At 41.3% G+C, this 56,989-nt stretch carries 61 protein-coding genes, 2 tRNA genes and 1 pseudogene (1 of these 64 cut by a window edge); 25 read left to right on the top strand and 39 right to left on the bottom strand.

Annotation, left to right across the window (positions count from 1 at the left end; genetic code table 11):
* The 3 genes from QAI40_RS02180 to QAI40_RS02170 all read right to left on the bottom strand — a co-directional run.
* Positions 1-1,760, bottom strand: the beginning of a protein-coding gene (locus QAI40_RS02180; protein ID WP_299977224.1) for an FAD-dependent oxidoreductase. 2,686 nt of this gene lie to the left of the window's left edge; 1,760 of the gene's 4,446 nt are visible here — the first part of the coding sequence; the start codon lies at positions 1,758-1,760; its stop codon lies beyond the left edge, outside the window.
* 474 nt (positions 1,761-2,234) lie between these two features.
* The gene (locus tag QAI40_RS02175; protein WP_299977222.1) at positions 2,235-3,524 is read right to left on the bottom strand and encodes an AmpG family muropeptide MFS transporter; all 1,290 of its coding nucleotides are present in this window, start codon (positions 3,522-3,524) and stop codon (positions 2,235-2,237) included.
* A 32-nt stretch (positions 3,525-3,556) separates the two neighbouring features.
* On the bottom strand, positions 3,557-4,396 hold the full coding sequence (locus tag QAI40_RS02170) for an MBL fold metallo-hydrolase (RefSeq protein WP_299977219.1): 840 nt from the start codon (positions 4,394-4,396) through the stop codon (positions 3,557-3,559).
* Between the two features lie 272 nt (positions 4,397-4,668).
* Here QAI40_RS02170 and QAI40_RS02165 point away from each other — a divergent pair, with 272 nt between their 5' ends.
* The 4 genes from QAI40_RS02165 to QAI40_RS02150 are packed head-to-tail and all read left to right on the top strand — an operon-like array spanning position 4,669 to position 8,996.
* Positions 4,669-6,516, top strand: a complete 1,848-nt coding sequence (locus QAI40_RS02165) for an acyl-CoA dehydrogenase (protein WP_299977216.1) — start codon at positions 4,669-4,671, stop codon at positions 6,514-6,516.
* Between the two features lie 27 nt (positions 6,517-6,543).
* On the top strand, positions 6,544-6,846 hold the full coding sequence (locus QAI40_RS02160) for a phasin family protein (protein ID WP_299977213.1): 303 nt from the start codon (positions 6,544-6,546) through the stop codon (positions 6,844-6,846).
* Positions 6,847-6,863: 17 nt separating this feature from the next.
* On the top strand, positions 6,864-8,564 hold the full coding sequence (locus QAI40_RS02155; protein ID WP_299977209.1) for an ABC1 kinase family protein: 1,701 nt from the start codon (positions 6,864-6,866) through the stop codon (positions 8,562-8,564).
* 48 nt (positions 8,565-8,612) lie between these two features.
* Positions 8,613-8,996, top strand: coding sequence for a hypothetical protein (locus QAI40_RS02150; protein ID WP_299977206.1), 384 nt, complete (start codon positions 8,613-8,615; stop codon positions 8,994-8,996).
* Between the two features lie 15 nt (positions 8,997-9,011).
* Here QAI40_RS02150 and nth read toward each other — a convergent pair whose 3' ends face one another.
* The gene (gene nth, locus QAI40_RS02145) at positions 9,012-9,647 is read right to left on the bottom strand and encodes an endonuclease III (RefSeq protein WP_299977203.1); all 636 of its coding nucleotides are present in this window, start codon (positions 9,645-9,647) and stop codon (positions 9,012-9,014) included.
* A 13-nt stretch (positions 9,648-9,660) separates the two neighbouring features.
* Here nth and QAI40_RS02140 point away from each other — a divergent pair, with 13 nt between their 5' ends.
* Positions 9,661-10,662 carry a tRNA 4-thiouridine(8) synthase ThiI gene (locus QAI40_RS02140; RefSeq protein ID WP_299977201.1) on the top strand — a complete coding sequence of 334 codons (1,002 nt, stop codon included), beginning with the start codon at positions 9,661-9,663 and terminating at the stop codon, positions 10,660-10,662.
* A gap of 61 nt (positions 10,663-10,723) precedes the next feature.
* On the opposite strand, the gene QAI40_RS02135 is transcribed toward QAI40_RS02140, so the two are convergent.
* Positions 10,724-11,209 (bottom strand): response regulator, encoded by a 486-nt coding sequence (locus tag QAI40_RS02135; protein ID WP_299977198.1) that lies wholly within the window; start codon positions 11,207-11,209, stop codon positions 10,724-10,726.
* A gap of 91 nt (positions 11,210-11,300) precedes the next feature.
* Positions 11,301-12,338, bottom strand: a complete 1,038-nt coding sequence (rlmN, locus tag QAI40_RS02130) for a 23S rRNA (adenine(2503)-C(2))-methyltransferase RlmN (RefSeq protein WP_299977195.1) — start codon at positions 12,336-12,338, stop codon at positions 11,301-11,303.
* Positions 12,339-12,435: 97 nt separating this feature from the next.
* Between rlmN and ffh the strand changes: the two genes are divergently transcribed.
* The 10 genes from ffh (at position 12,436) to rsmI (ending at position 18,397) form a co-directional block, all read left to right on the top strand.
* Positions 12,436-13,761 (top strand): signal recognition particle protein, encoded by a 1,326-nt coding sequence (gene ffh / locus QAI40_RS02125; RefSeq protein WP_299977192.1) that lies wholly within the window; start codon positions 12,436-12,438, stop codon positions 13,759-13,761.
* Between the two features lie 16 nt (positions 13,762-13,777).
* A complete protein-coding gene (gene rpsP, locus QAI40_RS02120) occupies positions 13,778-14,020 on the top strand; it encodes a 30S ribosomal protein S16 (protein WP_299977189.1) in 243 nt (80 codons plus the stop codon).
* 62 nt (positions 14,021-14,082) lie between these two features.
* Entirely contained in the window at positions 14,083-14,313 is a 231-nt protein-coding gene (locus tag QAI40_RS02115; protein ID WP_299977187.1) for a KH domain-containing protein, read from the top strand.
* Between the two features lie 3 nt (positions 14,314-14,316).
* Positions 14,317-14,826 carry a ribosome maturation factor RimM gene (gene rimM / locus QAI40_RS02110; protein ID WP_299977184.1) on the top strand — a complete coding sequence of 170 codons (510 nt, stop codon included), beginning with the start codon at positions 14,317-14,319 and terminating at the stop codon, positions 14,824-14,826.
* Entirely contained in the window at positions 14,826-15,578 is a 753-nt protein-coding gene (trmD, locus tag QAI40_RS02105) for a tRNA (guanosine(37)-N1)-methyltransferase TrmD (protein ID WP_299977181.1), read from the top strand. The genes rimM and trmD overlap by 1 nt, the downstream gene beginning before the upstream one ends.
* A complete protein-coding gene (locus tag QAI40_RS02100) occupies positions 15,565-16,128 on the top strand; it encodes an RNA methyltransferase (RefSeq protein WP_299977178.1) in 564 nt (187 codons plus the stop codon). The genes trmD and QAI40_RS02100 overlap by 14 nt, the downstream gene beginning before the upstream one ends.
* A 48-nt stretch (positions 16,129-16,176) precedes the next feature.
* Positions 16,177-16,527: a 50S ribosomal protein L19 gene (gene rplS / locus QAI40_RS02095; RefSeq protein ID WP_299977176.1), complete on the top strand. Its 351-nt coding sequence runs from the start codon at positions 16,177-16,179 to the stop codon at positions 16,525-16,527.
* Positions 16,528-16,548: 21 nt separating this feature from the next.
* Positions 16,549-17,154 carry a ribonuclease HII gene (locus QAI40_RS02090; RefSeq protein ID WP_299977174.1) on the top strand — a complete coding sequence of 202 codons (606 nt, stop codon included), beginning with the start codon at positions 16,549-16,551 and terminating at the stop codon, positions 17,152-17,154.
* On the top strand, positions 17,144-17,509 hold the full coding sequence (locus QAI40_RS02085; protein ID WP_299977171.1) for a YraN family protein: 366 nt from the start codon (positions 17,144-17,146) through the stop codon (positions 17,507-17,509). Before QAI40_RS02090 ends, QAI40_RS02085 begins: the two co-directional genes overlap by 11 nt.
* A gap of 27 nt (positions 17,510-17,536) precedes the next feature.
* Positions 17,537-18,397 (top strand): 16S rRNA (cytidine(1402)-2'-O)-methyltransferase, encoded by an 861-nt coding sequence (rsmI, locus tag QAI40_RS02080; RefSeq protein ID WP_299977168.1) that lies wholly within the window; start codon positions 17,537-17,539, stop codon positions 18,395-18,397.
* Between the two features lie 138 nt (positions 18,398-18,535).
* On the opposite strand, the gene sat is transcribed toward rsmI, so the two are convergent.
* The 17 genes from sat to QAI40_RS01995 form a co-directional block, all read right to left on the bottom strand.
* Positions 18,536-19,813 carry a sulfate adenylyltransferase gene (sat, locus tag QAI40_RS02075; protein WP_299977165.1) on the bottom strand — a complete coding sequence of 426 codons (1,278 nt, stop codon included), beginning with the start codon at positions 19,811-19,813 and terminating at the stop codon, positions 18,536-18,538.
* 120 nt (positions 19,814-19,933) lie between these two features.
* The gene (locus QAI40_RS02070) at positions 19,934-20,566 is read right to left on the bottom strand and encodes an HAD family hydrolase (protein ID WP_299977162.1); all 633 of its coding nucleotides are present in this window, start codon (positions 20,564-20,566) and stop codon (positions 19,934-19,936) included.
* 30 nt (positions 20,567-20,596) lie between these two features.
* A complete protein-coding gene (locus QAI40_RS02065) occupies positions 20,597-21,298 on the bottom strand; it encodes a DUF1573 domain-containing protein (protein WP_299977159.1) in 702 nt (233 codons plus the stop codon).
* Between the two features lie 71 nt (positions 21,299-21,369).
* The gene (gene pabB, locus QAI40_RS02060) at positions 21,370-23,622 is read right to left on the bottom strand and encodes an aminodeoxychorismate synthase component I (protein ID WP_299977156.1); all 2,253 of its coding nucleotides are present in this window, start codon (positions 23,620-23,622) and stop codon (positions 21,370-21,372) included.
* 10 nt (positions 23,623-23,632) lie between these two features.
* Positions 23,633-24,253 (bottom strand): MBL fold metallo-hydrolase, encoded by a 621-nt coding sequence (locus tag QAI40_RS02055; RefSeq protein WP_299977153.1) that lies wholly within the window; start codon positions 24,251-24,253, stop codon positions 23,633-23,635.
* Positions 24,254-24,279: 26 nt separating this feature from the next.
* On the bottom strand, positions 24,280-24,693 hold the full coding sequence (gene nusB / locus QAI40_RS02050) for a transcription antitermination factor NusB (RefSeq protein WP_299977150.1): 414 nt from the start codon (positions 24,691-24,693) through the stop codon (positions 24,280-24,282).
* Positions 24,694-24,701: 8 nt separating this feature from the next.
* On the bottom strand, positions 24,702-25,175 hold the full coding sequence (ribH, locus tag QAI40_RS02045) for a 6,7-dimethyl-8-ribityllumazine synthase (RefSeq protein ID WP_299977147.1): 474 nt from the start codon (positions 25,173-25,175) through the stop codon (positions 24,702-24,704).
* 98 nt (positions 25,176-25,273) lie between these two features.
* A complete protein-coding gene (locus QAI40_RS02040) occupies positions 25,274-26,476 on the bottom strand; it encodes a bifunctional 3,4-dihydroxy-2-butanone-4-phosphate synthase/GTP cyclohydrolase II (protein ID WP_299977145.1) in 1,203 nt (400 codons plus the stop codon).
* A gap of 29 nt (positions 26,477-26,505) precedes the next feature.
* Positions 26,506-27,171 carry a riboflavin synthase gene (locus tag QAI40_RS02035; protein ID WP_299977143.1) on the bottom strand — a complete coding sequence of 222 codons (666 nt, stop codon included), beginning with the start codon at positions 27,169-27,171 and terminating at the stop codon, positions 26,506-26,508.
* 15 nt (positions 27,172-27,186) lie between these two features.
* Positions 27,187-28,284 carry a bifunctional diaminohydroxyphosphoribosylaminopyrimidine deaminase/5-amino-6-(5-phosphoribosylamino)uracil reductase RibD gene (ribD, locus tag QAI40_RS02030; protein ID WP_299977140.1) on the bottom strand — a complete coding sequence of 366 codons (1,098 nt, stop codon included), beginning with the start codon at positions 28,282-28,284 and terminating at the stop codon, positions 27,187-27,189.
* Positions 28,277-28,777 (bottom strand): transcriptional regulator NrdR, encoded by a 501-nt coding sequence (gene nrdR / locus QAI40_RS02025; protein ID WP_299977137.1) that lies wholly within the window; start codon positions 28,775-28,777, stop codon positions 28,277-28,279. Before nrdR ends, ribD begins: the two co-directional genes overlap by 8 nt.
* Positions 28,778-28,794: 17 nt before the next feature.
* Positions 28,795-29,256, bottom strand: coding sequence for a deoxycytidylate deaminase (locus QAI40_RS02020; protein ID WP_299977134.1), 462 nt, complete (start codon positions 29,254-29,256; stop codon positions 28,795-28,797).
* A gap of 4 nt (positions 29,257-29,260) precedes the next feature.
* Positions 29,261-30,493: a serine hydroxymethyltransferase gene (glyA, locus tag QAI40_RS02015; protein WP_299977131.1), complete on the bottom strand. Its 1,233-nt coding sequence runs from the start codon at positions 30,491-30,493 to the stop codon at positions 29,261-29,263.
* 23 nt (positions 30,494-30,516) lie between these two features.
* Positions 30,517-30,957 (bottom strand): ribose 5-phosphate isomerase B, encoded by a 441-nt coding sequence (rpiB, locus tag QAI40_RS02010; RefSeq protein ID WP_299977129.1) that lies wholly within the window; start codon positions 30,955-30,957, stop codon positions 30,517-30,519.
* Positions 30,958-30,972: 15 nt separating this feature from the next.
* Complete coding sequence (gene acpP / locus QAI40_RS02005; protein WP_299977126.1) at positions 30,973-31,206, bottom strand: acyl carrier protein; 234 nt, start codon at positions 31,204-31,206, stop codon at positions 30,973-30,975.
* A gap of 22 nt (positions 31,207-31,228) precedes the next feature.
* The gene (gene rpmF, locus QAI40_RS02000) at positions 31,229-31,417 is read right to left on the bottom strand and encodes a 50S ribosomal protein L32 (RefSeq protein WP_299977123.1); all 189 of its coding nucleotides are present in this window, start codon (positions 31,415-31,417) and stop codon (positions 31,229-31,231) included.
* A gap of 162 nt (positions 31,418-31,579) precedes the next feature.
* Positions 31,580-32,851: an OmpP1/FadL family transporter gene (locus QAI40_RS01995; RefSeq protein WP_299977118.1), complete on the bottom strand. Its 1,272-nt coding sequence runs from the start codon at positions 32,849-32,851 to the stop codon at positions 31,580-31,582.
* 228 nt (positions 32,852-33,079) lie between these two features.
* Between QAI40_RS01995 and gltX the strand changes: the two genes are divergently transcribed.
* The gene (gene gltX, locus QAI40_RS01990; protein ID WP_299977115.1) at positions 33,080-34,501 is read left to right on the top strand and encodes a glutamate--tRNA ligase; all 1,422 of its coding nucleotides are present in this window, start codon (positions 33,080-33,082) and stop codon (positions 34,499-34,501) included.
* Here the strand turns inward: gltX and amrB are convergent.
* The 6 genes from amrB to QAI40_RS01960 are packed head-to-tail and all read right to left on the bottom strand — an operon-like array spanning position 34,486 to position 38,854.
* A complete protein-coding gene (gene amrB, locus QAI40_RS01985; protein WP_299977112.1) occupies positions 34,486-35,358 on the bottom strand; it encodes an AmmeMemoRadiSam system protein B in 873 nt (290 codons plus the stop codon). The two genes, gltX and amrB, sit on opposite strands and share 16 nt — an antisense overlap.
* A gap of 34 nt (positions 35,359-35,392) precedes the next feature.
* A complete protein-coding gene (hypB, locus tag QAI40_RS01980; protein ID WP_299977109.1) occupies positions 35,393-36,061 on the bottom strand; it encodes a hydrogenase nickel incorporation protein HypB in 669 nt (222 codons plus the stop codon).
* A gap of 37 nt (positions 36,062-36,098) precedes the next feature.
* The gene (gene hypA, locus QAI40_RS01975) at positions 36,099-36,446 is read right to left on the bottom strand and encodes a hydrogenase maturation nickel metallochaperone HypA (RefSeq protein ID WP_299977107.1); all 348 of its coding nucleotides are present in this window, start codon (positions 36,444-36,446) and stop codon (positions 36,099-36,101) included.
* 14 nt (positions 36,447-36,460) lie between these two features.
* Positions 36,461-37,591 carry a tRNA guanosine(34) transglycosylase Tgt gene (tgt, locus tag QAI40_RS01970; protein ID WP_299977104.1) on the bottom strand — a complete coding sequence of 377 codons (1,131 nt, stop codon included), beginning with the start codon at positions 37,589-37,591 and terminating at the stop codon, positions 36,461-36,463.
* Between the two features lie 7 nt (positions 37,592-37,598).
* Positions 37,599-38,660 (bottom strand): tRNA preQ1(34) S-adenosylmethionine ribosyltransferase-isomerase QueA, encoded by a 1,062-nt coding sequence (gene queA, locus QAI40_RS01965; RefSeq protein WP_299977101.1) that lies wholly within the window; start codon positions 38,658-38,660, stop codon positions 37,599-37,601.
* 2 nt (positions 38,661-38,662) lie between these two features.
* Entirely contained in the window at positions 38,663-38,854 is a 192-nt protein-coding gene (locus QAI40_RS01960) for a DUF2065 domain-containing protein (protein WP_299977098.1), read from the bottom strand.
* Between the two features lie 171 nt (positions 38,855-39,025).
* Between QAI40_RS01960 and gatB the strand changes: the two genes are divergently transcribed.
* The 3 genes from gatB to QAI40_RS01945 all read left to right on the top strand — a co-directional run bounded on the left by gatB (position 39,026) and on the right by QAI40_RS01945 (position 42,523).
* Complete coding sequence (gene gatB / locus QAI40_RS01955) at positions 39,026-40,450, top strand: Asp-tRNA(Asn)/Glu-tRNA(Gln) amidotransferase subunit GatB (RefSeq protein ID WP_299977095.1); 1,425 nt, start codon at positions 39,026-39,028, stop codon at positions 40,448-40,450.
* A gap of 12 nt (positions 40,451-40,462) precedes the next feature.
* A complete protein-coding gene (locus QAI40_RS01950; RefSeq protein ID WP_299977090.1) occupies positions 40,463-41,089 on the top strand; it encodes a hypothetical protein in 627 nt (208 codons plus the stop codon).
* Between the two features lie 237 nt (positions 41,090-41,326).
* The gene (locus tag QAI40_RS01945) at positions 41,327-42,523 is read left to right on the top strand and encodes a hypothetical protein (protein WP_299977087.1); all 1,197 of its coding nucleotides are present in this window, start codon (positions 41,327-41,329) and stop codon (positions 42,521-42,523) included.
* A gap of 320 nt (positions 42,524-42,843) precedes the next feature.
* Here the strand turns inward: QAI40_RS01945 and QAI40_RS01940 are convergent, their stop codons facing one another.
* The 8 genes from QAI40_RS01940 to QAI40_RS01905 are packed head-to-tail and all read right to left on the bottom strand — an operon-like array spanning position 42,844 to position 51,032.
* Entirely contained in the window at positions 42,844-44,448 is a 1,605-nt protein-coding gene (locus QAI40_RS01940; RefSeq protein ID WP_299977084.1) for an FG-GAP-like repeat-containing protein, read from the bottom strand.
* A 50-nt stretch (positions 44,449-44,498) separates the two neighbouring features.
* Entirely contained in the window at positions 44,499-46,292 is a 1,794-nt protein-coding gene (gene mutL, locus QAI40_RS01935) for a DNA mismatch repair endonuclease MutL (RefSeq protein ID WP_299977081.1), read from the bottom strand.
* The gene (locus tag QAI40_RS01930; protein WP_299977078.1) at positions 46,267-46,461 is read right to left on the bottom strand and encodes a hypothetical protein; all 195 of its coding nucleotides are present in this window, start codon (positions 46,459-46,461) and stop codon (positions 46,267-46,269) included. The genes mutL and QAI40_RS01930 overlap by 26 nt, the downstream gene beginning before the upstream one ends.
* Before the next feature lie 18 nt (positions 46,462-46,479).
* Positions 46,480-47,952 (bottom strand): Asp-tRNA(Asn)/Glu-tRNA(Gln) amidotransferase subunit GatA, encoded by a 1,473-nt coding sequence (gene gatA, locus QAI40_RS01925; RefSeq protein WP_299977075.1) that lies wholly within the window; start codon positions 47,950-47,952, stop codon positions 46,480-46,482.
* Positions 47,953-47,964: 12 nt separating this feature from the next.
* The gene (gatC, locus tag QAI40_RS01920) at positions 47,965-48,252 is read right to left on the bottom strand and encodes an Asp-tRNA(Asn)/Glu-tRNA(Gln) amidotransferase subunit GatC (protein ID WP_299977072.1); all 288 of its coding nucleotides are present in this window, start codon (positions 48,250-48,252) and stop codon (positions 47,965-47,967) included.
* Positions 48,233-48,901 carry an SPOR domain-containing protein gene (locus QAI40_RS01915; RefSeq protein ID WP_299977069.1) on the bottom strand — a complete coding sequence of 223 codons (669 nt, stop codon included), beginning with the start codon at positions 48,899-48,901 and terminating at the stop codon, positions 48,233-48,235. Before QAI40_RS01915 ends, gatC begins: the two co-directional genes overlap by 20 nt.
* A 2-nt stretch (positions 48,902-48,903) precedes the next feature.
* The gene (argS, locus tag QAI40_RS01910; protein WP_299977066.1) at positions 48,904-50,571 is read right to left on the bottom strand and encodes an arginine--tRNA ligase; all 1,668 of its coding nucleotides are present in this window, start codon (positions 50,569-50,571) and stop codon (positions 48,904-48,906) included.
* A gap of 8 nt (positions 50,572-50,579) precedes the next feature.
* Positions 50,580-51,032, bottom strand: a complete 453-nt coding sequence (locus tag QAI40_RS01905) for a hypothetical protein (protein WP_299977063.1) — start codon at positions 51,030-51,032, stop codon at positions 50,580-50,582.
* A 155-nt stretch (positions 51,033-51,187) separates the two neighbouring features.
* Between QAI40_RS01905 and QAI40_RS01900 the strand changes: the two genes are divergently transcribed.
* From QAI40_RS01900 to QAI40_RS01875, 6 genes and pseudogenes are all read left to right on the top strand, one after another.
* A tRNA-Ser gene (locus QAI40_RS01900) sits at positions 51,188-51,275 on the top strand.
* A gap of 13 nt (positions 51,276-51,288) precedes the next feature.
* A tRNA-Ser gene (locus QAI40_RS01895) sits at positions 51,289-51,380 on the top strand.
* A gap of 543 nt (positions 51,381-51,923) precedes the next feature.
* The gene (locus tag QAI40_RS01890; RefSeq protein ID WP_299977060.1) at positions 51,924-52,481 is read left to right on the top strand and encodes a ribbon-helix-helix protein, CopG family; all 558 of its coding nucleotides are present in this window, start codon (positions 51,924-51,926) and stop codon (positions 52,479-52,481) included.
* Between the two features lie 140 nt (positions 52,482-52,621).
* Complete coding sequence (locus QAI40_RS01885; RefSeq protein ID WP_299977057.1) at positions 52,622-53,926, top strand: hypothetical protein; 1,305 nt, start codon at positions 52,622-52,624, stop codon at positions 53,924-53,926.
* Positions 53,927-54,124: 198 nt separating this feature from the next.
* Positions 54,125-54,220, top strand: a pseudogene (locus QAI40_RS17135) (hypothetical protein); the annotation flags it as partial.
* 165 nt (positions 54,221-54,385) lie between these two features.
* Positions 54,386-55,177, top strand: a complete 792-nt coding sequence (locus QAI40_RS01875) for a tyrosine-type recombinase/integrase (RefSeq protein WP_299977051.1) — start codon at positions 54,386-54,388, stop codon at positions 55,175-55,177.
* Positions 55,178-55,346: 169 nt separating this feature from the next.
* Here QAI40_RS01875 and QAI40_RS01870 read toward each other — a convergent pair whose 3' ends face one another.
* Together QAI40_RS01870 and QAI40_RS01865 are read right to left on the bottom strand one after the other, a co-directional pair.
* Positions 55,347-56,000, bottom strand: a complete 654-nt coding sequence (locus QAI40_RS01870) for a hypothetical protein (RefSeq protein WP_299977048.1) — start codon at positions 55,998-56,000, stop codon at positions 55,347-55,349.
* Positions 56,001-56,081: 81 nt separating this feature from the next.
* On the bottom strand, positions 56,082-56,666 hold the full coding sequence (locus tag QAI40_RS01865; protein ID WP_299977045.1) for a hypothetical protein: 585 nt from the start codon (positions 56,664-56,666) through the stop codon (positions 56,082-56,084).
* Positions 56,667-56,989 lie beyond the last annotated feature (323 nt).

Raw genomic sequence — 56,989 nt, 5'->3', positions numbered from 1 at the left:
CGGGGCACATTAAGGATATCTGGTTTTTCAAAGTCCCAGGACTTTTCCCGGCCTTCATTCAAATCTTCGCCATTGATAAACCTGTGCATACTCTCAGCCGCGGTCTTTCCACTGGCAATAGCATCCACAACCGATTTGGGTCCGTAAAACGCATCACCTCCTGCAAACACCCAGTCGATGGGGGTCTGCAAAGTGACAGGATCCGCCTCAAGCCCGCCGGGCGGGGTTAACGCAATGCCTTCCTTATCCGCAAACTCAAGCTCTCCCATCTGACCAATGGCCACAATGATAATGTCTGTTTCATAGGACGTTAATTTGCAGTCATCATACTGGGGATTAAATCTGCCGTTTTCATCAAATACAGATGTACATTCCTGAAATTCAATTTCATCAACCTTTCCGTCTATACCAATAAATCTTAAGGGCCCAAGGCTGTTGACAATTTTAACCTTTTCTTCAAGGGCTTCTTCAATCTCATAATCCCAGGCAGGCATTTCATCCCGTTTTTCAAGACAGACCATAGTCACATCATCGGCTCCCAGCCTCCTGGCTGTGAGGGCAACGTCAACCGCCACATTACCGCCACCGATTACCATGACCCTGCCGCTAAGTTTTTCGGCTTTGCCAAGGGCTGCATCTCTCAGGAGGTCAACCCCTTTGATTACCCCGTCCAGATCTTCTCCCTTGACGCCCAATCCGCGGGAGCCATGAAGACCGGTCGCCATAAACAATGCGCTGTAGCCGTCTTCTTTAAGGCTTTGAAGGGTAACATCCTTGCCAAATTCAACCGAGGTTTGAATCTCAACACCCAGGTTTTCAATCACTTCAATTTCCTTTGCAAGCTCGGCTTTGGGCAGCCTGTACTCCGGTATGCCCACTGTCATCATGCCGCCTTTGACAGGCAGTTTTTCAAATATGGTAACTCCATATCCCTTTTGAGCCATATAATAGGCTGTGGTCAGTCCTGCAGGGCCAGACCCCACAATGGCCACTTTTTCATCACGTTTTTCAGCAACTTCAGGAATAAAAATTTCATCACCGTCAAGATCCAGCTGGGCCAGATATCTGTGAAGGTATTGGATGGCAACAGGCTCATCAACGTCTCCCCTGGTGCATTCTAATTCACAAGGATGGTGACAGACACGACCGCAGGAGCCGGGAAAGGGATGTTCTTGCTTAAACAATTTCAGGGCTTCGGCATGCTTTCCCTGGTTCATCAGGGCAATAAACCCCTGGATGCTCACATGGGCCGGACAAGTGGCCTTGCACGGAGCCGTGGATCGTTTGGAAATCCCGTACGCTCCCGGTATGGCCTGTTCGTATTGCTTAAAAATGGCCTTCCGCTGGGCAAGCCCCATGTTATGTTCACTGGGTACTTCCACAGGACAAACCTTGGCGCATTCCCCGCATGATGTACATTTCAAGAGATCAACAAATCTTGGATTTTCTTTTACTCTTGCGGTGAAATTTCCCTCTTCACCGTCAAGTTCAATAAGCTGAGTATTTGTCAGTAGTTCAATATTCAGATGCCGGCCGACCTCGACCAGTTTGGGTGAGATCACTCACATGGTACAGTCATTGGTCGGGAATGTCTTGTCCAATATTGCCATCATACCGCCGATGGCATATGATTTTTCAACCAGATAGACATAGTAGCCTGAGTTGGCTAAATCTATTGCAGACTGCATTCCCGCAATTCCGCCGCCAAGAACCATGACGGAACCTGCAAGATCTTCCTTTGGTGTTGAATTTTGGGTCATTATTTTACCCTCCTAACCTTTCTATAATAGCTTTACAATTTAAAACTATGAACCCTGTCTGCTCCAAATTATTCCCAATAAAGCAAACAACGGTCTGGACAAAAAAAACTGACAATTAATTTTTTTAAATTTATCAAGCCTTTATGTGATTTCCTGCTTTGATTGAAACCGTTACAAATCAATGGTTTGCAAAATAATATAAAAAAACCGGTTCTTTGACCGCCCTGGAAAACATCTGTCTGATGCTTATCAAGGCCGAAAACCGGCAGTCTAAAATAAGCTTTATCTGACCAATGGATTGTCCCGGTCAGTCTCTTTATATCAGTGCAATTGGGTTGCACAATAATGTAAAAACCTTCACATCTCAAATAAAGCAGTCTGGTTAATAAAACAAATCTATAGCTTTTGCTATTTTTTCAGCATTTAAGTAAAAAAAAGACTATTCTTTGTCAAGCACTATTTGCAGATATCCAATCAATGTGTTGTTTCCAATTCTTCATTACTTGCATTCCAGGGAGCAATTTTAAACAAGAGCAGCAGTCCCGGAACTGCAATAACTGCACAAAAAAAATAAAACACATCCCATCCCAGATATTTTGCCATAAACCCTGTAGCGGAAGCTGCAACAACACCCGGGACAGCCATTAAACTTGTCAGTAATGCATATTGAGTCGCCGTAAACCGCTTGTTGGTCTGTATTGCCATATAGGTGGCATAGGCAGCCTGGCCAAGCCCTGTGGAAAAAAATTCAAACCCTATAATACACCCCAGAATAACTTGCCTGTAGTCCACCCAGATCATGGAATTGTGATCCACCATAACCATAATGGCAAACAATGCTGTGGAGATGGCCTGAAGGATTCCAAACACCCATAAGGATCTGGCAATACCAAGGCGGATCATGATAGATCCTCCCAGAATCACCCCGCCAAAAAGTCCAAACATTCCGATCCCTTTGACAATGAGGAAATATTCTGTTTTGGAAAACCCCATTTTGAGTATAAACGGAATCGTCATGGCACCGGCCATATTATCCCCGATTTTGTACAACAGGATAAATAAAAGAACAAGAATAGCGCTGTGGCGTTTAAAAAATTCAACAAAGGGTTCAATAACCGCTTCTTTAACTGAAACCGGTGGTGATGCATCGACTTTTGGTTCAGGAACAAAAAGAGTGGTTAAAATTCCAATTCCCATCATCAATGCCAGGATAATATGAATGCTGGCCCAACTGATATTTAATTCTGTAAGAAGTGCAATTCCGATAGAAACATACATGCCAAGCCGCCATGCATTCATCCAGACACCGGTGCCGAATCCCAGTTCGTCGCTGGTTAAATATTCACGCCGGAATGCATCCAGGGCAATATCCTGGCTTGCCCCGAAAAAATTGATGCACAATGCCATGAAAACTATCCAGAATAGTGACTTTGAAGGGTCGAATTGCCCTATAAGTGCGATACTCATCATAAGCCCTATTTGAGCGATAAGTATCCATCCCCTCCGCCGTCCTAAAAATCTTGGTACATATCCGTCCATCAATGGAGACCAGACAAATTTCAAGGTATACGGCAGGCCCAGGGCAGAAAAAAGACCGATGGTCGCAAGATCCACACCAGACTCTGTCATCCATAATTTTAATACGTCTTTGATAATGTAAAACGGAAACCCGGAAGAGAATCCAAAAAAAAACATGGCTATCATTTTCCAGGACAGCATGATCCTGGTGATTTGTAAAAAAGAACGTTTTGACTTTTGTTCCATGTAGTATGACTTAAATTTTATGTTTTTTATTTTTAAAGATGTATTGCCATATTGCAGGAAGCGGCGAAACAATCAAGAACCGAATTCTTCTTTTTCAAATCCGCCCGGCACTCATTAATAATTTTATCCATCTGGTCATCGGTTCGATACTGGTTCAGATGAAACAACCCAAGCTTTTTCACATTGGCTTTTACGGCAAGATCCAGAACGTCCTGAATCGAAGAATGCCCCCACCCCTTCTTTCGTTTATATTCCTCTTCAGTGTATTCTCCATCATGAAACAAGAGATCCGCATTCCGTGAAAAATTCAGATACGCATCAAATCCCATGCTTTCAGGATGATCAAACCCCAGCTCATTATCCGTTAAAAACACAAACGATTTGTCGTCTTCAATGAATTTATACCCCAGCCCACCACCGGAGTGGCTGAGTGGAATGGTTTCTATCTTGATAGAACCGACAGCAAAAGTGTTATTCAATGCTTTTTCAAATTTGATATCTGCTTCCAGATCCTTTAAGCCGATGGGGAAAAAAGGCGGCTTCATAACTTCATTTAAAACATCCCTGGTATAGATGCCTGAAAATTTGCGATCCTGAATCATTATTTTAACTTTACTGAAAAAAAGCGGCCTGAAAAAAACAAAACCCAGAATATGATCCCAGTGGGCGTGGGTAAACAGAAGATAATACCGGGTGATATTGCTTTCGATAAAAGAATTACCGATGTGCCGGATACCTGTTCCTGCATCGACAATAATCGTTTCTCCCGATTTCGCAGTAATCTCGATACAGGTGGTGTCACCTCCGTACTTGAGATATTGCTTTCCAGATACAGATATCGACCCTCTAGAGCCCCAGCATTTAATATCCATTATGCTCCTGTATCATAACTTAAATTCTTCGTCCACTTAATAATTAATTTTTTAAGCTGAACTGAGTCGTGTCATGCAATGCAATTATTTCAAAATTCATAGTTTTTATGAATTCGTTTAACTCAAAGATTTGTTAAGTATTTATAAAAATTGTTAAGCGTAATCAAACTTTTTCGTGCTCACAGGTTGACAATTCTGTTTATTTTGCTTAGGAAAATACTGTTGAGGTTCAACATATATTAGAAACAATTATATAAAAGGAGATAGATTATATGGCACAACTTATCGCTGACAGACGAGATGTTGATTTTGTTTTGCATGAACAGATCGGGATGGTTGAACATGAGTTATTTGAAGAATTTAACAAAAAAACGATCGACCTGATTATTTCTGAAGCTAGAAACCTGGCTATAAAAGAGATCCTTCCCACGTTTAAAGATGGAGATGAAATCGGATGCAAACTTGAAAATGGAAAGGTTACAGTCCCCGAATCCTTTAAACGGGCCTGGAAAATCTATTGTGAAGGTGAATGGCTGGCCATGTGTGATGATCCTGAGGTTGGCGGTCAGGGAATGCCAAAACTCATCGGGTGTGCTGCCCTTGAATACATGGTGGGGGCCAACTCAGCATTTATGCTTTACTACGGCATGACACACGGTGCGGCCAAGCTGGTGGAAGCCTTTGGTGATGAAAAACAAAAAAAACTTTACATGAAAAAAATGTTTGCAGGCAAATGGGGCGGTACCATGCTTTTAACTGAGCCAGAGGCTGGGTCTGATGTGGGGGCGCTTACGACCTCGGCAACAAAAAATGAGGACGGCACCTATTCCATCCAGGGATCAAAAATATTTATCTCTGCCGGAGAACATGATCTGTGCGATAATATCATCCACCCGGTATTGGCAAGAATTGAAGGTGCTCCTGCAGGAACAAGAGGAATCTCCCTGTTCCTGGTCCCTAAGTACCATGTCAACGAGGACGGCAGCCTGGGTGAATTCAACAATGTCGTCTGTACGGGCCTGGAACATAAAATGGGAATTCACGGTAATTCCACAGCCTCTCTTTCCCTTGGAGAAAAAGGGGACTGTATCGGCACACTTTTAGGTGCAGAAAACAAAGGCATGCCCGAAATGTTCCAGATGATGAATGAAGCCCGTGCCTTTGTCGGCTTGCAGGGGTTTTCAGTAGCGTCTGCTTCTTATATGTATGCCCTTGATTATGCCAGAAACAGGGTTCAGGGAAGACACCTTCTCGCTGGAAAAGACCCGGCGGCAAAAGATGTTACCATCATCCAGCATCCGGATGTAAAACGTCAGCTTCTGAATATGAAAGCCTATACGGAAGGCATGCGATCTTTGATTTACTATTATGGCAAATGCTCTGATATTGTTCGCGTAACAGAGGATGAACAACTGAAAGCCGATACCCGTGCATTGATTGAAGTTTTGACCCCTATTGTTAAAGGGTATATCACAGATAAGGCCTTAGAAATCTGTTCCCATGGCGTACAGGTCTATGGCGGCTACGGCTATGTCAGTGAATTTCCTGTTGAACAATTAATGAGGGATTCAAGAATTTTCATGATTTATGAAGGCACCAATGGTATCCAGGCCATGGATCTTATCGGCAGAAAACTTTCCATGAATAAAGGCGAAAGCTTTCAATACTTTATTGACCTGATGAAAAAGACTGTTGAAGAGGCCAAAGGGATTAAAGGGATTGAGGGCCTGGTTGAAAAGGTTACCCATGCCGTATCAAGGCTTGAAACCCTTGCCCGGGAAATCGGTCAGAGAGCCAGGTCTGAGAAGGCCTTGAATGCCTATGCCTTTGCCCATCCCTTCCTTGAAGTAACAGGGGATGTCACCTTTGCATGGATGCATCTGTGGCGGGCATCTGTCGCCGCACCCAAGCTGGCTAAAAAAGTAGGCAGCCTGGATAAGGAAGCTGTTGCAGCAAAAGCTTCCAAAAATAAAGATGCTGCCTTTTATGCAGGCCAGATAGAATCAGCTAAATTTTTTATTAATACCCTTCTTCCGTCAGCTTATGGTAAGATGGATGCTATCCTGGAGGGAGACACCAGTGTGGAAGACATTCTCACCGTCTCTTTTGGATCAAAATAAACTATTTTTTTGGAGAGTGGAGGAAACATGTTTGAGTATCTGAAAAAAAGCCTGTTAACAGGCGTTGGGCTGGCATTAAGGTCTAAAAAGGAAATCGAAGACCTGGCAAAAGAATTTGCTAAAAATTCCAAAATGGACCAGGATGAAGCCAAAGATTTTCTAAAAGAATGTCAGCAAAAGTATGAAGATGCAAAGGCCGATTTTGATAAAAAAATTGAAAAAACCATTGAAAAAATACTCTTAAAGCTGGACCTTCCGTCAAAATCCGATATTAAAACGCTCAATGACAGAATTGATAATCTTACAAAAAAACTGTCTGATCTGAAATAAGTGATCATTGACCTTTTATGCTGAGTATTAAAAAAATTGGCAAGGTGAGCAAACGATACCGCCATCTTCGGCGGTATCAGCAAATCATCGGCATCATTTTAAAGTATGGCTTTGAAAACATCATTGATGCCATGAAGATTGACCGTTACATTGAATCCGGTCTTGGGCTCATTCCTTTTGTCAAAAGCCACGAAAAGGTTGAAAAGCTTTCCAAAAATCAGAGGATCAGAATGGGGCTTGAAGAACTTGGCCCGACGTTTATCAAGATGGGCCAGGTTCTTTCTTCCCGTCCCGACCTTATTCCGGTTGATCTTTTAAATGAACTTTCAAAGCTGCAGGATCATGTTCCGCCTTTTGAATTTGAACATGTAAAAACCATTATTGCGTCTGAATTTGGCAAGCCCCATGACAAGATTTTTGACTCGATAGAAGAAATACCTTTTGCCAGTGCTTCCATTGGACAGGTTCACAGAGCACAAATCAACAGCAATGATCAGATTGCCGTAAAAGTCCAAAGACCCGGTATCCGGAAAAGTATTGAAACAGACCTTGAAATTATGCTTCACATAGCTTCCATAATGGAAAACAATATTGAGGAGGTTGCTCTTTTTAAACCCGTCAAAATTGTGGAAGAATTTGTCAAAACCATTGAAAAAGAGCTGGATTACTCCATTGAAGCATCCAATATGGAACAAATGGCCGACCAGTTCAAAAATGATAAAACCATCCATATTCCCAAAGTATATTTTGCCGAATCAAGTGTTCGGGTTCTGGCCATGGAGTATATTAAGGGGATCAAGGCTGATGACGTGGATGCAATTGAATTGGCCGGACTTGACAAAAAGCTGCTCACACGGCGGGGTGCCGATTTCATAATGAAGCAGGTGTTTGAATATGGATTTTTCCATGCAGATCCTCATCCCGGCAATATCTTTGTCATGGAAAAAAACCGTATCTGCCCTGTGGACTTTGGAATGACAGGATTTGTGGATCAAAGCACCCGGGAAGTATTTGTGGATCTGATCCACAGTATTGCCACAAATAACTTTAAACTCACGGCAAGGCTGGTGTGCGAGATAGCTGAATACGAAATCCAGCCGGACCTCACATCTCTTGAAAAAGATATTTCTTTATTTGTATCCATGCACCTCTCAAAAGCGTTAAAAGATATTAAAACTGCAAAAATGGTGAATCGGTTTCTCGAACTTTGTGCCACCCATAAACTCAGAATTCCGCCGGATTTTTTCCTGATGATGAAAGCCTTTATCTCCATAGAAGGAACTGCCAAAAAACTTGATCCTGACTTTGATATGATTTCCCATGCAGTGCCTTATGTAACTGCTGCAAAATACAGAAAGTTCAACCCTTCAAGAATCGCTAAAGAATTTATGGGAATTGCAAGAGAATCCTATAAATTACTTCAGCTCTTCCCGACAGATGCCGTTGAAATCATGCGTCTTGCAAAATCGGGGCAACTCTCATTCAATATGAAGATTGAAGGACTTGATAAAATGTTGAATACCCAGGATCAGACCAGCAATAGAATTTCTTTTTCAATCATTATAGCGGCATTGATAATAGGGTCCGCCATGGTGATTAATTCCAAAGTTCCGCCTATGCTTTTCGGGGTGTCCGTGATTGGGATTGCAGGGTTCACTGCTGCTGCCGTTATGGGAATCTGGCTACTGGTCGCCATCATTAAAAAAGGACGGCTGTGACAATAAAGTGCTCGGAGAACCAGAAAAACCTTAGAAAGGGAGTCTTCAATGAAAATCACTGATCCGGATATTATCAAAAATGGTGAAAAAAATCTGATCGAAGCCGTAAAGGATGACATAGACCCGGCTGTGGTCAAGGAAGTTCTAAAAAAAAAGATGGCCGCGGCAGCTCTTTCATACAAAGGAGGTGAAATTGTTGTTTATAATAATAAAATTGCCTTTAGGCTGGATTTTGATATTCATTTAAGCGGCAGCTTCATGTTTGACAGGCAAGGCAGTTATATTCCCGAATCAGATGAAACAGGAAATCAGGAAAGTGATAATAGTGATATTGAAATGGATGATATTCTTCAGGACGATATAGTTGATGATGATATTAATGATATCCTCAAAGAAAGCCGCGAATTCTGGGAACTAAAAAAAGATTCATAGATTGCTTTACAGATTTTATCCCTTTCCTTTTGTCAGACAGAGTTTAAATAACGGGCAATCTTCACAAAGCGGTTTTCTGGCATCACAGATTTCTCTTCCAAAATAAATCAATTGCAGGGACAAATCACGCCAGGATGTTTTGGGTATGATCCCCATTAATTCATACTCAACTTTTACGGGGTCACGGCTTTCCGTCAGGCCAAGCCTTCCAGCAATTCTTAACACATGGGTATCCACAACAATTGTCTGATGACCAAAAGCCGCCGACAACACCACATTGGCAGTTTTTCTGCCCACTCCCGGCAACTTGATAAGTTTGCTGATATCTTCCGGCACCATGCCTTGATACCCGTTAAGAATTGCAAGGGCACAGGCTTTAATATTTTTAGCTTTATTATTATAGAAACCCGTGGAATAGATGATTCGTTTGATGTCATTTAAGGGGGCACGGCCCAAATCTTCAGGACCAGGATATTTTTCAAACAGGTTTTTTGATACTTTATTAACCTGATTGTCCGTGCATTGAGCAGACATAATGGTGGCAATGAGCAGTTGAAAAGGTGTTTGATGTTCAAGCTGGGTCTTGACAACAGGGTACCTGTCTCTTAATGTTTCAAGAATTGTTTTTATTTTTGATTCATTTAATGTCATAGAGTGGGTATATATGAAGATTGAAAAAACCTCAAGCCGGATTAAAGGCTTGGGCCTTTGTTCCGGAGGATTGGACAGTATCCTGTCTGCCCTGCTGCTTCAACACCAGGGAATTGACGTAACCTGGATTTGCCTTGAAACTCCTTTTTTTTCATCTGAATCTGCCCAGAAAGCATCAATTCAAACCGGTATCCCGCTGATCACACTTGATATCACAGATGAGTATATGGAAATGATGAAAAATCCCAAGGCCGGATTTGGAAAAAACATGAATCCCTGTATGGACTGTCATGCATTGATGTTTTCCAAGGCAGGTGAAATTCTCAAAGATAAAGGCTTTCATTTTCTGTTCAGCGGAGAAGTGTTAGGCCAAAGACCCAAATCCCAGAATAAAAATTCATTACGATACGTGGAAAAAAACTCAGGCTTTAACGGGCAGATTTTAAGACCTTTGTGTGCAAAACTGTTACCGGAAACCCTTGTGGAACAAAAAGGCCTGGTTGACAGGAAAAAGCTTTTGGATATTTCAGGCAGATCAAGAAAAATTCAAATGCAATTGGCAAAGGATTTTGGGATTAAAGAATACCCGTCTCCTGCCGGTGGTTGTCTTTTAACGGATAAAATTTTTTCTAAAAGACTCAAAGACCTGATGACTGTTCAAAAAGTATTTGATAAAAGAGAGCTGTATTTCTTAAAACATGGGAGACACTTCAGGCTGGATTTAAAAACAAAAGTAATTGCAGGGCGTTCAAAAGATGACAACAAACATCTGCTCAAATATCTTAATAAAGACAAAGATATTTTATTGAAACATGCTAAACTGCCCGGCCCTGATGTGATCCTTACAGGAAGATTTACCCAGAAAAACATTCAAACGGCAGCCATGATCTGTGCCGGGTATACCAAATCAAACCCGGAAGAAACTGTAGACATAAGGGTCATAAAAAAGGAAAAGGGAAATATCCTCTGCGTCAAAACAATCAAGGCGGTGGAGTTTAAAAATCTAATGATATAAAAACCCCCTTTAAGTCTGGCCTAAAGGGGGTTAACCGTTTTTAAAATAGCTGATAATTGATTTAATAATAAATCATCTTTTCCCAGAATTCTTTTTCATCCTTGTCCCAGTCTGGCCCGAATTTTTCATCACAAAATGATGCAAGCCTTGTGTACCAGCTTGTCCAGGGATTTTTCCCTTCCTTTTTAGCAGTCAGCACATCAATAAGAAAGGTTTCGATATTGATCATTTCTTCTTTGGGTATATACGAACAGGCACCGCCAAGATAGGATTTTTTAATATTATCCGGACTGAGGGCATGGGCTGTAAGCATCACTGTTATAACATTTTTCTTGGTGGCGGTTTCCAACAGCTGATAACCGTCAACACCCATAATATCAAGAACTGCCATATCAAACTTCTGGGTCTTAAGAAAATTATTTGCTTCTTCAAAGGTTTGTGCCCTGACTAGTGTACACATGTCGAGCAATTCTTCCAAAGAATCAAGAACATCTGGTTCATCATCAACAATCAGAATCTTTTTGTTTTCCAGGCTGATATTTGACATATTTTCTTCCGATCAATTAAAGGTTTTGGTAAAGGGCATGGCAATTAATGCATTGCGCCATAATCTTATTATAAATCATATCCACAAAGATTCAATACAATTTTGCTTTTAGCTGTCCGCATGCAGCTAGAATGTCATCGCCTTTGCTCTTTCTTGTAATCGCTGTGATATTTTGGTCAAGTAAAATCTGTAGAAACTCACTGATTTCTTTTTTAGATGGGCGTTTGAATCCACTTTTATCATATCCATTGAATGGAATCAGGTTTACTTTTGCTTTAATCGGAGCTAAAAGTTTCACGAGCCTCAGGGCATCCTCTTTTGTATCATTCACCCCTTTCATTAAAATATACTCAAACGTAATTTTATTTCTTGGTTTCATGGTAAAGGTCCGACAGGCCTCTAATAATTTGTTTAAAGGATATTTTTTATTGATGGGCATTAAAAGTGACCGCATCTTGTCAGTGGTTGCATTTAAAGAGACTGCAAGGTTCACACAGGTATCAAGACCTAATTGTGTTATTTTAGGGACCATACCACACGTAGAGACCGTTACCCGCCGGGATGAAAATTTAAGTCCGTAATCACTGTCTGTGATAATCTCTAATGCCTTTACCAAATTTTTATAATTGGCAAGAGGCTCCCCCATTCCCATGAACACGATGTTGGAGAGTTTCAAGGGATCAACATCTTTTTGAATCAGGTAATATCTTGCATCCCTGACCTGGGCAATCATTTCACAGACATTTAAATTCCGGATGAACCCCCCTTTGGCTGTCAAACAAAATTGACAATTCTGAACACATCCAACCTGTGAAGACACGCAAAGAGTAAAATGATCCTTTTCAGGGATTAAGACCGATTCAATATGCTGTCCATCATCCAGCCGAAGCAAAAACTTTTCAGTCGTATCAACAGAAATTTGTTTGTCATCAAGAAAGAGTCGCCGGATATAAAAACAATCCTCCAATCTGCTGCGCAAGGTTTTGGAAAGATCGGTCATCTGCTCAAACGTATCTGCCTGCCGGATGTAGAGCCACTTGAATATCTGCCCTGCTCTGAACGGCCGAATGCCCTTACCCTCAAGCCAAGCCGCAAGGTCTTCTCTTGTAAAATCCAGTATGTTTTCCATATATTTTTATCTGCTTAAATTTATTATTTTCTTGACATATCACGGAATCTATACTAATTTCAATGATTTGATTTGATATTTTGGGGTTGGGCTCTTTATGTTCGAAAATTTGAGTAACAGGCTTGATTCGGTCTTTAAAAAACTAAAAGGTCATGGCATCCTTAACGAAAAGAACATCGAAAATGGTCTTAAGCAGGTGCGCATGGCGTTGCTTGAGGCTGATGTTAATTATAAGGTTGCAAAATCTGTTATTTCAGATATAAGAGTTCGAGCCTTGGGCCAGGAAGTAATGCAAAGCCTTACGCCGGGTCAGCAGGTCATAAAAATTGTAAACGATGAATTTACCAGAATGATGGGCTCCCACCATCAGGAACTGAATCTTGATGGAAAGTCTTTGGGTTCTGTTATGCTTATCGGGCTGCAGGGTTCTGGTAAGACCACAACTGCAGGAAAACTTGGGTTCTATCTTCGAAAAAAGGGTAGAAAACCTTTTCTGGTGCCGGTGGATGTTTACAGACCTGCGGCGATTGATCAGTTGAAAAAGATTGGAAATCAACTGGATATTCCGGTATTTCAATCCACAACTGATATGAAGCCTTTAAAAATTTGCCAGGATGCACAATTGGCAGCCAAAGAACAGGGATGCGACACTCTGTTGCTGGATACCGCGGGAAGACTGCATCTTGATGAAGAATTAATGGCTGAGCTTAAAAGTATTAAAAAAGGAATCAACCCATCAGAAATCCTTCTGGTGGCTGATGCCATGACCGGTCAGGACGCGGTGAACATTGCCGGATCATTTGACAATGCCCTTGATCTTACCGGTGTTGTTCTGACCAAAATGGATGGTGATGCTCGCGGCGGTGCAGCGCTCTCCATAAAAGCTGTTACCGGAAAACCGTTAAAATTCATCGGTGTGGGTGAAAAGTCAACGGCTCTGGAAGCATTTCATCCGGACAGGATGGCTTCAAGAATTCTGGGAATGGGAGACGCGCTTTCGTTTATCGAAAAGGCGCAGGATGCTGTTGGCCAGAAAGAAGCCAAAGAGCTTGAAAAAAAAATAAGAAAGAATGCCTTTACCCTGGAAGATTTTAGGAACCAGATGAAATCCGTCCGGAAAATGGGATCAATAAAAGACCTCATAGGAATGCTGCCAGGGGTGAACAAAAAGCAGCTTAAAGGCTTAAATATAGATGACAAGGAATTTACCAGGATTGAAGCAATTATCACTTCCATGACACCTGAAGAACGACGTGTATACACCATTATTAAAGGATCAAGAAAGAAAAGAATTGCCAAAGGAAGCGGAACCACGGTTCAGGATGTCAACAAGCTTCTGAAAAGCTATTCCCAATCCATGAAAATGATAAAGAAGTTTAATAAAGGCGGCATGCGTTCATTGAAAAACATGCTGCCGTTTTAAGGAGAAAGAAAAGAATATGGCCGTAAGAATCAGATTGACCAGAAAAGGCACAAAGAAAAAACCTTTTTACAGAATAGTGGCTGCGGACGTTGAAAGCCCGAGAGATGGAAGATTTTTGGAACTCTTAGGCACCTATGATCCAATGGTTGAGCCGGCTGCCATTACCCTGAAAGAGGACAGAATAAAATATTGGTTAAGCGAAGGTGCAAAACCTTCAACCACTGTCCAGAGCATATTGAAACGGCAGGGAGTCAGTTAAGCATAAGCTGTTTTATATGCAGCCCCGGTATTCTCAACACCCCATTTAAAGGAGATGCGATCATGAAAGATCTGGTGGAATATATTGCAAAAGCACTGGTAGACAATCCTGATCAGGTATATGTATCAGAAGTTAGTGGAGATCAAACTTCTGTTTTAGAGCTTAAGGTGGCAAAAGAGGATTTGGGTAAAGTAATCGGCAAGCAGGGAAGATCGGCTCGAGCCATGAGAACGATTTTAAGTGCGGCATCCACCAAACTTAAAAAACGTACGGTTCTCGAGATTATTGAGTAGGGCATGAACAAGGCGACTTCGTTTACCATAGGCAGGGTAACCGGGGTTCATGGGCTCGATGGCATTCTTAAGGTCTGGTCCTTTGCAGAATCCATTGACACCTTTTGCCCCGGCAAAAACGTTCTTTTAAAATCAGAAAAAGGCTTGGGCAAATCGTATGTCATTCTTAAGGCTTTGGCCCATAAAAAAGGAATTTTGCTCTCCCTTGATGGAGTTGACAACCGGAACCTCGCCGAGGATCTTATAGGAAAAGAGATTCTCATTGACCGGGATCAATTGCCGGAACCGGCAGAAGACACCTGGTACTGGCAAGACCTTTTAGGGCTTGATGTGGTTGATCATCAAAAAGGATTTATCGGCAAAATAACTGATATCTTTCCAACGGGCGCAAATGACGTGCTGGTTGTCACTGACAATGGACGGGAAACGCTTATACCGATGCATAAACACTTTGTTAAATCGGTTGATATTGAAAAAAAGACCGTAAGAACAACACTGCCCGAGGATTATTGATGGACTTTACGGTATTGACATTGTTTCCGGAGCTGGTCGGCTCTTTTTTTGAGCATGGCATGATTTTACGGGGTATTGAAAAAAAACTGATCACAGGGCATTGTATTAATATCAGGGATTTTTCAACAGACCGGCATAACACGGTTGATGACAGACCCTATGGTGGTGGAAGCGGCATGGTAATGAAACCGGAACCCTTACAGGTCGCTATTTTAGCTGCCAAGAAAAGGACGCCTGAATCACCGGTTGTATTATTGACCCCCCAGGGAACCCGGTTCAACCAGGAAAAAGCCATGGCACTTGCCTCCAAAAACGAGGGGCTTATTTTTGTCTGTGGAAGGTATGAAGGGATTGATGAACGGATATACGCCACGCTTGTTGATGAAGAAATCTCCATTGGTGATTATGTCATGACAGGCGGAGAACTGGCATCCATGGTCATTATTGATTCAATAGCCAGATTAATCCCGGGGGTCTTAGGAAGCCTGGAATCTTCAAAATCAGATTCATTTACGGATGAGCGGCTTGAATATGCACAATATACAAGACCTGAGGACTTTGAAGGGCTAAAGGTTCCGGATGTGTTATTATCCGGGAACCATGAAAAAATCGACCAGTGGAGAAAAAAATCTTCTCTTCAGCACACGTTTTTGAAACGACCGGATCTTTTCAAAAAAACCGAACTGAGTGCAGAAGAAAAAATAATAATAAAGCAATGGTGTCAGGAGTTGGAAATCCTTGTTAGAGAGTAATTTTTACGTGGCATTGATCCATTACCCCGTGATAAACAAAAAAGAGCAGACCATTGGATCGGCCCTGACAACCATAGACCTGCATGATATTGCAAGGGCATCCATCACCTTTGGCATAAAAGGATTTTATGTGGTAACCCCTTATGAAGACCAGGCAATACTTGCCACACAGGTGATTGAACACTGGACAAAAGGGGTCGGCGGCAAGCTCAACCCGTTTAGAAAAAAAGCGCTTGAGCTTATCCGGGTGGCTAAAACCTTTGAGGATGCAGTCAACTCGATTGAACAGGAAAGAAAGGAACCGGTTGTGACTGTTGCCACAAGCGCAAAAGAAACACCCGGCTCAATAACAATAGAGGAGTTAAGGCAAAAACTTGAAAACAAAGCATCCCATGTCCTTGTTTTTGGAACGGCATGGGGCCTAGCAGATGAATTAATTGATACCTGTGATTTCATTTTGGACCCGATTTACGGAAACACTGATTACAATCATCTTTCTGTCAGGTCTGCGGCATCAATATATTTAGACAGGATTACAAATGCCAGATAAAATACGTATCTATCTTTGCCAAAAAGGGAAAGGTCTTAGGAGGAACAAATGAGTAACATGATCGAAAAACTAGAAAAAGAACAAATGCGTCTTGATATCCCTGAATTTGACTCAGGTGACACTGTGAAAGTACATGTTAAAATCAGAGAAGGGGAAAAAGAGCGTATCCAAATATTCCAGGGTGTTGTGATTAAAAAAACTAAAGGATATGCAGGCGCCCGTTTTACAGTCAGGAAGATTTCCGGCGGTATAGGTGTTGAAAGAATATTTCCGCTTTATTCCCCTGTCCTTGATAAAATCGAAGTGGTGACCAGGGGCCGGGTCAGAAGATCCAAACTCTACTATCTTAGAAACCTCCGCGGTAAAGCGGCCAGGATCAAAGAAAAACGATTTGCTTAAAACTCCTTACAAGGCGAGCTAATGTGGCAATTTGAACACAAAGCTTTAACCCGGGGGTTTAAAAGAATAGCAGGTATTGATGAGGCCGGCAGGGGACCCCTTGCTGGCCCTGTCGTGTCTGCTGCCGTGATCCTGCCCCATAATTTTTCATGTGTTGGGATTAATGATTCCAAAAAACTGTCAGAAAAAAAACGAAATGCCTTCTTTCCTGTGATCAAAAAACAGGCCATTTGTGTTGCTACCGGTATATCTTCGCACCATGAAATCGATCAGATCAACATTCTTCAGGCATCCTTGCTTTCCATGAAGCGCGCTGTTGAAAATTTATCAACTCAGCCGGATTTTCTTCTAATTGACGGTAAATTCACCTTAGACATGGACATTGACCAGAGCGCTTTGATCAAAGGGGATTCAAAAAGTATTTCCATTGCTGCTGCATCCATTATTGCAAAAGTCACAAGGGATGCCATCATGAAAGAGCTTCATGAAAAACACCCCCAGTATAATTTTATCCAGCACAAGGGATATCCCACCCATGCCCATAAAGAAGCGATTTTAAAATATGGGCCCTGCCCTGTTCACAGGCTGACCTTCAAGGGTGTAAAAGAGATGAACAATGCCGGATGACCGAAAAAATCTGGGACAGCGCGGTGAAACCGCAGCCATATCCTTTCTTCAAACCCAAGGGTTCACCATTCTTGAGACCAACTATCGAACAATAATGGCTGAAATAGACATTATTGCAAATGACAAGGACTGCATTTGTTTTATTGAAGTCAAAACCAGACGAAGCCTTAAAAAAGGGCTGCCAAGAGAGTCGGTCAATTATTCAAAACAAAAAAAGATCATCCTGGGAGCCTCCTTTTACCTGAAAGAAAAAAAACAGATGAATTCAAGAGTTCGATTCGATGTAGTTGAAGTTCTTGAAAAAAATGGTATATTTGACATTAATTTAATTAAAAATGCTTTCCTGGCTCATTAGAACGGGCCATTAGAACGGAGCATTAGAATGGATAACCAAAATTCATCCGGAACCCTCTATATTGTCGCAACCCCTGTCGGAAACCTGGAAGATATTACCTTTAGAGCGGTTAAGGTATTAGGACAGGTAGACCTGATTGCAGCAGAAGATACCCGGCATTCAAAAAAACTTCTTTCTCATTATGACATCCGGACAAAACTGGTTTCCTGCCATGAGCATAATGAGGCAAACAAAACACCTCAAATCATCACCCATTTGAAAAACGGCCTGAACATTGCCCTGATTTCCGATGCCGGCACACCCACCATTTCAGATCCGGGATATAAACTTGTCACAGCCGTTGCCAGAGAAAAGATCAGTGTCATTCCCATTCCAGGATGCAGTGCCGCCATTGCAGGGTTAAGTGTTTCAGGACTTCCAAGCGATTCTTTCCTGTTTTTGGGGTTTTTACCTAAAAAGCAGCAGAAGCAGCAGCATGCTCTTGAAGCTGTGAAAAATCAAACCCCAACTCTCATCTTTTATGAATCCCCAAGACGAATTAAAATCCTCATTAACAATATGTTAAATGTTCTGGGAGATAGAAAGGCCTGCCTTGCCAGGGAAATAACCAAAATCCATGAGGAATACATTCGGGGAAGTCTGTCTGAAATTCTTCAAAAACTGGATAAAAAAGAGTCTATTAAAGGTGAATGTTCCTTGTTTCTTCAAGGGCAGCTGGAACAAAAGACCATTGAAAAAGAACAACTTGAAAAAATCATCCTTGAAAGACTTTCAACCGAAGGTCTTGGCACGTCAGGTCTGGCAAAACAAATTTCAAAAGAATTCAAACTGTCCAAAAAACAAGTCTATGAGATGATTCTTAAACTTCAGGATCTGAAAACCGTCTAATTGACATTATGAAACACATTTCCTGAACCATAAAATTTCAACCGCATGGCATAAAAAAAAGAGGGCCGCCTCTTTAACCAGGAGACAGCCCTCTTCTAATATCTTCTTAAAATATAATTGCCTTTAACAAGACCTCAATTACATTTTAGTTCCTTCTGCATGGCTCTGGAGTTTAATTTCAACTTTTTCAGTCAGAGATGCATAGTACTTTCTCAAAATAACCAGGACTTCTTCACGGCCAAAATGATCAACCACTTCTTCGTCATTGGCGAGAGCATGACGTAGTTTGGTTCCGGAAAGAATAACCCTGTCATCTTTGCCGTGGGGGCAGGTTCTCATGGAAGCCATGCCGTCACATTTGTGGCAGTAGAATGTCCAGTCGATTTTCAAAGCCTCGCAAAGAAGCGCTTTGCCTTCGCCTTCAGGTGCAGGAATTGTATCAAAAATTTCCTGTGCTTCAAACAGCGTATAGAAGTCACCAACGCCTGCATGGTCACGACCGATAATCATTCTGTTAACGCCGTAATTCTGACGGAAAGTTGCATGGAGAAGGCCTTCTCTTGGGCCTGCATATCTCATATCAAGGGGATATCCGCCATTGACAACATGCTCGGGAACAAAGAACCCTTTAATCAGCGTATCAATACATTCAATACGAACATCTGCCGGAATATCACCGGGTTTGAGGTTACCGATGAGAGAATGGATGATAACACCATCACATACGTCAAGGGCAATTTTGCAAAGATGTTCATGGGATCTGTGCATGGGGTTTCTAAGCTGCATGGCAGCAACGGTTGCCCAGCCTCTTTCATCAAAGATAGCGCGGGTTTCTTTCGGCGTCAGGTAAACGCCTTTGAATTTTTCAGGAAATTCACCTTCGGAAAGAACTTTTACAGGACCGGCAAGGCAGAATTCTTTTCTGGCCATAACCATCTGAACACCTGGATGATCTTCCATGGCAATTTTCCAGAACACGTCGTCAGCAGATTCTTCACCCTGACCTTTATAGACTTTTTCGCATTCCCATTTTTTCTCATCTTCGGTCATTTCAAATTTATCTTCGATTTTCATGGTGGCAAAAATTTCACCATTTCTTTCGAGGGCAATTTCATCACCGACATTGATCTCTGCCGCATCTTCTTTGGCTGCATCCAGCATCACAGGAACAGGCCAGAAAGTACCGTCAGCCAAAAGGAAGTCAGCACAAACACCTTTCCAGTCCGCTTTGGTCATAAAACCGTTAAGCGGGCTGAAACCACCGATACCCAGCATGATCAAATCGCCTTTAACCTGTGAAGAAATCTCAATTTTTTTGAGTTCTGCGGCTTTTTTTTGTTCCGCTTCAAGTTCTGCGCCTTCAAGCTTGCAAATCACTAGTCCTTTTCCACCATGAGGTGCTACTAATTTAGACATATACTTCGTTCTCCTTGTTTATGTTTAACCTTTAATAAATGTTTACCCAAACATTTATCCTGAATTTTAAACTAAAAATCTTGTAAGATTTAATGAGGATTGATAAATTTGTCAAGAATTTTATTCATTTATCTGTAAAACCTCGGCAATCTCATCCATTGAATCCACATTAAAATCTGCTTTCAGCTCAGAGTTCTTAAATGCGACAAACCTTACTTTTGCACTGGCTGCTGCCTGCCGGTCATAATCAGAATCCCCGATAAAAAGAATTTCATCCGGTTGAAGATCAAATTTTCCCATTATTAACAACAATTGCTCCGGATCCGGCTTTGGGTTTTTGACTTTTGCTGCTGTCACCACCACTTCAAAATAGTCTTCCAGGTGAAAGTCTTCCAACACCTTTTCCATGGTATTGGTCCGGTTGGTGCCGATTCCCCGGATATAGCCGTTGTCTTCCAATTTTAGGAGAAGTTCTTTCAGATCTTTTTCCATGATCATATACTTGATGAATTTATGATACCCGATATTTTTAAGGCGGTCATATACACTTGAAAGATCATCCATTTCCGGGAAAAGATACTCAATGGCCCCTTTTATCGTCATCATATGAACATTGACAAACTGTTCTTCATTCAACGCGGGCTTACCAAAAGTCTGCAACACTTCATCATAATATTTTCTGTTGGCCACGGCCGTGTCAAACATGACACCGTCACAGTCAAACACCACTGCTTTTATTTTTGAAATATCCATAATTAATTTTTGTAGAAGAAGTCCTATAATTTAAGATTTTGATTCCTGTTTTTTAAGAAAAATGGCATATACCCTTATGGTGAGTGTCGGCCTGTATCGGCTGTCTGTTTTAAGGGTCAGCACATCATACAAGTCATCTGCTTTATCTGATGTGCTTTTAATCTTTATCTGCCAGGATTTCTCATCTCCTTTTGGTTCCATAAGCTGTGCTTTAATTTTTGTATTGATCTTTTGTGCCATCCCCAGGATTGAAAATTTGTATTTTTCAGAAGGAGTAATGGTCACAACGGATTCCAGGGACTCTCCAGGGGTTCCCTTCAGGTAGACCGATACAGGATTAATCTCCACAACTTTCTCAACCGGCCCTGTGACAACCAAGTTGAATTTCCTTTTTTCGGGATCATCGGTCTTGACCAGAATAACTTTTTTCATGGTCTTTCCGCCGTAACCGTTGGTTTTAAAACTTACCTTTATTTTGCCTTCCCCGCCCGGGGGAATTTCCCTGTCAAAGGAGTGCTTGTCACAACCTCACGGAGGCAGAACATTATTTATAGTAAGAGGGGTATCACCTGAATTTTTAATGATAAATTCATGGGGAATATGGGCTCCTTCGGGTACAGGTTCAAAAGTAAAAACAGGCGCGTCAATTAAAACTTTTGGTTGCGTCATGCCCAAGAGTGGCAGGCAAAACAGAACAAACAATATGGCTATGATGATCGTTTTCTTTTTCATAGTATGTTACTTTCTTTTATGCAATTAACATTCAAAATTTTCATTGTTTGCTCCCGCTTTGGTTTTTTGGCTCACATTTTAAAAAGCTGCTCATTGATCATGGAACAGATCCCTTTTCTGTGTTCTATGCTTTTTCTGTCAATGGTCAACACTTTAACCGCCCCCATCAACGCATTTGTTAACATAATATTGGGATATGAATAAAATACCTCTTTGGGTATCCTTTTTTTTTGGATATCATACCCCCTGTCCGACAGAATCGTCAACACAGATTTCAGCGTCACACCGTCCAGCACGTGATCGGATTCGGGGACCATCACGGTTTTATCTTTTATGGCAACTATACTTGCGGTATTGGTTTCAGAAACAGTATGATCCGGGTTCAAAATGATGGCCTCATCTGCATCGTGCGCTTTGGCAAACCGGCCCGCCTGTTCATAATAAAGGTAATTCAGGGTTTTATAATCTGCCAGAGGCGTCTGCCTTGTGTGTGGGTATGTGACAAGGTCCAGTCCTTTTTTATTCAGCATCTCAAGCCTGTGGGTATACTCTCTTATAAAAGCAGCCAGAAAAGCTTTCCTGCCATTATCCCGATCATCCTTTGATGCGAGAATCTTAACAGCAAGCAATCTGTCCTGAAACTTGTTTTCCTTGATTAAAAGACGAATCACATCTTCCCAGGTAATATCAGGCGGCGTGTCAAAAAAAAGACTTTGCCAGGCCCTGTTCAATCGCAACACATGATCTTCCAGATGAAATATGGTTCCCTTTTCCACCCTTATGGTTTCAAAAAGGCCTGCCCCATATTGAAATCCCATGCTTGTAGCTGATACCCTGGCCTGATCCTGATCAATAATTTTCCCATCCACCCAGGCTTTCAGCTTTCCGGTACTATCTTTTTTCAAAGTGCCGGACAGGGATTCCATTAATGTTTTTCCTTTATCAAGGGTTTCCTGGTATTCCTCTTGAGGGTCTGAATCATACACAATACCGCCGCCCACCGAAAAAAAGACTGTATTGTTGAAAATGGTGGCTGTCCTGATGGCAATGGACAGATCCATGGTGTCATGAAAACTGATATATCCGATGGAACCGGTATAGATGTGTCGCTTCACAGATTCAAGCTCATCAATAACTTCCATGGAACGGATCTTGGGGCAGCCGGTGATGGAGCCCCCGGGAAATGTAGCTTTTAAAAGGTCAACAGACGTTTTATCGTCTTTAAGTTTGCCTTCCACAATGGAGACCAGATGAAATACATTCTCATAGGATTCAAGGCACTTATGCTCTTTAACAATGACAGACCCGTGTTGGGTCACCCGGGAAAGATCGTTTCGCATCAGATCCACGATCATGGTCAATTCAGCATCATCTTTGATACTCCGGGTCAGACATAGTCCATTTTCATGGTCCTGTTCTTTTGTTTTGCCACGGGCAATGGTACCTTTTATGGGTCTTGTTTCAACAGTTCTGCCGTCCTGCTTAATAAATCTTTCAGGAGAAGTGGACACGATTGTATGGTCTCCGGCATGGATATAACTGAAAAAAGAAGCGGGATTTCGTTCAAACAAATCCAGGAACAATGAATAGCAATCCCCTGAAAACCCGGCTTCAAACCGTTGGGAAAGATTGGCCTGGTAAATATCACCAGCCCTTAAATAGTCAATGATTTTATTTACCGAAGCGATATAGTCAGGTTTAGAAAAACTTGATTTAAACCCTGAATTGTCTATGGAAAAGGGTTTTCTTTTAACGTCCCTTTTGATTCTGTCAAAGAAAAAACGTTTATTATTTTGAATGATCTCGTCTGTCTTCTTAAAATTTGCTTCATGAGACAGCACAGGAATACAAAGCCGGGTCTGATCTGTCTCTTTATCCTGAATAAGGATGATGGAAGGCGCATACAAGCATAGATCCGGCAGGCGGGTATCCATGCAGGTTCTGGGAAGTTTTTCAATCCGATCTTTTAAATCATAGGAAAAATATCCAAACAGGCCTGAATGAACCGGAAGATCAAAAAAGGCGTCCTTTAATTTAAACCGGTTTAACAGAGCTTGAATGACTGAAAACGGATCCTGCCGGGCATGATTTTTTTTTCCCAGATAGTTAATGTACACATTATCCTGTTTACTGCACACCTCAAGCCAGGGTTTTACGGCAAGAATATGATACCGGGAACAGTCAAGGCTTGAACCGGATAATAAAAGCACCGTCCCGACATCCCTGGCAAACGATGCAGCTATCTGTTCAAATGGCCGGTCAAGCTCAATCGTTTCCTGATGGACATCTTTTAAAAGAGGGAGATGCTTTAGCAATCCATTCATCTTAAGACCATCATCTTAAAAAAGGATTCATTCTCTTTTCATTACCTATGGTTGTTTCCGGGCCATGGCCGGTATATACGATGGTATCTTCATCAAAAATCAAAAGTTTTTTCTTGATATTTGAAATCAGCGTGTCATAATCGCCCCCGGGCAGGTCAGTCCTGCCGATGGAGCCTGAAAACAGGGTATCCCCCGCAAAAAGATGGCCCTTGGTATAAAGACTGATGCCGCCTTTAGAATGACCTGGCGTGTGGATCACCTGTAGTGTTATTTCACCAAAGGTGACTTCATCCCCGTCTTCTAAAAGAATATCCGCAGGCGGTGAATTTTCCGACGACAGTCCGAACATCAGAGCAGATTGTGAAAGCTCGTGCAGCATGGGCTCATCCTCGGGATGAATCGCAATCTGTGCCCCTGTTGCTTCTTTCATTCTTTTATTGGCACTTACATGATCAAAATGGCCATGGGTATTGATCAGATATTTTACTTTCAACTCGGATTTAGCCAGCTCCATCAGGATTCGATCAGCATCATCTCCCGGATCAATCACAACTGCTTGCTTTGTAGATTCACATCCTAAAATAAAACAATTGGCCATAATCGGACCAACCTCAAGTTTTTTTATAATCAAAACAACCTCCAAAAATTTCTGGCTATTTAAAAACCTTCAAGGGATCTAATACGGTCCAGTACACCGTTGATAAAAGAACCGGAATCCCTTGTTCCGTATTTTTTCCCAATTTCAACCGCTTCATTTATAGTGACACTGCAAGGTATGTCAGAACACTTCAAAAATTCAAATATTGCCATCCGCATGATGTTTCTATCCACCACAGGCATCCTGGAAATTTTCCAGTTTTTTGAATATTTATTTAAAAGCGCATCAATTTGAGAACCATTTTCCTTCACACCTTTTACCAGATCCAGAAAAAAAGGCGTAACTCCTTGCGTGAACTTTTCTTCATTGCCGGCACAGAATATCTCCAGGCTTTGATCTGAATCAGATTTATCCATATCAAAAAAAAACAGTGCCTGAAGTGCAAGTTCTCTTGCCTGTCTGCGGTCACCCATACTCTTATTTAACCTTTTTTCAGACTTTCGGAAAGATTTGCCATTTCCACAGCACCAAGGGCGACATCAAAGCCTTTATTGCCGGCCTTAGTCCCTGCCCTTTCAATGGCCTGTTCAATGGTTTCCGTGGTGAGGATTCCGAACATCACCGGAACTTCGGTGTCCAGACTGACGGATGCAACGCCCTTGGACACTTCTGCGCACACATAATCATAATGGGTAGTGGCTCCTCGAATGATAGCACCAAGGCAGATAATGGCATCATATTTGCCATGGTTCAGCATTTTCTTTGCTGCCAGAGGAATCTCAAAGGCACCCGGAACTTTTAAAATAGTGATATCCTTATCCTCTGCCCCGCTTCTGATAAGCGCATCAAGGGCCCCTTCTACCAGTCTGCCAGTGATAAAATCATTAAAACGGGAGGCAATGATTCCAAATTTCTTCCCCTGGGCCTGTAACCCTGCTTCTATAATTTTCGGCATTTTTCTTTTCCTTATATTATGGGGTCAGGCTTGCGTTATTGACGCTTTTGATTAAAAACGTCAATAACGCAAGCCTGACCCCGATTAATTACATATAATTACATATGGAGCAGATGTCCCATCTTGGCCTGCTTGCATTTTAAATATCCCTGGTTGTGGCAATTGGCCTCAACTTCAATGGGAATCTGTTCAACAACGCTCAATCCATAGCCTTCCAGACCGATCATTTTCATAGGGTTGTTGGTCAGAAGCCGCATTTTTCTGACCCCCAGATCAACCAGTATCTGGGCACCCACACCATAATCTCTCATGTCTGCCTTAAAGCCGAGTTTTTCATTGGCTTCAACCGTATCCAGGCCCTTGCGCTGATATTCATAGGCTTTCAGCTTATTCACAAGCCCGATACCGCGGCCTTCCTGGCGAAGGTATAAAAGGACCCCGCTGCCTTCCTCTTCCATCATGGCCATGGCTCTATAGAGCTGGTCCTGGCAGTCACACCGAAGGGATGAAAAAATATCCCCTGTCATACATTCCGAATGAACTCTCACCAGGATTTCTTTTTGGGCATCAACTTCTCCTTTAACCAGGGCAATGTGAGTCAAGTTATCAATATCGTTTTCATAGGCAATAATCTTAAACTCTCCGCCAACCCGTGTCGGGATCATAGTCTCGGCCGCTTTTTTTACAAAACTTTCCGTTTTCAGCCTGTATTTTACAAGATCTGCAACCGTGCAGATGCCGATACCATGCTTTTTCGCAAATTTTTCCAGGGATGGCATTCTTGCCATGGTGCCGTCATCATCCATGATTTCACAAATCACCCCGGCAGGCTTCATACCTGCAAGACGGGCCAGATCGACTGACCCTTCTGTCTGCCCGATCCTTATCATCACACCGCCGTCTCTCGCCCTTAACGGAAAAATGTGTCCGGGTCTTGCAATATCGTTAGGTGTGGTGTCATCCGCCACCGCCGTTAGAATGGTTGTGGCCCGATCTGCTGCTGAAATCCCTGTGGTCACCCCTTTTTTGGCCTCAATGGAGACTGTAAATCCGGTGCCGTATTGTGAGGTGTTATTATCCACCATCATGGGCAGGTCCAGCCGGTCTGCAATAGCGGAATCAAGGGAAAGACAGATCAGTCCCCTTCCATATGTGGCCATGAAATTGATGGCTTCAGGGATCACAGCCTCTGCTGCCATGGTCAGATCACCTTCATTTTCACGATCTTCATCATCCACGAGAATGACCATTTTCCTATTTTTAATATCTTCAATCGCCTGTTCAATTGTTAAATGCGGCATGTATAAATCCTCTTGTTATAAAAATCTGCTTATAAAAATCCGTTCCTTGCGAGAAGTTCCATGCTGATATCTTTTTGCCCTTTGGGCAAAGCATCATTTTTTGAAAGGCTTCCCATTAACATCTTTTTTACATATTTCCCGATCATATCGGTCTCTATATTGACCTCATCACCGACCCGTTTTAATCCGATGGTTGTGATATCTGCCGTATGAGGAATAATGCTGACCTCAAAATCATGGTCCGAACATTTGTTTATGGTCAGACTGATCCCTTCAATGGCAACAGATCCTTTTTCAATCATATCTGCGGCAAGCTTTGGCAAAACATCAATTTTGATGATCACGGCATTGCTCTTTTTTGTCATGGAAGAAATGATTCCTGTTCCATCAATATGTCCCGAGACCAGATGCCCGTCAATTCGGTCTGACAGTTTTAACGCCCGCTCTATGTTGACCCTGGAACCCGGCCTCAAAGACTTAAAAGTTGTCCGCTCAACAGTTTCAGGCGCCATATCCACCTTAAAGACGTTCTTCTCAAGACTGACAGCAGTAAGACAGGCACCGTTTACGGCAATGGAATCTCCGATTTTGCTTTCAGACAGATCAAGATCACAGCCGATATGGAGAACTCTTCCCTCCCCGGTGGACTCAATCCGCTTTATGGTTCCAAAACTTTCAATAATTCCTGTAAACAATACTCTTATCCCCTTTTATTTCAAATACCCCTGCACAAGGATATCAGTGTCAAACAGGGTAACATTCATGTTTTTAAGTTCAAAGGCATCCTTTATCAATTCAGGACCTTTTCCCTCAAATACCGGAATGCCGTCACTGCCCCCTAAAAACTTGGGAGCCAGAAAAAACAATACCTTGTTTACAATCCCGGCCTTCAGCGCTGACCCTGCCACCACGCTTCCACCTTCTATCAGAAGGCTTAAAATTGACATCTGCCCTAACTTAATCATCAGTTCATTTAAATCAAGTCTTTGTTCCTTTAGCGGAACTTCAAGAATTTGAGCTCCTTTACTTTCAAGCAAAGCTCTTTTTTCTTTGGAAGCATCAGGACCTGTAACAATAATAGTTTTGGCATTAGAATCCCGGGTAAGCACTTTTGCCTCTTCTTTAATACTTAAATGGGTATCCAGAATAATTCTTGCGGGATTTTTTGTTGCAACGCCTTTGATTCTTGAAGTGAGCGAAGGATTATCGGCATGCAGGGTTCCGGAACCCACCAGGATAGCATCTACTTCATGGCGAATCTGATGGACAAACGCCCTTGATTTTTCATTGGTGATCCATTTTGAGTCCCCTGTGGATGTTGCTATTCTCCCATCCAGGGTGGTCGCACATTTCAAAATCACAAAGGGCTTCTTATCATTTTGAATATACCAGACAAAGTCTTCGATCAGGATTTTGGCTTCTTTTTCTATAACACCTGAGATCACTTCAACGCCATTGTCCTTCAGGTACTGGATACCTCCCCCGCTAACAAAGGGATTGGGATCTTTACAGCCCACTACAACTTTTTTAATTTTCGCTTTGATAATTTTTTGGGTGCAGGGCGGGGTTTTTCCAAAATGATTACAGGGCTCCAAGGTAACATAGAGGGTTGCATCCTTTGCCTTGGAACCTGCATCATCTATGGCTTCTACTTCAGCATGGGCAAGGCCTGCTGCCCTGTGAAAGCCTTTTCCGACAACTTTTCCATCCTTGACAATGACAGCACCGACACAGGGATTAGGGGAGGTAAATCCTTTTGCTTTTCGTGCAAGGGATATTGCCTGATGCATGTATTCATGATCAGTCATCAGCCTTATCCGAAATCGCATCAAATTCAATGGGCAGGCATTCTTTTGGGACCAGCCCTTTAAGCTCCTGGATAAAATCGGTCACATCCTTAAATTCCCTGTAAACAGAGGCAAACCTGACATAGGCGACATCATCAATTTGCTTTAAGGCCTTAATAATTTTTTCCCCCACAACCTTTGAAGGAATTTCCCGGTCATTGGTTTCCCTTAAGTCCCGCTCAATGGCATCCACGGTTTCCTCAATCAGATTAATACTGATAGCCCTTTTTTCACAGGCTTTTTTAATGCCGGTCAGTACTTTTCCCCGGTTGAACTCTTCCCTGCGATTGTCTTTTTTAATGATCATGACAGGAACTTGTTCAACCCGTTCATAGGTTGTAAACCGCTGAACACATTCCTGGCATTCTCTGCGCCGGCGAACTTCAAAATCAACCTTGCCCGGACGCGAATCAATAACTCTTGTATTCAGATTTCCGCAAAATGGGCATTTCATGTGGGCCTCTTTTCTGTTTAAGTCTCAAACCGGATCAATTCCACTTTGGCTTTGTCAAACATATCCAAAGTCAAAGGGTCATCATATCCATCTTTATAATATACGGTTTTGATTCCGGCATTAATGATCATTTTCGCACAAATGGAACAGGGCTGATTGGTACAATAAAGGATGGACCCGTTTACCCGGATCCCGTGATAGGCTGCCTGTATAATGGCATTCTGTTCTGCATGAACCCCGCGGCACAATTCGTGTTTTTCCCCGGACGGCACATTTAATTGGGTTCTTAAGCATCCTGTCTCCCTGCAATGGGGAACCTTTGACGGCGCACCATTATATCCGGAGCAGAGGATTCTTTTTTCCTTAACCAGGACTGCCCCTACTTTTCTTCTCAGGCAAGTGGAACGACTGGCAACGAGATCAGAAATTCCTATAAAATATTCATGCCATGAAGGTCTGTCAGAACGCGTTTCTGTCATCAATCTATTTTCCAATATATAACGGATACCCAATGCAAAGATCTTTTACTTTCTTAGCCACTATTTCAATATTTGACTCATCATCCAGGACATCGCAGATAAATCCGGCGATTCTTTTAGCAGCAATCTCTTTCATCCCCCTGGAAGTAACAAGGGGAAGTCCGATCCTTATACCGCTGGTGACAAAGGGGCCGCGTTTTTCGTTGGGAACCGTATTTTTATTTACTGTGATACCTGCCCTGCCAAGTCTTTCCTCAGCGTCTTTACCGGATATGTTCTTCTGCGTAAAATCAACCAATACCATATGATTGTCAGTTCCACCGGAAACCAGTTTGTATCCTCTTTCCAACATTACGGCTGCCAGGGCAGAAGTATTTTTAATCACCTGTTTTTGATAGTCTGCAAAGGATTTGCCAAGTGCTTCTTTAAAGGCAATCGCTTTTGCTGCAATGACATGCATTAAAGGCCCACCCTGGATGCCCGGAAATATCTGGCTGCCGATCGTCTTTGCAAATTGTTCTGAAGACAGAATCAAACCGCCGCGAGGCCCTCTTAAGGTTTTATGGGTTGTCGAGGTAATCACATCTGCAAACCCGACCGGGCTTGGGTGGACACCTGCTGCAATAAGACCCGCAATATGGGCCATGTCTACCATGAAAAGGGCGCCGACGGATCTGGCAATTTCAAAAAAACCTTTAAAATCAATGATCCTGGGATAGGCACTCGCGCCCGCCACAATCAGTTTAGGTCGGTGTTTTTTTGCAAGCGCCTCGACCTGGTTCAGGTCAATCCTCTCGGTTTCAGGCGAAAGTCCGTAATGGGCAAAATCATATAATTTACCGGAAAAACTGACAGTGGCACCATGGGTCAGATGACCGCCATGGGAAAGATCCATGGCAAGAACCCGATCCCCGGGATTTAACAACGCAAAATAAACCGCCATATTGGCCCCTGAGCCTGAATGGGGCTGGACATTTGCATATTCGATGTTGAACAGTTTTTTGGCACGCTCAATGGCCAGATCTTCTGCCTGATCCACATACTCACAACCACCATAATATCTTCTTGCAGGATACCCTTCAGCATACTTATTGGTCAGGATGGAGCCTTGTGCTTCCATAACTGCCGGGCTGACGGTATTTTCAGAAGCAATCAGATTCAATCCGTATTCCTGCCGGTCTGCCTCCTGCTGGATAATCTTTGCAATTTCAAAGTCCGTTTTGTCAACATATCCCATTTTGCCTACCTCTCCCGGACCATCTAATGCTCTATACTTTGAATACGTTCAAGATGCCGGCCACCTTCAAACTCGGTATCCAGCCAGGTTTGAACAAGTTCAAAAGCAAGGATATCACCCACAATGCGACCGCCAAGGACCAGGATATTGGAATCATTATGAAGCCGGCTCATCTTTGCTGAGAAAATATCAGAACAAAGGGCTGCTCGTACATTGGGAAACCGGTTGGCTGTCATGGACATGCCAAGACCGGTACCGCAGAGCAGAATCCCTTTTAAATATTGGCCACTTGAGACAGCAGCGGCAACCTTTTTCCCATAATCCGCATAATTTACGGACGCAGTGTTTTTTGCCCCTGCGTCTTCAACACTATATCCAATATTAATGAGGTATGTCTTGATCTTTTCCTTCAACTCATAGGCTGCATGATCACTTCCAATGATAATAGATCTGCCTTTACCCATTTTATTTACCTGTTTTTAAGATTTTGATTTGATAAAATCTATGGCGTCCTGAACCGTGATCAGTTTTTCAGCGTCATCATCATCAATTTCAATCTCAAAAATTTCTTCCATTGACATTACCAGTTCAACAATTGTCAAGGAATCCGCGCCAAGATCCTCTATCAAAGATGCTTGTGGAACGATATCCTCGATATCCAGATCTGGAATTTTTTGGGCGAGCACTTTTTTTATTTTCGTTTCAACAGTCATGGTTTAGACTGGCCTCCTTTAACTATTCTTCGTCATCATCCTGGGCGATTACATTTCTTCCTTTATACGCTCCGCACTCCGGACAGGCGGTATGGGGAAGTTTAGGTTCCTGACATTCAGGACACACACTCACTGTGGGTGCGCTTGTTTTGTAATGTGTTCGTCTTTTCCTACCTCTTGCTTTAGAACTCTTTTGCTTCGGTACTGCCATTGATCTCTCCTAACTACATTATTTTATTTGAATTTTCATTATTATATGCCAATATAATTAAAGCATACATATTTACTCCAATTCCCCAAAAGTGTCAAGAAATTAAAAAAGGGAGCGAGCTTTACAGCCTGCCCCCTGATGCTGAATGAAATTTAGTTTTTCTTAGAAGAATTTATACTGTAAATTAAAAGCAACTATGTAAACTGTTTTTTCATATTCCACGGCTGGAGCTGCACCAGAAGCTACGGCTGAATCAGAAACATAAAAAGCGCCCATCAAGCCTGTGGAAACAGTAATTTTTTCATTAAATTTGTATGTTGTCCCAAGGGCGACAGTGTGGCAGTCAAGAGGCGGGCTCATCTGCTCTGTCAAACTGTAATCTTTGGGCTCCAGACCTATGTCTGTATACATGTAACCAACGGTTGCAGACAATTTATCATTAAATGAATACCCCACACTGAGGGCAAGGTCGTAAGAGTTTTTAGTTGTCAGAGTGTTTTGTGTTGTATCCCAGTCAGCATCTTTTTCAAAATAAAGCGTATATGACGGACTGATGGATAGCTGCGGGGTGACGTCCCACACCAGGCCTGCCGAGAATACTGCGGGAAGATCTCTTGGATAGCTTTGTCCGTCCACCTTGCCATTTTGGCCCAAGATAATCACACTAAAAGCACTCGCTGCCGGATCAATATCACAATCCCAGTCCAGCTCAACCTTGGTTTCATATTTTAAGGCTATATTGATATTATTATTGGGTCTTATATTTATACCAAACACACCGCCGAACCCGTCAGCATCCTCTTCATACTTACCCAAAATATATCCAAAATAAGAATTCGTTCCATGGATATCAACTTCTTTTATTGCAGTAATATACCTTGCAGCCGCAGATACAGAAAACATGTCATTGACTGCATATGATCCGCCGGCTGTAAGGGTATAGTAAATGCTTTCAACCCCTGCAAATTGGTCGGTAAACGTGCTGCCAGCACCAGCGCCAAAAGCTCCTGACGCCACTGCATTGCCGATTGTTTCGGTTACTATATTACCATCATCATATTCAACTTTTCCACCGCCGCCATTAATGGTAACCGTACCGAATGCCGCCCATTTATCCTGTTTGTAAATTGTAAATAATGAGGGCACTATCGGCATTTCAGATACTCCATAGCTTTCACCATCAAAATTATGATCATAATCAACAAAAAAAACCTGGGTATCAAGTTCAGCATACAGGCCATTTTCCATCTGCATAATACCGGCAGGGTTGTAAGCGGCTATATCCGCCCCGTCAATGGCTGCATTTCTGCTTGCTGAGCCAATATAATTTGCAGAGAAATTCTGCTTATTGTCAATACCTCCTGCAAAAGCAAATTGAGATAAAAACCCGACAGCCAATAATACTGTTAAAATCTGAACAATTGTTTTTCTCATCTCTTCCTCCCTTTAATGACTTGCTATTTTTTTAATCGTCACAATAATATACCGGCCCCAATATTCACGTCAAGATAAAGCTTTAATATCTGGATTTATCTTGGAGTCAAGACCCTGTCAAGTGTTTTCTTGGTCAAACATTGTTTTTTGGCCGATGCCCTTGAATGAAAAGCTGTCCTGTGGTACTTAAGGGCTCGATTTTACAGATATTTATTAAATGGAGAACAAATGGATACAATTATCACACGGTTTCCCCCCTCCCCCACCGGAACCCTTCACATTGGCGGGGCCAGAACAGCCCTTTTTAACTGGCTGTATGCAAGAAAAACAAACGGAAAATTTATTTTAAGAATTGAGGACACGGATACGGCAAGATCCACAAAAGAATCTGTGGATGCCATATTGGAATCCCTGGAATGGCTTGGCATTGACTGGGATGAAGGTCCGTATTTTCAGACTGAACGATACCCTATCTATAATGAATACATAGAAAAACTGGTTGAATCAGGGTCTGCCTACTATTGTTCCTGTACTCCTGACGAAGTTAATGCCATGAGGGAAGAAGCAAAAGCCAGGGGATTAAAACCCATGTACAACGGCAAATGCAGACAAAGAAAACTTACAAAAAGCGACAACACTGTTGTCCGCCTTAAAACTCCGGACTCAGGCGTTACCATTGTCAAAGACATTGTAAAGGGCGATACGGCATTTCAGAATTCTGAAATGGATGATTTTATTATCCAGAGAAGTGATGGATCTGCCATGTACAATCTGGCCGTTGTGATCGATGATATCACCATGGGAATCAATACCATTATCCGGGGGGATGACCATTTAATCAACACCCCCAAACAAATGTTGATATATAAAGCACTTGGGGCTGATATGCCGGTTTTCGGCCATGTCCCCATGGTCTTAGGATCTGACAAATCACGCTTGAGCAAGCGGCATGGCGCCATGTCGGTGGGCGAATATAAGATTTTGGGATTTTTACCCGATGCCATGATCAATTACCTGGTCCGGCTGGGATGGTCCCATGGTGATCAGGAATTTTTTGAAAAAGACGACCTCATTGAAAAATTTGACCTGGAACACCTGGGCAGATCTGCTTCCATGTTTGACACAGATAAACTTGTCTCTCTCAATTCAAAACACATTCAAAACAAAACTCCTGAAGAATTGGCTGGCCCTCTCTTATTTCATTTAAAAAACTTAGGGATTGACGCCAAAAATGATGCCTTTACCCGTGGGGTTATTGAAACTCTTCAGCCCAGAAGCAAAACCCTTGTTGAAATGGCCAAGGGTGCGGTTTTTTATTATCAGGATGATGTAAAATTTGATGAAAAGGCAGCCAAAAAATTCCTGAAACAAGATATACTGGATGTTTTACAAAAATCTGCCGACTATATTGAAGGCCTTGAAACCTATACCCAGGAGTCGCTTGAAGATGTGTTCAAAAAGATCATGGCGGAAACCGATCTCAAATTCGGGAAAATTGCCCAGCCGTTAAGGGTTGCCATCACCGGCACAACTGTGAGTCCCGGCATCTTTGAAATGCTTCTGGCCCTTGGAAAAGACAAAACTGTTCTAAGGATTAAAAGAGCGATCCAATTTATTTCAAAATCAGGTTTATTTCAGGATAAAGCGTAAAGAATCCCGGCGTATCCGACAAAACTTGCAGAAGCTGATTTCTCAAAACTTGTGGCATAGTCAAGTTCAACCGCCCTGACTGCGCCAAGTTTTTTACAGGCTGCTGCTGTGGCAGCCGCAGCTCCTGCACAGCACATATTTTTATTTTCAAGTCCCTGGGCAATAATCTTTGACTCGTCCATTTCCATCATCGCCTGGATACCGTTTCTATCATTTTCGTTTTTTACCCATTCCACAGCCTTTTCACCGGTTCCCGCCCGTGTAAACCCGAAATCAGGGCCATAGTGTGTCATATCCGTTGAACCGATAACCTTTATATTTCTTGACAAGTTTTTTGCCTCTTCTACAGCCCTAGTGCCGATAATGGAGGCAAAAAATGACGGGGCCACGCCGCAGACCACTATTTTCGCATCTGGATAAAAATATTTTATAAACGGATATTGAAGTTCAAAGGTATTTTCATCGGGAAATTTTAAAGGAGACCTCTTCTGGATACTGATACCGCTACAAATTTTATCTGATAATTCCCTGTCCACCTCAATATCTCCAAAGGGTGTTTCAATGGCCCCATGGGTCAGGATAAAGGGTTCGGACTGCTGATGCATGTGGGCGCCAAAAAGGAGGATAGTATCAATTTTTTCATCAGATCCCTTTCCCGGTTCAAGAGAGGCAATCACCCGGCAGGCAATTGATCCGGAAAAATACCAGCCTGCATGGGGAACAATCCCCCCCATAAAACTGCCATCAAGGGAGGAGGATCCCTGCTTTTCTTTTAAAAAGCCCTGTATAGATGCTTCGCACTCACCAGAGCTGACAGGATACCAGGAACCGGCAAAAGCCATTTTTTTCTTTTCCATGATCTTCCCCTTTTAAACCTGTCTCCCATTGAAACTATTTCCCTGTTTTTTCAAACACTTTAATCTTCAACCAGTCAAGCCAGGCCTCAAGGCCTTCTTCTGTTTTGCCAGACATCTCAAACACAGGCAGGTGGGGATGCACCTGTTTCATGTTATCCACTGCCAGTTTTGCATCATAATCAAGGTATGGCAGCAGATCAATTTTATTTAAAATCGCCACATCAGCAACTCTGAACATCAAAGGATACTTCAAGGGTTTGTCTTCACCTTCGGTTACACTTAAGACCACCACCTTTGCATCTTCTCCAATATCAAACTCGGCAGGACAGACAAGATTTCCAATATTTTCCACAATGAGAAAATCAAGGTCTTCGCACCCGAGCTGTTTTGCCGATGCAATGATCAGGTTTGCTGCCAGATGGCAGTCACCGCCGAACTTATCCGTATTGATCTGGGTTACTTTGGCACCGGTTACTTTAAGCCTGTCTGCGTCATTGGTGGTACAGATATCCCCCACAATCACCCCCACCCTGACATCCGGCATCAATTTTGCCAGAGTCCTGCAAAGGATTTGGGTCTTTCCGGAACCGGGAGATGACATCATATTCAGTACAAACACATTCTGGTCATTGAAAAACGTTCTGTTAATATCTGCTTCTGTGTCGTTGGCCTCAAGGACTTTTTTTTGAATATTTATTTCCATTGTTCTGCCTGTCTTTATCTTTGATTTATATCTTTATTTAATCTGCCAGTTCCAGAGAAGTTATCTCAATCTCTCTTCCGGTAAGCATTTCTACGTCCCCGTCTTCACAAAAAGGACATTTAAACACCGGCCCTGTCACTTCCCATTCATTATCACAGGATTTACAATGAACCATTACCGGAACAACATCAATATCCAGCCTGGCATTCTCCAAAGGTGTATCTTTTGTTATGATCTCAAAACAGAAGGTCAGACTGTGTTCGACCACAGACGCGAGCCTTCCGATTTTCAGATTCAGTTTTTCCACCTTTGGATTCTCAATATCCCGAGGGATAGCATCTATGGCAATCTCAACCAGTTGCTGTGCAATCCCCATTTCGTGCATATCTCTGTTTCCTTTCAGTTCTGTCTTTTAGAATAAAAATCTTTTTTAAACTCTAAAAATCTGTCTTGTTTTATTGCATCTCGCATTTTCCCCATAAGATCAAGATAATAATAAATATTATGAACCGTGTTTAACCGGTAAACCAAAAGCTCCCTGGACTTATATAAATGTCTCAGGTAGCTCCTCGAATAATTCTGGCAGGTATAACAGCTGCAATCTATATCAATGGGTCCTTTGTCAAACCTGAATTTTGCATTGGAAATATTCATGGTTCCCCTGGAAGTAAAGAGCTGGCCGTTTCTGGCGTTTCTGGACGGCATGACACAGTCAAACATGTCACACCCCATGCCGACCAGTTCAACCAGGTCTTCGGGTGTACCCACCCCCATGATATATCTGGGTTTGTTAACCGGCAGCAACGGCAGGGTATGGTCTGCCATTTCATACATGAGATCTTTTGGCTCACCCACACTTAATCCCCCTATGGCAAAGCCGGGAAAATCAATCCGCGTCAACTGATCAGCGGAAAGAGAGCGAAGATGCTTGACCATGCCGCCTTGTACAATTCCAAACAGGTTATTCACAGATCCCTTTGTCTGCCAGAAATCAAAACCCCTTTTTGCCCACATACTTGTCTTGTCCAAAGCCTGCCTGGTCTGTTTTTCACTGGCAGGATGCCCTATACACCAGTCAAGGGACATCATGATATCAGATCCCAGGATCATTTGAATCTCAACTGCTTTTTCAGGAGAAAAAAAATGTCTTGATCCATCAATATGAGACTGGAAAGAAACCCCTTCGTCTGTAAATTTTGCAAACTTTGCCAGAGAAAAGAACTGGAATCCACCGGAATCTGTCAGCAGGGGCTTATCCCAACGAATAAATTCATGAAGCCCTTCCATGTGTTCGATCACCTCACAACCCGGCCGTAAATAAAGATGATACGTATTGCCAAGAATAATCTGAGCCCTGCAATGATCAAGATCTTCTACACTGACACCTTTTACCGACCCCAGTGTCCCCACCGGCATAAAAATAGGTGTCTGTATAACACCATGATCGGTTGTGATGGTTCCGAGTCTGGCTCTCGACTGTTCACACCCTTTTTTTTCATTTGATTCTTTTAATAATTCAAACGTTAACATGACTTGCCTATTCAATCAGCATGGCATCGCCATAACTGAAAAATCGATACTCTTTTTTTATGGCTTCCTGGTATGCGGCCAATATTTTTTTCCGGGTGTAAAATGCAGATACCAGCATCAAAAGCGTGGATTCAGGGAGATGAAAATTGGTAATCATGGCATCCACGCATTTAAAGTCATAACCGGGATATATAAAAAGGTCGCACGACCCTGTTTTCGGTGTAACCTGGCCTTTTTCATCACAAAGAAACTCCAGTGTTCTGACGCTGGTGGTACCCACGGCAACAACACGGCGGTTCTGACCTCTGGCAGTATTGATTTTGTCTGCAGTTTCCTTTGACAGGGAAAAATATTCGGAATGAATCTGATGATCTCTTATATCATCAACCCTTACCGGTACAAATGTACCATATCCGACATGAAGGGTAATTTGAGCAAATTCGATTCCTTTGTTTAAAAGTTCGCCCATAAGCCCTTCAGTAAAATGAAGCCCGGCTGTCGGTGCTGCAACAGCACCCTCTTTAGATGCATAAACGGTCTGATAATCTTCCCGATCATTTTGAGCACAAGCTTTATCATCTCTCTTTATATAAGGGGGTAAAGGAATTTTGCCAAATTTTTGTAAAAATTTTAAAAACTCTTTACCATTTAAAAATTTTATTTCAGAAACAAATCCTTTTACTTTTTCAACCCTTGCTTCAACCTCATCTTCCAATAAAAGTCTGGCACCCTTTTTCGGACTTTTTGATGCCTTAACCAGGCAGTCGCACTTGAAAAAACCGGTTTGTTCAAGATTTTTCATCCCGGCTGCATAATCGATAATCAACACCTCAACCTTGCCGCCGGTTTCTTTTGTGCCGGACAGCCTTGCTGGAACCACCTTAGTATTATTGATCACCAGAAGGTCATCTTTCTTAAGCAGTGCTGTAATGTCTTTAAATTGATGGTGACAAATGGTTTCAGATCTTCTGTTCAAATGCAGCAGCCTTGATTCACTCCTGTTTTTACAGGGTATCTGGGCAATCTTTTCCTTTGGCAGGTCATAGGCATAGTCGGACAACAAAAACATTATCAGCGTCCGTCCATGGCAAAATAAATAATGCAGAGCCCTGCAAACATTAAAACAAACCCGAACTTCCTGAGGTTTGTATTATCAAGTCCTGTAATCATTTGAACCACTTCTTTCATTTTTCCGGGGAATGCAAAGTATGGCAGCCCCTCAACAATCATGACCATGCCGATGACACAAAAGAAAAATTTCATATAGACCCTATCCTTTTTAATTTCTGCGGGTTCCAAAACAATCGATATAACTTTTATATTTTTAGCCATTTTTATGCAATAAAAATTATATTGATTAATAAAAATATCAAGGTTATAAAAGGAGGTTATTATTAAATAGAAGAAATAAAACAATAAGGCAAATAATTATTCATGCAGTTTGAACCTGTCATAGGTCTTGAAGTCCATGCACAGCTGAAAACAAAAACCAAAATTTTCTGCGGCTGCTCCACTGAATTTGGAAAACCCCCCAATGCCAACACCTGCCCGGTTTGTACGGGTATGCCGGGGGTTTTGCCTGTCCTGAACAGACAGGTTGTAACCTTTGCCATTAAGGCTGCTCTGGCCACCCATTGCAAAATAAACAAGGAAAGCCGGTTTGACAGGAAAAATTATTTCTACCCGGATCTTCCAAAGGGATATCAGATATCACAGTATGCACTTCCGATTGCAGAGCATGGATACCTTGGCATTGAAACATCCAGCCCAAAAAAAATAGGCATTACACGGATTCACATGGAAGAAGATGCAGGAAAACTGATCCATGATCCGGCCCGTGCCAGAAGCATGGTGGATTTAAACAGGACCGGGGTTCCCTTAATCGAGATTGTCAGCGAGCCCGACATTCGAACGCCAAAGGAAGCCGGCGTCTATTTAAGAAAACTGCATTCCATATTAAAATATATTGATGTGTGTGACGGCAACATGGAAGAAGGAAGTTTCAGGTGTGATGCCAATATATCCTTAAGGCCGGCAGGTCAAAAAGAATTTGGTACCAGGGCAGAACTTAAGAACCTCAACTCCTTTAAAAATGTTGAAAAAGCGATTTCTTACGAAATAGAACGCCAGACATATGTTTTAGAAGAAGGAAATCAGGTAATCCAGGAAACAAGGCTCTGGGATCCTTCCAAAAATAAAACAACTTCCATGCGCGGCAAGGAAGAAGCCCATGATTACCGGTATTTTCCTGATCCGGATCTGGTGCCGCTCATTTTGGATGACAAATGGATACAGGATGTTGAAAAAGACATGCCGGAACTTCCCGATGAAAAACGTTCAAGGTTTACTAAAGAATATAAACTTGCGGACTATGATGCCAAAGTTTTAACCTCATCCATTGAGCTTGCCAATTTTTTTGAAGAAACCGCCGCACCCCTTAAAGACAAAAAACTGGCGGCCAACTGGGTGATGACCACCCTGCTTGGCATGCTGAACAGCAAAGGAATAACCATCAGCGAATCCCCTGTTAAAGCACCGGCCTTTTCAAAACTCCTCCAGATGATTGAGGATAAAAAAATCAATGCCAGTGCTGCAAAAACAGTATTTGAAGAAATGGTTGAATCCTTGAAAAATCCGGAAAGCATTGTAAAGGAAAAAAGACTTGAGCAGGTATCGGATCAATCCGAACTTGAAACAATGGTTCAGGATGTCATCACTGAAAATCCAGATGAAGTGTTGGCATACAAAAACGGTAAAACCAAGCTTTTCAGCTTTTTCATGGGCCGGATCATGAAAAAAACCCGTGGCAAGGCTGATCCTAAAATCGTCACTCAATTATTAAAAAATAAACTAAAATAAACGGAGCTTATAGTGAACAATTTAAATATGTTAAAAAAACAAATACTTTTATTGTTAATCATTTTCATACTTACTCCCATAAGTTCCAGTATGGCAGATTCAAAAACCATGAAAATCATTGCCATTATCCCGTTTGAAACAAACTCACAGGGCGATATCTCTTATATCACATCAGGCGTTTTAAAGATGCTTCATTCAAGGCTGTCATGGAAAGGCAATGTGACTGTTGTTAAAACAGGTACTATAATAAAAGAATTGTCCGGCATAAATAAATCTTCTGAAAGTAAAACCATCATTAAACTTGGAGAAAAAACAACTGCCGATTATGTGATCACGGGCATAGTAACCCAGTTTTCAGGTGCGTATAGTATTGATATAAAAGTCTACAATTTAAAGGAAAAATCCTTTCTGACTTTTTACGGGCAATCGAAAACGATTAACAAGATTATCTCAGAAATCGATATTGCTGCGGCCAAAATCAATAAAAAAATATTTGATCGCGCGACTGTTTCCTATGAAAAATTTAAAAAAGAAAAAACTATCACTGAAGAGGATTTAAGGCGGATGAGTCCAGAACGGATGATGCCGGTCCGCCCCATAGGAGAAGATGAGGGAAAACCCTGGTGGAAAATATGGTAATTTGCCCTTTTTCACGCTTTTTTTACTAAAAACACCCCCAAAAGGCATTTTCTCATTGACACCTGCCTATGTTTGTGCTTTATCATGCAAAGCATTAATCTCAAAAGAAAGGGGGGATGCCTGGAAGTAAAGGCTCTTAACATTTTTTAAAGATTAGGCGTAATTTAACTTTTTTTATTGTATTTAAAAGGAGTACAATAAAAATTTGATTTAACTTTTTTTTAAAAGGAAAAAAAGATGAAAAAATTAGCATTAGTAATTGCGGTAGTTTTTATCGCAGCCTTTTTTGTTACTCCGGTAACAGCGTCAGATTTTTCTGCAGGCGGTCAATACCGTTTTGAAGCAGTCAGTGTTGACAACCCAAGAGACACTGACACCGGCGTTGAAAAAGAAACCTATTTTGATCAAAGAATGAGGGTTGCTTTCAGCTGGAAAGTGAATGACAATGTAAGTGCACAGCTTCGCGGTGATTTTGCAGAATTCCGATGGGGTGATGGTTACAGACCGGAAGCTGGTGGCGACACTCTCATGGTTGACCGTGCCTGGGTTAAAATCAACCAGGGCCCACTGACTTTAACTGTTGGTCAGCAGGGTGGAGACTGGGGTCTTGGAACGCTTTGGAGTGACCAGTTCCAGGGTATCCAGGCTGATTTTGCTTTCAATCCTGTAACCCTTAAGCTTCTCTATGTTAAAGAATCTGAAGGTGGTACAGACGGTAACGTACTTACAGATGAAGGCGACAATGATGATACTGACACTTATGGAGCAAGCCTTCTTTATGCCTGCGATGCTTTTTCAGGCGGACTTTCTTTTGCAACTACCAAGAATGGCGCCACCAATGATACCAAAACCGGGTATTCACTCCATGTTGTTGCTCCACTCTCTGATATGTTTACTTTGAGCGGTGCAGGAGAAATATTTAGTGGTGATGACGGCGAAGGAATAGATTATGCCGGAACTCAGCTTCACGCAGCTTTGGATGCAACTTTTTCTGACACCATTAAAGGTGGCGTAACCGTTATATGGGCTAACGACGTTGATTCCAATGAAAGCCAGTTAACTTCTATCGCAGATGATGCGGTTTTCAAGCCTCTTGATTATGACGGTGCTTTAGCATACAACAATGGTAATTTTGGTGGAAATACTGGTATATTTGACGTTAGCGGTGCTGGTTACGGTGTTACCGCTATTGTTGGTGATCTTCAAATTAATGTCACTGAAGCCGTGACTTTGTGGGCAAAACTTGGTTATGCAGAACCCAATGAAGATCATAACCTGAACAGCAAAGTTTATGCTGTTGCTAACATAGACTATGCCTGGATGCCAGCTGTAACGCTTTCCGGTGGTGTGGGGTATGTCGCTCCTGATTATGATGACACTACCAATGATGATGCTCTTATTGGTGCAACTGTCCAACTCAGCGTATCTTTCTAAGTAAAATTATTTATTTTTAATATAAATATTGCTTAAGATTAAATGGGGTTTGCTTTTCACAGAGCAAGCCCCATTTTTTATTTACCAACCTAAAGCCGGTTTCTTTTCCTTGGGCCCAGGGTGAAGGTCATTAGTTAGTGCCCCACTCCATGATTTTCAGCTTCCACAAGCTTTGATCTCCGACATGCGTATCCTTTGACTATCGGAAAGAAAACTATAAGCCGTGTTGGCAATAAAAAAACGGAGATTGCATGATTTCCAAATTCGAAACCTTGCTTCCTCCGCTTAAATTATTGAATTATATTACCTGACAGATCTATTCAATCGAGATCATAAGCGACAAGCAAACTCTTTGAATCACGGGAAAACATATTATTGCCTTTCTTGATCATGGTAACAAGCAATTCCATTTTCGAATCATTGTCATAATCGCCGATGTCAATGCTGGTAACCGGCCCTGAAAATTTTTTAGGTGCATTCTCAAACGACAACCCCATGTCATTCCAGTTAAGAATTTCAATACTTCCTTGTTTAAATACCCGGGTGTTTTTGAAAAGGTAATCAGACGCTTCCTTGTTTTTTATAACAAATAATTCAGCTTTCCCGTCAGAATCCATATCGTACATAATATTTTTGGGCTGCAAAAAATCATACTTATTATCATATAACCCATGAACAGTCTTGGGGTGCGCATAAAAAAGACTGCTGCCGCCATATCCCTTGTCGCTGGACCATTCAATATGTCCGGAATCATTAAAAACAACAAGCTGCCCCAACTCATCTGTGTACAAATACATTGCAGTGTCATTACTGAATGCTTTCCCGGTTGTCATACTCAATACAGAAAACCCTTTTTCCGGTACCCTCAGACGGGTTCCCTGAGTATATGAATTATTTTGCCAGTTGACTTTAAAGACCTTTTTGGGAGCCCATGGGCCTTTTTGGGTGTGTGCCTGGGCAAACAGTTCCAAATTGCCTTTAGCATCTTTTATCACTCTTAAGTACCAGGGATATGTTGTTTTTCCTTTTACATATTTGCTGCCATTATATTCAATAACGCAGGAGGCGACAGATTGATTCCTGTTGTTGATCCGGGTAATGAAAATTTCTGCATATCCGTTTTGATTAATATCTGCCACATCAACACCAACAAGACTCATGGCAACTGAATTGTCCTCAATTTTTTGGACCAGGCTGATCTTTCCGTTAAACCCATATTTAAAAATCTGGACGGTTCTGTCCTGAATAACAACGATTTCATTTTTTTTATCACCGTCAAGGTCTCCTGTGGCAACACCATTCAATGTACCATTAACAGATAAAAGAGTTTGAAATTTTTTGAGCGGGCTTACATACCCTTCCCCCTCCCCGGCATAAGCCCTTTGCATGGCCTTCTGAGATTGAAACTGGAGTGTTTCTCTTCCAAACACTTTATAATTAATTTCTTCTGCGATCTTATCGAGTTCCGGTATAACAGCACCTGCATCATTTCCCTGACGAAAAAAAGTAAGTGCCGGATTATCAGGTTTTATGTCAACCATATTCACATCAAGACTCATGCTGTTCCCAAAAAGGGTCAGGCTTCCGAAAAGCACATAATCTACATTTAGAAGATTGCCCAGTTCTTTTGCCTTTGATTCATTTACGCCCTTGATTATAGAAGAAAGATCAGCATTGCCAAGCTTATTCTCAAGATCTTCACGGGTCAGGACCTCGACCTCATCACCATAGGAGATCCGTGATGAAAACATGTCAAAAACACCCTTTTGCAAAAACTTCAGGTCCTGCTGGGCATTCATTACAAATGGAAGGACGGCCACCTTTTTTATTTCTTTGGAAAAACAGGGATTGCCTATTATCATACCCCACATCATCACGACAAAAGTGAAATATAATACCTTCCCAAAATTCTTTTTAGTTTTCAAAATCAAACTCCTTGTAATATAAATTTTTATTTATAACCCATCCCAGTTCCTCATACAACCCTTTTAAACAGCTTTTCTATTTGATTTTTGGTCCAGAAGATCATGATCGGGCGGCCATGTGGACAGTGACGGGGATTTTCGCATTGTTCAAGATCAGCTATCAGTTTCGCAATTTCAATCTGGCCAAGATTTAGATTTGCACGGATTGCCCCGTGACAGGCCATCAAAATCAGGCATTCATCAAGCCAGTCCTCTTTTGAAAATCCATGTTTTTTAACCAGAGCCGTTTCAAGGATTTCAACAATAATCGGCTTGATCTCTTTTTCATCAATAATGGCCGGCACCGCTTTTACAACAAAGGTTGTGTCTCCGAAGGGTTCAATAATCATGCCCAGCGCTTTTAGGTCATCCAGAATACTGGACAAAAGATCTGCTTCCTTAAAGTTTAATTCAAGGGTTTCCGGCACAGCAAGGTTCTGACTTTGAACTTTAAGAGACTGATACCGATGTTTAAGGTTTTCGTATACAATCCTTTCATGGGCAGCATGCTGATCCATCAGCATCAGGCTGTCTCTGGTTTCTGCAAGAATATACGTTCCCATGATCTGCCCGATGATTTTAATTCCGCCAGAGGCATATTTATGTGTTTGTGGAGCTTTTTGCTGCACTGCCTGTCCACTGACAGAACTTTTTTTATTTTCACCCGGACCTGTCGGCCAATCCATGGAAGATTGTTCAACCTTATCCATCTTATCCGGTTTAAATGCTTCATCTGAATATTCAAATTTTTCAATCATTTTTTTCTGGCTCATATCAAAACCGGTCTGTGCTTTTGAATAAACTGCTATGTTCTGCTGCTCTTGGAACAATGCATTTCCAATCGTTTCCGACACTACCTGATACACCCGTTGAGCGTTAAAAAACTTGATCTCCTTTTTAGACGGATGAACATTAACATCCACCTGGTCAAAGGCAATATCAATAAAAATGACAGCCAGAGGAAATTTACCCTTCATGATCCTGCCTTTGTACCCCTGGAAAATCGCCGAGATAAGTCCCCGGTCATACACAAGCCTGTTGTTCACAAACAAAAAAATCTTTGACGAGGTACTTCTTGTGACCACCGGGTTGGAACAATACCCGTGGATAGTGATAAAGGCGTTTGAAAACTCAAGTTTATACAATTTGTCGGCAACATCCCTTCCAAGGATACCGACAGATCTTTGGAACAGATCATCAGACGATGAAAAGCTTTTTTGCAGCTTATTGTTTAAAAACAGCCTGAACTGAATATGAGAATTTCCAAGGGCCATGCCGGATATGGCATCGGCAATATGGCTTGTTTCCGTATTATCGGATTTTAAAAACTTCTTTCGGGCCGGTGTGTTAAAAAAAAGATTTTTAACTTCCACCATGGTACCGACCGGAGCCCCGGCATCAGAAACATCCCGTACTTTCCCTCCTATGATATCAATCTTTGTTCCAATATCAGACTCTTTTGTCCGGGTCACAAGACTGAACTTTGAAACCGATGCAATGGATGGAAGTGCCTCTCCCCTGAATCCCATGGTTGAGATGGAAAAAAGATCCTCTTTTGTAAATATCTTGCTTGTGGCATATCTCTCTATGGATAAGAGCGCATCATCCCTTAAAAGCCCGGTGCCGTTATCAGAAACCCGTATTAAAGATTTTCCGCCTCTTACTGCCTCAATGGTAATACTGGTAGATCCGGCATCAATAGAGTTTTCAACCAGCTCTTTGACCACGGAGGATGGTCTTTGGACCACCTCCCCTGCTGCAATCTGGTTGGAAAGAATTTCAGGCAGAATTCTGATGGTCGTCATTTTTTACAAACCTTAATAGAAACTGGGAATCTTTCGGGCTTAAATCAAATTGGAAGCTGGCTTCATCCACCAGTTTGGCCAGATTGATATCAAAATTTTGTTTTCTCTTATCAGATATCCATTTAACCGCCTTTTTTAATTTGTCCCCCTGGGGTTGCATAGTTGACATATCTCATCTCCTTTATATTTAAAGATCTGGAAACTTTTTCTCCAATAGGATTGTTTTTTCAAACCCATACCCTGCCCTTAAAAGAGCCATCTCATCAAACCTGTTCGCCATCATCTGAATACCAATGGGAAGCCCTTTTGAAGAATATCCCGCAGGAACGGATATTCCGGGAATACCGGCCATATTGGCGGAAAGCGTGAAAATGTCTGTTAAATACATGGTTAAGGGATCATCAATATTCTCACCAATTTTAAACGCAGGGGCAGGCGCCACAGGAGACAGGATGAAATCACAGGCCTTAAAGGCGTTTGAAAAATCCTCCATAATAAGTGTTCGAACCTGTGATGCCCGTCCATAATAGGCATCATAGTAGCCGGCTGAAAGTGCATATGTTCCGATAAGAATTCTTCTCTGGACTTCCGGGCCAAACCCTTTTGATTTGGTTTTTTTGTACATATCAATAAGGTCTTCACAAGATTTTCCCCTGAAACCGTATCTCACACCATCAAATCTGGCAAGATTGGAACTGGCTTCACAGGGAGCGATAATATAATAGGCTGCTACAACATACTCTGTGTGCGGTAAAGAGATCTCTTTTACTTGAACACCCAGATCTTCCAGAATCTTTTTTGCCTCTTTAAAGACTTTTTCAACTTCAGGATCAATCCCGTCAACCGACATGTATTCTTTTGGAATCCCTGCTGTCATTCCTTTTAAAGACCCTTTTTTGAACTGATCAAAGGCGTGAGTGAAATCAGGCACATCAACCGCTGCACTGGTTGAATCCATTTTATCATTTCCCGATATGATGTTCAGTAATAGTGCAGCATCCTTAACATCTTTTGTGATCGGCCCAATCTGATCAAGAGAAGAGCCATATGAAACCAGACCAAACCTGGATACCCTGCCATAGGTCGGCTTAAGCCCCACAACACCACAATGGGATGCCGGCTGGCGAATTGAACCACCCGTATCAGTTCCAAGGGCGGCGCAGCAAAACTGTGCGGCCACAGCAGCAGCAGATCCCCCACTGGAACCACCGGGCACATATTCCTTATTCCAGGGGTTTGTTGTGATTTTATAGGAAGAATTTTCAGTGGAAGATCCCATGGCAAACTCATCCATATTGGTTTTGCCGATAATGACGGCACCATTTCCCTTTAGCTTTGAAACAACAGTTCCATCGTATTGCGGTATAAAATTATCGAGAATCTTTGATCCACAGGTAGTTTTTATTCCCCTGGTGCACAAGAGATCTTTTAATGCAATGGGCACACCGGTCAAGGCTGATATCTTGTCATCGGCAATATCCTGATCCGCCCTTTTTGCCTGTTCCAGGGCCAGATCTTTGTCAACCGTTATAAAAGCACCCATTTTATCATCATATTTTTCAATCCGATCCAGCAATGCATTTGTCAGCTCAAAAGAAGAGATTTGATGCCCCAAAAGCAATTTTTGGGCACTGGCTATGGTAAGTTCACAAAATTCCATTTAATATTATCCTTATTTCACAATTCTTGGAACTATATAGAAATCTTCATCTCTCTGCGGTGCATTGGCAAGCGTAACATCAGGGCCTGGCGATACTTTCAATTCATCATCTCTCAATACATTGTTCATAAAAGCAGCTCCTGAAAAAAGCTTGACACCCTCGACATCAACATCCTTGAGCTTATCAATATATTGCAAAATATGGCTCAGCTGCTCCGCCATTTTCTCTTTTTGCGACACATCAATCTCCAGTCGGGCAAGATGGGCAATCTTTGTGACTTCATCTGTTGATATCTTCATTTTTATCCCTTTTAATAATCATTGAATTTATCCTGGCTTTATCCAACTTTTCTTTAAGTTTTTTTGCCTCATCACGGGTTACAAAGGAACCGGTTCTGATTCTGTACCAGGTCACACCCTCTTTCTGGCCTTTTATCCTGTAGGAAGAGAATCCTTTTTTTTCAAGCATTGCCATATGAGAAACTGCATCTCTAAAATTTTTATAGGCTGCGATTTGAATCGTGTATTCTCCTTGTTTTATTTTTGAGGCTTTACTTGTTTTTAATGTTTCGCTAATTTTAATATCTGTCTCTGCCTTGTTTGCTTTTGGTTTAAAGGTCTGTTTTTTTCTGCTTGTCTTCAGCGGGATCATGTTCTTTGTAACAATTATTTCTTTTTTGGGAATAATTTCCAATGGTTTCTTTTGGGGAGGCACGCTTTCTTCAGGCACAGGATGATCAAGGACATCGTAAAATTTTAAATCAATTTTTTTCTGAGTACCTTTTTTTTCTCCGAATTCACTGGCAATGATCTCGAGTCTTTTTTGAAATTTCTGGGTATCAAACTTCACAGGAGAAGACCCTCGTCCAACCATGATGCCCAGTAAAAACATCCAGCCGGCAATAAATATGTAAATTAAATATTTTAAAATCCCCTTAAAGGATATCATTTTTACATTCTTTCAGGTGCTGTAACCCCAAGAAGTGTCAAGGCGTTTCTAATGACTTTCTTCACTCCCAGAACAAGGCTTAATCGGGCCAACGTCTGTTCTTGATCGTCTGTAATGACCTTGTGTTTATTATAATAGCTATGGAATGCAGACGCAAGACTCATCAGGTATGTAAAAATCACATGAGGATGCAATGTTTGAGCGCTCTTTTCCACATTCTCTTTAAACGCATTCAATATTTTTATGAGATTAATTTCTTCCACCGCATTCAGCAAATGAATATTTTTCCCCTTATTAAAATCAATGTCTTGAATAATATTTTCCTGTTTTGCCTTTAAAAGAATACCGGTTATTCTTGCATGAACATATTGAACATAATAGACGGGGTTGTCAGAATTTTTCTGTTTGGCAAGCTCAAGATCAAAATCAAGGCCGGAATCATAACTGCGGCTTAAAAACATAAACCTTGCAGCATCTTTTCCCACTTCATCAACAATATTTTTTAATGTGACAAAATCACCGGCCCTTTTGGACATCTGGAAAGGCTTGCCCCCGCGAAGCAGGTTAACCAGTTGAACCAATATGACTTCAAATTGTTCGCTTTTTCTGCCCGATGCAACAACAGATGCGTCAATTCTTTTAATATATCCATGGTGATCTGCTCCCCAGACATCAATGACCCTGTCAAATCCCCGTTCATATTTCTCCATATGATAGGCAATATCTGAAGCAAAATATGTTGTCAGGCCGTTATTTCTGACGACCACCCTGTTTTTCTCATCACCAAAATCCTGTGCCCTGAACCAGAGTGCGCCATCCTCTTTATAAATCAGATCTTTTGTTTTAAAGTCATCAATGGCTTTTTGAACTCTTCCTGCATCATACAGGCTTTGCTCACTGAACCATTGATCAAACGTGATGCCAAAATCTGACAGGTCTTCTTTTATGCCTTTAAGAATTTTCTTTGCTGCAAATTTTGCACAATAGGCAATGGCTTCGTCCTCATCTTTTTGGATAAACTTGTCACCCTCTTTTTCATGGATCTCACTGGCCAGATCTATGATATAGTCACCCTTATAACAGTCCTCAGGAAACTCGACTTCTTTCCCTGACTTTTGCAGCAGCCTTACCCAGACAGATGTACCAAGGGTTCTTATCTGGCGACCCGAATCATTAATATAATACTCTTTTTGAACATCAAACCCTGCAAAACAAAGAATGTTTCCCACAGAATCCCCTACAGCTGCACCCCTTCCATGCCCTACGTGCAAGGGTCCTGTAGGATTGGCACTGACAAATTCCACCTGCACTTTTTCATTCTTACCAATGTCAGAAGCACCATATCTTTTATCCTGTTCAAAAATCTGATCAATCACTGGATACCATGCTTTGTTTGAAAGAAAAAAGTTGATAAATCCAGGACCGGCTATCTCAACCTTTTCAATCAAACTTCCGGTTTCAATTAAGGATACCAGGATTTCGGCAATTTTCCGTGGTGCCATTTTCTGAACAGCGGCTGAAACCATTGCAAAGTTTGTGGAAAAATCTCCATGGGCTTGATGTCGGGGTTCTTCTATCTCCATTTCAGGGATCTGCTCTGACACCAACGCACCATTTTCAAAGGCTTTTTGAGCAGCATCAAGAACAATTCTTTTAATTGTATGTTTCATCATCAACTCTAATTTTCATGTTCAGAAGTATCTTCAGGGGTAAATTTCGGGGTATCATCTTTGGAATCTATTTCCTTAATCTCATCTTCGTCGGTGGTCCCATCTTCCTCCAGTATTTTATCAAGCTCTACATCTTCATCTTCCAGCTGGAATTCTTCCTCTTTGGGAAAAGCTTCTACATCATCATATTCAATGGTGATCTTTTCTTCTGCCTTGTTTCTAAAAAATTCCATGGTATTCTCAAACAGCTTCTCACAAAGATATGAAGCGGGGAAAAAGGTTCGCCTTCTCATCAATCTGGAAAAAGCCTGGGCGCCTTCTTCAGAAGCCTTTGTCATCTCTTCAAGATTATACTCTTCTTCATGGAGCAGTATGACGACACCGGGATCCACTTCACTGAATTCCAGAATTGTGAGTTTTTCGCCTTTAATGTTTTTCTCAAATCTTATTTTCTGCCTCATCTATTATCTCCTGTTAATTTGGTTAACTTAAAATCTCTTAACTATAGCGCAACTATCCTCCCTGTCAATGATAAGATGATTTTACCAAATTTTAATTTTGTCACTTAAGTATTGACCTGTTTTTAACAAAATGATATAAGATTTGGGTCAATTTCGGAGGAGTGGCCGAGCGGCTGAAGGCGGCGGTCTTGAAAACCGTTAAGTGTCAAAGCTTCGTGGGTTCGAATCCTACCTCCTCCGCCACAATACAACATGCGGAGAAATGGCCGAGTGGCTGAAGGCGCTCGCCTGCTAAGCGAGTAAGGGTGTTGTTACCCTTCTAGAGTTCGAATCTCTATTTCTCCGCCACCAACAAACATCTTAGGAATTTTAAGCAACCGCTTTCAATTCCTTTTTTTGTTTCAGTGGTGTCAAAAATGGTGTCAAAAAAATTTCGACCCTCTAAAATCTCCTCAACTTTTTGAATAAAAAATAGTTCATAATTTTGTTACTACAGCCAAATTGTTCACGTCATCATGATGAATTCGAGGCTATGCCCGAAGTCATGAGGACGTGAACAATATTATGTTTGTCCAGGTTTTCAAAACCTGGCCCCCGGAGGGATCTATTAATAAAAAAGATTATAATTATAAATTTTCCCCTGAACCCGCCTTCTCTAAAAATGAAGGGAGCCAGGGGTCAAGAAAATAAAACGGAGTGTCTGAATTTTTTTACCCTTTAAAAAAATTTAGAAACCATTTTTTTTCTTGATGCCTGGATCATCTCATTTCAAGCTAAGCGGGTTTTCAGGGGAAAAACACAAATAATATAATTTTTTAAAATAAGTGTTGACAAGTAGCGTAAACTTTGAGAATTTACAGTAAATATTAAAAATTTACAAAAGGAGGCGCTATGGATAACACAACTAAAAAAATAATGGTTTCGATTTGGCTTGATCCTAAAATAATCCGTTTAATAGATAATCTTGCGAAAAGAGGCCACATAACAAGAAGTGAGGCTATTCACAACCTTATTGAAGTTGGATATGACGAACTCAATTTACAAAAAAATATCGGTTTAGTTAAGCTCACCCTGCTTCTTAGGCAATTCAAACAATCAGTACGACCAGTTATAAATGAAGCCGAGAAGCGAATAGTTGTTGATGGAGAACATCCAAAAAAAGGCAGTGTTTCCATAAGGCTGAATACTGATTTAGCAATTAAAATTGATCATCTTGCAAACAGAATTGACTTAACTCGCAAGAGCTTTATTGAATATGTTTTAGAATTTCAAATTCGTACTCTCAAGGTAGCTTTAAGTATTCCAGGATTTATTGAGGGTATACGTTCTATACGAGATTTAAATGAAGCCATACGTAAAAACTGGAAAAAAACTTTTTCAAAAACCCAAAAAGTATTGGAAGATAAAATTATTGAGTTAAATGGAGATTCAGAGAATGGCTCTGAATAAAAAAAAGGCCAAGCACCCCGTCTCGGGAAAGTCTGAGTGCTTGACCTATAACCCTGAGAGTTCAAAGAACACTCAACAGCTAATCTTACCAGCCCACTGCCTGAGTGTCAACGAACTCTCCAAAATAAGGAGACGTTTCAATGACAAAATTAAACAAAAAGAATCAAAGTCCAATCACCCGATCTTGTAGCAATTCTAAAAGGGTGCGAACTACTACCAGCCACCCTGCAAAGATAAATCTGAAGGTTGATTATAGTGTGAAAGTATTAGCCTCCAATGTTGACACATTAGTCATTACTCTTGATACCATAATGGAAAATGCGCCGACTTTTTTTTCTATTTTAGCAGAAGCAAAGGCTTTAGCTCGATTGAACAAAAAAGATGTACCAGTTTCTTTCAAGCTGGATAAAATCAATAATGAATATATCTTCGATGTTAAAGCCACCGGTGCAAACGGCCGTGAATGGATCATTTGGAATAAAGAATATTCCTTAGCAATCGCTAATTCAACCACAACTCAAGCAATGCCAAATATAATAGTTACTATTCGCTCAGAAACTCTTTGGAGAAAAGGTCTCTATAACGCAATTCAATTTATTCTTAATTTTTTACATCAAGTCGGTGCTAAAATTCAAAAAGCAAGGATCAGTCGCCTTGACTTATGTGTTGATGCATTATTCTCTGATTCTCTATGGTCTACCAAAATCTTAGACTATGCTGTTAGGAGAGCAACTACCGATGATGTGCGCCTTGATAATGTTTGTATCCATAGAAGTCATAAAAAACTTACGGGCATTGACATTGGAAAAAACAAAATGAAGGTCAGATTCTACGACAAAGTATTAGAAATTATTCAAAAGTCCAATAAAACTTGGCTTTTCGATATTTGGAATTTATCAGAAGTTCCAAAAGGATTCAAAGTTATAAGAACGGAATTTCAATTAAGGCGAGAAATCCTGAAAGAAATTGGTATTGATTCAATTGATGATCTTTTTAGCTTTATCGATAATGCTTGGGCATACTGTACCGTTAAATGGTTAAAATTCCAAAGTCATCCAGAAAAACAGTCGCATCAAAGGAAAACACTTCCCTGGTGGGAGAAAATTCAAAACGGTTTTAATAACTGCCCTGTAGGGAACCCATTAATAAGGGCAAAGGCTGCAAATGCCGATAAAACAAGACTTTCCCAACAGATTTTAGGATTAATGTCCTCATTTGCAGCTTTAGAATTAGAAACAGGATGCGAGATAGCACCTGAAGATATCAACCTGCTTAATACCTTTGAATCATTTAGGAATCACCTATACATTAACAATTTAGTTGATATTGAATTCTCAAAACGTGTTGAAAAGAAAAAAGCAAAATTTCAACGAATCAATAACAAATATGTAGAATCACTTGAAAAAAGAAAAGAGCTTGGTTTGTTACCGGATAATGCTGCATAGGAGAAATTGAAATGAACTCATCCAACGACATCGTTAACATCGAAGGTTTATCAAAAATTCTCTATTGTTCTACTGCAACCATTAAAAAAACCTGGAGAGAATATCCTCACATATTTATTGGTCTTGGTCGTACAGCAAAATCAGCTAGATTCTTCGTTAATGATGTCTTGGATTACCTAAAAGAAAGGGATTATCAAAATGGCATATCAAGACCCAAAAACAAAAGCATGGATTGGAGATTCGAGAGTCACCGGATGCCCAAGAGAAAAGAAAAGAGGGTTCAAAACCAAAAGAGAAGCAAAGACATGGGAGAATACCAGGAGAGAAAACCTACTGAACCCGGAACCCGATCAGATCCAATTGAAAACTTCAGAAGCGAGTTTGCGCTACCTTGAACATTGCAAAAGAAGGGGCTTCAAACTCAATACATATCGATACAAAGTCAATATTTACAAATCTATGATCCGTTTTTGGGAGCAAGATCCGGATATCAATGCTGTTGATTCTATAATGATAGAAGAATATCTTGATTATATATTTGATTCATCCAGTGGGAAAAAAGCAAATCGTTACAAACGCGAAATTAAATCTCTTTTTAATTATCTTCGAAATAGACACATGATTGCCAATGATCCAACTTCCCCGATTGATGATTATAAAGAAAAACCATTCAAGAAATATGTTCCCCCGGCAAAAGACATTCAAGCCATCATTGATATAGCCAATGAATTTGAATCTGATATTATTCGGACAACATACCACACGGCAGCAAGGTCAGGCGAATTACGACAACTTTCCTTTGATGATGTTGATTTAAAGGATAATGCTTTAACGCTTTGGACACGAAAACGGAAAAGCGGCACTTATGAAGCAGACACAATTGATATGAGTAAATCTTTAAGGAATATTTTACAAAAAAGAATAAAAGGCTGCACAAAAGATTGCCCTTGGCTATTCCCAAGCCAGAAAGGCAAACTGCTTTCTAAATACACCATTGATAATATTTTGCCCAGACTTTGCAAAAAAGCTAATGTAAAATCCTTTGGGCTTCATGCTATTCGGCACCATATAGCGGTACAACTCGCATATAAAAATTGGCCTTTGATAAAAATTCAAAAATTCCTGAGACATAAAAGGGCAACCACAACGGATATCTATCTTCGGTCATTGGTTAAAATCAAAACTGATGGGGCATCTATTCTTGATGAATTAGAGCAAAGTATGAAGCAAATTTATCCAACTGATCCCTAATTTTCTTGTTAACGGTGTCAACCGTGCTAATTCAATTTTCTATATTATTGACTTGAATATGAAAGAATGGATTTGGTTAAGATTGTCAGCAAATAAAATTTAACGCTCCAATCACCGGCGCGACGTTAGGAGCGTCCGGCGACCAAAGGGAGCGAAGTTGATTGGTTTGTTATGCATTTTTTACTATAGTCGCAAGAACGTCATTCTTGTACTTCTGAAAGTGACTTTGACCATATGCATGATTAATATACTTTGGGTGATAAAAAGAATTCTTCGAGAATTCGCTGTTATAAATACTTCTTACCACATCAGAAGACTTGCTAAATATATTCATTGCCACATTACGAAGCACATCGTTTCCTAACACCACATCACTAAAACCAAAGTATGTGGGCTTGTCATTGAAATATTTGTAAACATTGTAAGAAAACAAAAGATCTGATTCAACGCCAATTTGTGCAACAGCCTCTTTAAGGTTTTGATTCTTTATATTGAATGTATTGAATAGCTGTATTACCCCGTTGAGCGTTATATTTTGACCGATATACCAACCGTTAAATATCTTCTCTACAAACCTCATTGTTGAGTCCGGTGAAAACTCATGCCAGTTTTTTGATTGAAAATTATCTCCCACCCGATACTTCTCATAAAATGCAGACACTAAAGCTAAAATATCATTAGAAGCAGCAGTCATAGGCTCCGCACTGCCAGGATTAGCAAGCACTACACTTCCTATAAGATCCCAACTATCCCCAAACTGAAGAAGTGTATTCCTCCTATACAGCAATCCATCTTCTTCAAAATACTCAGCAAATGCCTTCAATGGTTATTTCCTACCCTGTGATGCATAACGTCGGCCATAAGCGGTGGGCCGCCACAGCTTGATTTACTAAAAGTGCTATTCCTAATTACCGCCAGCGTTGATCCCATCCGCCTTCATGGCCTGGTTAGGAGTAAGTATCTGGATGATATAGTCTTTGATCTTGAATAATTGTAAATAGCCGCCTATTTGCTTAATGTCGAATGGTTTATCGGCTAGCTCCCTTAAATCTAGTTGCAGAGAAATATCCGTAAGCTTTATTTCTATTTGGCGGCGGTATTTGCCTCGAACTTCCCAACAGGGTGCGAGCACGTTATGGGCGAATGAACACCTGCTCATGTAGATAAGAATTCTGAGCTGGCCGAAGGAATCTTGTGCAGAAGGGTCATTCTTTTTGCCAGCTTCACCTAGTGCAGTATCAAAAGCTAAAAAGAGATCACCAACAGACCTTAGAATAGCGTTCTCAGCACCAAGATAAATGTCATTAATGCTGTTAAATTGGTCGTCCGGCAAACAAATGCAACCATCTGGGTCATCTGGGTCATCAACAGAATGAAAATGATCAAAATCAACCTTATTTGTGGGCAGATGTTTTTGTAAGAAGGAGGAAAGCTTAATTGCCCAACTAAGTTGAAGGAAAGCTTGCTGAACTTGCTCTAACGGAGACATATCATATTGCTCCTAACTAATTAATGTGTGGTTCTGTGTATCTTGTAAATTTGAATGATATCCAACCAGATAAGCGAAAAATCTGGATTTAGAATTTTGTAGCAACATTTCTAATGCCTGTAAAGATATTTCTAAAATCAACTTTAGAGGAATAAAGTTGAACGATTTACTTTTTGCCTAAAGAAGGGTGTTGAAACCATTCAAAATATAGCAGAAATATAATATCCCTATTAAATTTCACCCAATTTTTCAATTTTTTTTTGCTCATATCGTTTGCTATTTCACCTGATTTTGTTTTTAGCCTTTTAAAATCTCATATTAGA

The sequence above is a fragment of the Desulfobacula sp. genome (assembly GCF_030611305.1).
Taxonomy (GTDB): domain Bacteria; phylum Desulfobacterota; class Desulfobacteria; order Desulfobacterales; family Desulfobacteraceae; genus Desulfobacula.
This window is presented reverse-complemented; position numbering and strand designations above follow the sequence as displayed.

What these genes read in the sequence shown, in the direction of transcription:
- nusB (WP_299977150.1), bottom strand. Translation starts at nt 24,693, where the DNA reads ATGGGTGACCGCAGACAGGCAAGAGAACTTGCACTTCAGGCACTGTTT.
- QAI40_RS01885 (WP_299977057.1), top strand. Translation starts at nt 52,622, where the DNA reads ATGACAAAATTAAACAAAAAGAATCAAAGTCCAATCACCCGATCTTGT.
- gatC (WP_299977072.1), bottom strand. Translation starts at nt 48,252, where the DNA reads ATGAAGATATCAACAGATGAAGTCACAAAGATTGCCCATCTTGCCCGA.
- rimM (WP_299977184.1), top strand. Translation starts at nt 14,317, where the DNA reads ATGAACAAGGCGACTTCGTTTACCATAGGCAGGGTAACCGGGGTTCAT.
- gatA (WP_299977075.1), bottom strand. Translation starts at nt 47,952, where the DNA reads ATGGAATTTTGTGAACTTACCATAGCCAGTGCCCAAAAATTGCTTTTG.
- pabB (WP_299977156.1), bottom strand. Translation starts at nt 23,622, where the DNA reads ATGAATGGATTGCTAAAGCATCTCCCTCTTTTAAAAGATGTCCATCAG.
- QAI40_RS01995 (WP_299977118.1), bottom strand. Translation starts at nt 32,851, where the DNA reads ATGAGAAAAACAATTGTTCAGATTTTAACAGTATTATTGGCTGTCGGG.
- QAI40_RS01930 (WP_299977078.1), bottom strand. Translation starts at nt 46,461, where the DNA reads ATGTCAACTATGCAACCCCAGGGGGACAAATTAAAAAAGGCGGTTAAA.
- QAI40_RS01865 (WP_299977045.1), bottom strand. Translation starts at nt 56,666, where the DNA reads ATGTCTCCGTTAGAGCAAGTTCAGCAAGCTTTCCTTCAACTTAGTTGG.
- QAI40_RS01915 (WP_299977069.1), bottom strand. Translation starts at nt 48,901, where the DNA reads ATGATATCCTTTAAGGGGATTTTAAAATATTTAATTTACATATTTATT.
- QAI40_RS02155 (WP_299977209.1), top strand. Translation starts at nt 6,864, where the DNA reads ATGCTGAGTATTAAAAAAATTGGCAAGGTGAGCAAACGATACCGCCAT.
- gltX (WP_299977115.1), top strand. Translation starts at nt 33,080, where the DNA reads ATGGATACAATTATCACACGGTTTCCCCCCTCCCCCACCGGAACCCTT.
- QAI40_RS02020 (WP_299977134.1), bottom strand. Translation starts at nt 29,256, where the DNA reads ATGACAGAAACGCGTTCTGACAGACCTTCATGGCATGAATATTTTATA.
- rplS (WP_299977176.1), top strand. Translation starts at nt 16,177, where the DNA reads ATGAGTAACATGATCGAAAAACTAGAAAAAGAACAAATGCGTCTTGAT.
- sat (WP_299977165.1), bottom strand. Translation starts at nt 19,813, where the DNA reads ATGTCTAAATTAGTAGCACCTCATGGTGGAAAAGGACTAGTGATTTGC.
- rpmF (WP_299977123.1), bottom strand. Translation starts at nt 31,417, where the DNA reads ATGGCAGTACCGAAGCAAAAGAGTTCTAAAGCAAGAGGTAGGAAAAGA.
- acpP (WP_299977126.1), bottom strand. Translation starts at nt 31,206, where the DNA reads ATGACTGTTGAAACGAAAATAAAAAAAGTGCTCGCCCAAAAAATTCCA.
- QAI40_RS01875 (WP_299977051.1), top strand. Translation starts at nt 54,386, where the DNA reads ATGATCCGTTTTTGGGAGCAAGATCCGGATATCAATGCTGTTGATTCT.
- argS (WP_299977066.1), bottom strand. Translation starts at nt 50,571, where the DNA reads ATGAAACATACAATTAAAAGAATTGTTCTTGATGCTGCTCAAAAAGCC.
- ribH (WP_299977147.1), bottom strand. Translation starts at nt 25,175, where the DNA reads ATGCCGAAAATTATAGAAGCAGGGTTACAGGCCCAGGGGAAGAAATTT.
- ribD (WP_299977140.1), bottom strand. Translation starts at nt 28,284, where the DNA reads ATGACTGATCATGAATACATGCATCAGGCAATATCCCTTGCACGAAAA.
- QAI40_RS02085 (WP_299977171.1), top strand. Translation starts at nt 17,144, where the DNA reads ATGCCGGATGACCGAAAAAATCTGGGACAGCGCGGTGAAACCGCAGCC.
- QAI40_RS02175 (WP_299977222.1), bottom strand. Translation starts at nt 3,524, where the DNA reads ATGGAACAAAAGTCAAAACGTTCTTTTTTACAAATCACCAGGATCATG.
- QAI40_RS01905 (WP_299977063.1), bottom strand. Translation starts at nt 51,032, where the DNA reads ATGAGGCAGAAAATAAGATTTGAGAAAAACATTAAAGGCGAAAAACTC.
- rpsP (WP_299977189.1), top strand. Translation starts at nt 13,778, where the DNA reads ATGGCCGTAAGAATCAGATTGACCAGAAAAGGCACAAAGAAAAAACCT.
- QAI40_RS02135 (WP_299977198.1), bottom strand. Translation starts at nt 11,209, where the DNA reads ATGTCAAATATCAGCCTGGAAAACAAAAAGATTCTGATTGTTGATGAT.
- QAI40_RS02090 (WP_299977174.1), top strand. Translation starts at nt 16,549, where the DNA reads ATGTGGCAATTTGAACACAAAGCTTTAACCCGGGGGTTTAAAAGAATA.
- QAI40_RS02070 (WP_299977162.1), bottom strand. Translation starts at nt 20,566, where the DNA reads ATGGATATTTCAAAAATAAAAGCAGTGGTGTTTGACTGTGACGGTGTC.
- QAI40_RS02115 (WP_299977187.1), top strand. Translation starts at nt 14,083, where the DNA reads ATGAAAGATCTGGTGGAATATATTGCAAAAGCACTGGTAGACAATCCT.
- QAI40_RS01960 (WP_299977098.1), bottom strand. Translation starts at nt 38,854, where the DNA reads ATGAAATTTTTCTTTTGTGTCATCGGCATGGTCATGATTGTTGAGGGG.
- nrdR (WP_299977137.1), bottom strand. Translation starts at nt 28,777, where the DNA reads ATGAAATGCCCATTTTGCGGAAATCTGAATACAAGAGTTATTGATTCG.
- QAI40_RS02150 (WP_299977206.1), top strand. Translation starts at nt 8,613, where the DNA reads ATGAAAATCACTGATCCGGATATTATCAAAAATGGTGAAAAAAATCTG.
- QAI40_RS01890 (WP_299977060.1), top strand. Translation starts at nt 51,924, where the DNA reads ATGGATAACACAACTAAAAAAATAATGGTTTCGATTTGGCTTGATCCT.
- ffh (WP_299977192.1), top strand. Translation starts at nt 12,436, where the DNA reads ATGTTCGAAAATTTGAGTAACAGGCTTGATTCGGTCTTTAAAAAACTA.
- glyA (WP_299977131.1), bottom strand. Translation starts at nt 30,493, where the DNA reads ATGGGATATGTTGACAAAACGGACTTTGAAATTGCAAAGATTATCCAG.
- amrB (WP_299977112.1), bottom strand. Translation starts at nt 35,358, where the DNA reads ATGGAAAAGAAAAAAATGGCTTTTGCCGGTTCCTGGTATCCTGTCAGC.
- rsmI (WP_299977168.1), top strand. Translation starts at nt 17,537, where the DNA reads ATGGATAACCAAAATTCATCCGGAACCCTCTATATTGTCGCAACCCCT.
- tgt (WP_299977104.1), bottom strand. Translation starts at nt 37,591, where the DNA reads ATGTTAACGTTTGAATTATTAAAAGAATCAAATGAAAAAAAAGGGTGT.
- QAI40_RS02040 (WP_299977145.1), bottom strand. Translation starts at nt 26,476, where the DNA reads ATGCCGCATTTAACAATTGAACAGGCGATTGAAGATATTAAAAATAGG.
- trmD (WP_299977181.1), top strand. Translation starts at nt 14,826, where the DNA reads ATGGACTTTACGGTATTGACATTGTTTCCGGAGCTGGTCGGCTCTTTT.
- QAI40_RS02140 (WP_299977201.1), top strand. Translation starts at nt 9,661, where the DNA reads ATGAAGATTGAAAAAACCTCAAGCCGGATTAAAGGCTTGGGCCTTTGT.
- hypB (WP_299977109.1), bottom strand. Translation starts at nt 36,061, where the DNA reads ATGGAAATAAATATTCAAAAAAAAGTCCTTGAGGCCAACGACACAGAA.
- hypA (WP_299977107.1), bottom strand. Translation starts at nt 36,446, where the DNA reads ATGCACGAAATGGGGATTGCACAGCAACTGGTTGAGATTGCCATAGAT.
- QAI40_RS02160 (WP_299977213.1), top strand. Translation starts at nt 6,544, where the DNA reads ATGTTTGAGTATCTGAAAAAAAGCCTGTTAACAGGCGTTGGGCTGGCA.
- QAI40_RS01945 (WP_299977087.1), top strand. Translation starts at nt 41,327, where the DNA reads ATGAAAAAATTAGCATTAGTAATTGCGGTAGTTTTTATCGCAGCCTTT.
- mutL (WP_299977081.1), bottom strand. Translation starts at nt 46,292, where the DNA reads ATGACGACCATCAGAATTCTGCCTGAAATTCTTTCCAACCAGATTGCA.
- rlmN (WP_299977195.1), bottom strand. Translation starts at nt 12,338, where the DNA reads ATGGAAAACATACTGGATTTTACAAGAGAAGACCTTGCGGCTTGGCTT.
- nth (WP_299977203.1), bottom strand. Translation starts at nt 9,647, where the DNA reads ATGACATTAAATGAATCAAAAATAAAAACAATTCTTGAAACATTAAGA.
- QAI40_RS02165 (WP_299977216.1), top strand. Translation starts at nt 4,669, where the DNA reads ATGGCACAACTTATCGCTGACAGACGAGATGTTGATTTTGTTTTGCAT.
- gatB (WP_299977095.1), top strand. Translation starts at nt 39,026, where the DNA reads ATGCAGTTTGAACCTGTCATAGGTCTTGAAGTCCATGCACAGCTGAAA.
- rpiB (WP_299977129.1), bottom strand. Translation starts at nt 30,957, where the DNA reads ATGGGTAAAGGCAGATCTATTATCATTGGAAGTGATCATGCAGCCTAT.
- queA (WP_299977101.1), bottom strand. Translation starts at nt 38,660, where the DNA reads ATGTTTTTGTTGTCCGACTATGCCTATGACCTGCCAAAGGAAAAGATT.
- QAI40_RS02170 (WP_299977219.1), bottom strand. Translation starts at nt 4,396, where the DNA reads ATGGATATTAAATGCTGGGGCTCTAGAGGGTCGATATCTGTATCTGGA.